Source organism: Vibrio sp. MA40-2 (genome assembly GCF_047302445.1).
In the GTDB taxonomy this organism is placed as follows: Bacteria; Pseudomonadota; Gammaproteobacteria; order Enterobacterales; family Vibrionaceae; genus Vibrio.
Map to the genome: position 1 here is coordinate 1,845,483 of NZ_CP178628.1, position 57,671 is coordinate 1,903,153.

Annotated in this window: 40 protein-coding genes and 2 pseudogenes (2 of these 42 cut by a window edge); 19 read left to right on the top strand and 23 right to left on the bottom strand. The window is 39.0% G+C overall.

The genetic code is table 11. From position 1 onward, the window contains the following. The 3 genes from ACLKML_RS16050 to ACLKML_RS16060 form a co-directional block, all read right to left on the bottom strand. Window positions 1-818 carry the 5' portion of an anti-phage deoxyguanosine triphosphatase gene (locus tag ACLKML_RS16050; RefSeq protein WP_413284033.1) on the bottom strand. 538 nt of this gene lie to the left of the window's left edge, so the window shows 818 of its 1,356 coding nt (coding positions 1-818); its start codon is at window positions 816-818; its stop codon lies beyond the left edge, outside the window. Window positions 819-980: 162 nt separating this feature from the next. Continuing rightward, window positions 981-1,742: an oligogalacturonate-specific porin KdgM family protein gene (locus ACLKML_RS16055; protein ID WP_413284034.1), complete on the bottom strand. Its 762-nt coding sequence runs from the start codon at window positions 1,740-1,742 to the stop codon at window positions 981-983. 122 nt (window positions 1,743-1,864) lie between these two features. Beyond that, window positions 1,865-3,625 (bottom strand): hypothetical protein, encoded by a 1,761-nt coding sequence (locus ACLKML_RS16060; protein WP_413284035.1) that lies wholly within the window; start codon window positions 3,623-3,625, stop codon window positions 1,865-1,867. 595 nt (window positions 3,626-4,220) lie between these two features. On the opposite strand from ACLKML_RS16060, the gene ACLKML_RS16065 reads away from it, so the two are divergent. After that, the gene (locus ACLKML_RS16065) at window positions 4,221-6,173 is read left to right on the top strand and encodes a polysaccharide lyase family 7 protein (RefSeq protein ID WP_413284036.1); all 1,953 of its coding nucleotides are present in this window, start codon (window positions 4,221-4,223) and stop codon (window positions 6,171-6,173) included. Between the two features lie 307 nt (window positions 6,174-6,480). After that, entirely contained in the window at window positions 6,481-7,527 is a 1,047-nt protein-coding gene (locus ACLKML_RS16070; protein ID WP_413284037.1) for a polysaccharide lyase family 7 protein, read from the top strand. Window positions 7,528-7,834: 307 nt separating this feature from the next. Here ACLKML_RS16070 and nirD read toward each other — a convergent pair whose 3' ends face one another. The 3 genes from nirD to cobA are packed head-to-tail and all read right to left on the bottom strand — an operon-like array spanning window position 7,835 to window position 11,637. Then, the gene (gene nirD, locus ACLKML_RS16075) at window positions 7,835-8,179 is read right to left on the bottom strand and encodes a nitrite reductase small subunit NirD (protein WP_413284038.1); all 345 of its coding nucleotides are present in this window, start codon (window positions 8,177-8,179) and stop codon (window positions 7,835-7,837) included. 52 nt (window positions 8,180-8,231) lie between these two features. Beyond that, window positions 8,232-10,772, bottom strand: a complete 2,541-nt coding sequence (gene nirB, locus ACLKML_RS16080; RefSeq protein WP_413284039.1) for a nitrite reductase large subunit NirB — start codon at window positions 10,770-10,772, stop codon at window positions 8,232-8,234. A 43-nt stretch (window positions 10,773-10,815) separates the two neighbouring features. Continuing rightward, window positions 10,816-11,637: a uroporphyrinogen-III C-methyltransferase gene (gene cobA / locus ACLKML_RS16085; protein WP_317716354.1), complete on the bottom strand. Its 822-nt coding sequence runs from the start codon at window positions 11,635-11,637 to the stop codon at window positions 10,816-10,818. A 409-nt stretch (window positions 11,638-12,046) separates the two neighbouring features. Between cobA and ACLKML_RS16090 the strand changes: the two genes are divergently transcribed. Continuing rightward, window positions 12,047-14,560 carry a molybdopterin oxidoreductase family protein gene (locus tag ACLKML_RS16090; RefSeq protein WP_413284040.1) on the top strand — a complete coding sequence of 838 codons (2,514 nt, stop codon included), beginning with the start codon at window positions 12,047-12,049 and terminating at the stop codon, window positions 14,558-14,560. 58 nt (window positions 14,561-14,618) lie between these two features. Here ACLKML_RS16090 and yfbR (ACLKML_RS16095) read toward each other — a convergent pair whose 3' ends face one another. After that, on the bottom strand, window positions 14,619-14,981 hold the full coding sequence (gene yfbR, locus ACLKML_RS16095; RefSeq protein WP_413284041.1) for a 5'-deoxynucleotidase: 363 nt from the start codon (window positions 14,979-14,981) through the stop codon (window positions 14,619-14,621). Between the two features lie 106 nt (window positions 14,982-15,087). On the opposite strand from yfbR (ACLKML_RS16095), the gene ACLKML_RS16100 reads away from it, so the two are divergent. From ACLKML_RS16100 to yfbR (ACLKML_RS16120), 5 genes are all read left to right on the top strand, one after another. Then, window positions 15,088-16,248: a tyrosine-type recombinase/integrase gene (locus ACLKML_RS16100; protein WP_413284042.1), complete on the top strand. Its 1,161-nt coding sequence runs from the start codon at window positions 15,088-15,090 to the stop codon at window positions 16,246-16,248. After that, on the top strand, window positions 16,238-18,412 hold the full coding sequence (locus ACLKML_RS16105; protein WP_413284043.1) for a hypothetical protein: 2,175 nt from the start codon (window positions 16,238-16,240) through the stop codon (window positions 18,410-18,412). The genes ACLKML_RS16100 and ACLKML_RS16105 overlap by 11 nt, the downstream gene beginning before the upstream one ends. A gap of 12 nt (window positions 18,413-18,424) precedes the next feature. Then, window positions 18,425-20,629 (top strand): hypothetical protein, encoded by a 2,205-nt coding sequence (locus ACLKML_RS16110; RefSeq protein WP_413284044.1) that lies wholly within the window; start codon window positions 18,425-18,427, stop codon window positions 20,627-20,629. After that, window positions 20,616-21,200, top strand: coding sequence for a hypothetical protein (locus ACLKML_RS16115; RefSeq protein ID WP_413284045.1), 585 nt, complete (start codon window positions 20,616-20,618; stop codon window positions 21,198-21,200). The genes ACLKML_RS16110 and ACLKML_RS16115 overlap by 14 nt, the downstream gene beginning before the upstream one ends. Window positions 21,201-21,511: 311 nt before the next feature. Then, on the top strand, window positions 21,512-22,117 hold the full coding sequence (yfbR, locus tag ACLKML_RS16120) for a 5'-deoxynucleotidase (protein WP_413284046.1): 606 nt from the start codon (window positions 21,512-21,514) through the stop codon (window positions 22,115-22,117). A gap of 354 nt (window positions 22,118-22,471) precedes the next feature. Here yfbR (ACLKML_RS16120) and ACLKML_RS16125 read toward each other — a convergent pair whose 3' ends face one another. Both ACLKML_RS16125 and ACLKML_RS16130 read right to left on the bottom strand, forming a co-directional pair. Further along, window positions 22,472-25,030: an AAA family ATPase gene (locus tag ACLKML_RS16125; protein ID WP_413284047.1), complete on the bottom strand. Its 2,559-nt coding sequence runs from the start codon at window positions 25,028-25,030 to the stop codon at window positions 22,472-22,474. Window positions 25,031-25,821: 791 nt separating this feature from the next. Next, window positions 25,822-26,370 carry a hypothetical protein gene (locus ACLKML_RS16130; protein WP_413284048.1) on the bottom strand — a complete coding sequence of 183 codons (549 nt, stop codon included), beginning with the start codon at window positions 26,368-26,370 and terminating at the stop codon, window positions 25,822-25,824. 311 nt (window positions 26,371-26,681) lie between these two features. Between ACLKML_RS16130 and ACLKML_RS16135 the strand changes: the two genes are divergently transcribed. Further along, window positions 26,682-27,638, top strand: a complete 957-nt coding sequence (locus ACLKML_RS16135) for an IS110 family transposase (RefSeq protein ID WP_413282464.1) — start codon at window positions 26,682-26,684, stop codon at window positions 27,636-27,638. A gap of 88 nt (window positions 27,639-27,726) precedes the next feature. Here ACLKML_RS16135 and ACLKML_RS16140 read toward each other — a convergent pair whose 3' ends face one another. After that, window positions 27,727-28,257 (bottom strand): hypothetical protein, encoded by a 531-nt coding sequence (locus tag ACLKML_RS16140; RefSeq protein WP_413284049.1) that lies wholly within the window; start codon window positions 28,255-28,257, stop codon window positions 27,727-27,729. Between the two features lie 405 nt (window positions 28,258-28,662). Between ACLKML_RS16140 and ACLKML_RS16145 the strand changes: the two are divergent. After that, window positions 28,663-29,694 (top strand): annotated as a pseudogene (locus ACLKML_RS16145) (IS110 family transposase). Between the two features lie 329 nt (window positions 29,695-30,023). Here ACLKML_RS16145 and ACLKML_RS16150 read toward each other — a convergent pair. Beyond that, window positions 30,024-30,335 carry a helix-turn-helix domain-containing protein gene (locus ACLKML_RS16150; protein WP_413284050.1) on the bottom strand — a complete coding sequence of 104 codons (312 nt, stop codon included), beginning with the start codon at window positions 30,333-30,335 and terminating at the stop codon, window positions 30,024-30,026. Between the two features lie 103 nt (window positions 30,336-30,438). On the opposite strand from ACLKML_RS16150, the gene ACLKML_RS16155 reads away from it, so the two are divergent. Together ACLKML_RS16155 and ACLKML_RS16160 are read left to right on the top strand one after the other, a co-directional pair. After that, entirely contained in the window at window positions 30,439-30,984 is a 546-nt protein-coding gene (locus tag ACLKML_RS16155; RefSeq protein ID WP_413284051.1) for a hypothetical protein, read from the top strand. Continuing rightward, window positions 30,978-32,354, top strand: coding sequence for a DEAD/DEAH box helicase (locus tag ACLKML_RS16160; RefSeq protein WP_413284052.1), 1,377 nt, complete (start codon window positions 30,978-30,980; stop codon window positions 32,352-32,354). Before ACLKML_RS16155 ends, ACLKML_RS16160 begins: the two co-directional genes overlap by 7 nt. A gap of 31 nt (window positions 32,355-32,385) precedes the next feature. On the opposite strand, the gene ACLKML_RS16165 is transcribed toward ACLKML_RS16160, so the two are convergent. The 9 genes and pseudogenes from ACLKML_RS16165 to ACLKML_RS16205 all read right to left on the bottom strand — a co-directional run bounded on the left by ACLKML_RS16165 (window position 32,386) and on the right by ACLKML_RS16205 (window position 45,336). Continuing rightward, window positions 32,386-35,340: a type I restriction endonuclease subunit R gene (locus ACLKML_RS16165; protein ID WP_413284053.1), complete on the bottom strand. Its 2,955-nt coding sequence runs from the start codon at window positions 35,338-35,340 to the stop codon at window positions 32,386-32,388. Between the two features lie 8 nt (window positions 35,341-35,348). Next, window positions 35,349-36,650 carry a restriction endonuclease subunit S gene (locus tag ACLKML_RS16170; RefSeq protein WP_413284054.1) on the bottom strand — a complete coding sequence of 434 codons (1,302 nt, stop codon included), beginning with the start codon at window positions 36,648-36,650 and terminating at the stop codon, window positions 35,349-35,351. A gap of 12 nt (window positions 36,651-36,662) precedes the next feature. Next, complete coding sequence (locus ACLKML_RS16175) at window positions 36,663-38,231, bottom strand: type I restriction-modification system subunit M (RefSeq protein WP_413284055.1); 1,569 nt, start codon at window positions 38,229-38,231, stop codon at window positions 36,663-36,665. A 153-nt stretch (window positions 38,232-38,384) separates the two neighbouring features. After that, window positions 38,385-38,530 (bottom strand): annotated as a pseudogene (locus ACLKML_RS16180) (IS3 family transposase); the annotation flags it as partial. A 297-nt stretch (window positions 38,531-38,827) separates the two neighbouring features. Next, window positions 38,828-39,472, bottom strand: coding sequence for a DUF3223 domain-containing protein (locus ACLKML_RS16185; protein WP_413284056.1), 645 nt, complete (start codon window positions 39,470-39,472; stop codon window positions 38,828-38,830). 274 nt (window positions 39,473-39,746) lie between these two features. After that, window positions 39,747-41,837, bottom strand: coding sequence for a DEAD/DEAH box helicase (locus ACLKML_RS16190; RefSeq protein ID WP_413284057.1), 2,091 nt, complete (start codon window positions 41,835-41,837; stop codon window positions 39,747-39,749). Then, entirely contained in the window at window positions 41,837-42,760 is a 924-nt protein-coding gene (locus ACLKML_RS16195) for a DUF1837 domain-containing protein (RefSeq protein WP_413284058.1), read from the bottom strand. Before ACLKML_RS16195 ends, ACLKML_RS16190 begins: the two co-directional genes overlap by 1 nt. A gap of 970 nt (window positions 42,761-43,730) precedes the next feature. Then, a complete protein-coding gene (locus tag ACLKML_RS16200) occupies window positions 43,731-44,003 on the bottom strand; it encodes a YfbR-like 5'-deoxynucleotidase (RefSeq protein ID WP_413284059.1) in 273 nt (90 codons plus the stop codon). A 118-nt stretch (window positions 44,004-44,121) separates the two neighbouring features. After that, the gene (locus tag ACLKML_RS16205) at window positions 44,122-45,336 is read right to left on the bottom strand and encodes a pyridoxal phosphate-dependent aminotransferase (RefSeq protein ID WP_317716351.1); all 1,215 of its coding nucleotides are present in this window, start codon (window positions 45,334-45,336) and stop codon (window positions 44,122-44,124) included. Between the two features lie 221 nt (window positions 45,337-45,557). On the opposite strand from ACLKML_RS16205, the gene ACLKML_RS16210 reads away from it, so the two are divergent. From ACLKML_RS16210 to menE, 6 genes are all read left to right on the top strand, one after another. Beyond that, entirely contained in the window at window positions 45,558-46,922 is a 1,365-nt protein-coding gene (locus ACLKML_RS16210; RefSeq protein WP_413284060.1) for an isochorismate synthase, read from the top strand. Next, window positions 46,919-48,748: a 2-succinyl-5-enolpyruvyl-6-hydroxy-3-cyclohexene-1-carboxylic-acid synthase gene (gene menD / locus ACLKML_RS16215; RefSeq protein WP_413284061.1), complete on the top strand. Its 1,830-nt coding sequence runs from the start codon at window positions 46,919-46,921 to the stop codon at window positions 48,746-48,748. Before ACLKML_RS16210 ends, menD begins: the two co-directional genes overlap by 4 nt. Further along, on the top strand, window positions 48,735-49,544 hold the full coding sequence (gene menH, locus ACLKML_RS16220) for a 2-succinyl-6-hydroxy-2,4-cyclohexadiene-1-carboxylate synthase (protein ID WP_413284062.1): 810 nt from the start codon (window positions 48,735-48,737) through the stop codon (window positions 49,542-49,544). The genes menD and menH overlap by 14 nt, the downstream gene beginning before the upstream one ends. Window positions 49,545-49,571: 27 nt before the next feature. Continuing rightward, window positions 49,572-50,438, top strand: coding sequence for a 1,4-dihydroxy-2-naphthoyl-CoA synthase (menB, locus tag ACLKML_RS16225; protein ID WP_413284063.1), 867 nt, complete (start codon window positions 49,572-49,574; stop codon window positions 50,436-50,438). A gap of 181 nt (window positions 50,439-50,619) precedes the next feature. Beyond that, entirely contained in the window at window positions 50,620-51,621 is a 1,002-nt protein-coding gene (gene menC, locus ACLKML_RS16230; protein ID WP_317716346.1) for an o-succinylbenzoate synthase, read from the top strand. Window positions 51,622-51,660: 39 nt separating this feature from the next. Then, the gene (gene menE, locus ACLKML_RS16235; RefSeq protein ID WP_413284064.1) at window positions 51,661-53,160 is read left to right on the top strand and encodes an o-succinylbenzoate--CoA ligase; all 1,500 of its coding nucleotides are present in this window, start codon (window positions 51,661-51,663) and stop codon (window positions 53,158-53,160) included. 280 nt (window positions 53,161-53,440) lie between these two features. On the opposite strand, the gene ACLKML_RS16240 is transcribed toward menE, so the two are convergent. From ACLKML_RS16240 to ACLKML_RS16250, 3 genes are read right to left on the bottom strand one after another with little or no spacing between them, the layout of a single operon-like run. After that, the gene (locus ACLKML_RS16240) at window positions 53,441-54,358 is read right to left on the bottom strand and encodes a YeiH family protein (RefSeq protein WP_413284065.1); all 918 of its coding nucleotides are present in this window, start codon (window positions 54,356-54,358) and stop codon (window positions 53,441-53,443) included. Beyond that, complete coding sequence (locus ACLKML_RS16245; RefSeq protein WP_413284066.1) at window positions 54,355-56,244, bottom strand: MFS transporter; 1,890 nt, start codon at window positions 56,242-56,244, stop codon at window positions 54,355-54,357. Before ACLKML_RS16245 ends, ACLKML_RS16240 begins: the two co-directional genes overlap by 4 nt. A 36-nt stretch (window positions 56,245-56,280) precedes the next feature. Continuing rightward, a complete protein-coding gene (locus tag ACLKML_RS16250; protein WP_413284067.1) occupies window positions 56,281-56,865 on the bottom strand; it encodes a TetR/AcrR family transcriptional regulator in 585 nt (194 codons plus the stop codon). 321 nt (window positions 56,866-57,186) lie between these two features. Between ACLKML_RS16250 and ACLKML_RS16255 the strand changes: the two genes are divergently transcribed. Then, window positions 57,187-57,671, top strand: partial view of a Tim44 domain-containing protein gene (locus ACLKML_RS16255; RefSeq protein WP_413284068.1) — the 5' portion only. It continues 424 nt past the right edge of the window; only the first 485 of its 909 coding nucleotides appear in the window; its start codon is at window positions 57,187-57,189; its stop codon lies beyond the right edge, outside the window.

Here is a 57,671-nt window from a genome sequence, read left to right on the forward strand (position 1 = left end):
CATTGTTGACGAGTCACTTTGCCTAAAACAATGGCATCTTCTAGGTCGTGGACACCATAGGCAATATCATCTGCTATTTCCATAATGGAGCAATCTAGCGACTTATAACGGGTTTTATTATGTCTTTTTGGATCAGTAAGGTGGTCATTAATCGACATGAAAAGAGTTTTATCGGCTTCTGAAAGAGGCGCTAACACCCAATCGAAGTCAACTTTATCGCAATCATATATGCCCTTAGCTGGCACCCAATTTTTTGCTTTTAATCTTCTTTGATGAGAGACCGGATCGGGGAGGTGTTTACATCGGACACTGCTCAGTAACGCTGGGTATTTAATTAATCCAAGTAGAGTTCGACGAGATAAGTTCATTCCATGTTTTTTAGTGTAGGGTTCCAATTGACTTATAATACGAAATGTTTGTGCATTGCCCTCAAAACCGCCATGATCTCGCATGGCATAATTTAATGCCACTTCGCCGCCATGACCAAACGGTGGATGACCGATATCATGTGCTAAACAAAGGGACTCGATTAAACTTGCTGAAGGTAACAAAGGGTTAAGTTCTGGCTGCTTATTTTCTATTTGTGCTAATATTCCAGATCCAATTTGTGCGGCTTCTAATGAATGCGTCAGCCTAGTACGGTGAAAGTCGTTACTACCAGTACCATGGACTTGAGTTTTTGCCTGTAGACGTCGAAAAGCAGCTGAATGAAGTATTCTAGCTCTGTCCCGTTGAAATGGGTCACGGTGATCTTTCCGTCTTAATTTGTGCTCATTATTTATTCTTTGTTGCCAAAGCTGATGTTGTTTCTCATCCATAGCGACTCCACATATCACTTCCCAGAAGCATTTAATAATGCGCTGAAAAAAAGATCCAGTCTAGCGCTCGGTGTAACTATTTCAACAGATGAAAGTTAAAGTTTTCTTGGTAAAAAAGGCTCTTTTGTGGAGAGCCTTTATAATTGAGAATAATATTTTCTATTAGAAACTGTATTTGACACCCATACGAGTTTTTAGTTGGCGGTCACCTTCGGCTGATGAACCAAAATCTACAGTCCAAACTTCAAAATAGGGACGAAAATCGCCAGCTTGATAACCTACGATGATACCAGCGTCCCACTCAGAATCCTTTCCATCGGCTAATCTAACTTCATCATAGTTAGTATTGTAGTTAATTTCATAACCCAATTTAATTGGTTTCAATGCTTCATCTGCAAATTTATATGAGCCAGTTAATGTCCATTTTCCTTGCTCGACCGTTTTGCCAGCAATACTAACCGAGGTTCCATCCGTTAGTGTTTTATTACCAGGTTCGTCAGAATAAACTTGGAACTCGTGACGATAACGTAACGCGGTGGTTAGACCAAACGAAGATTTATAACCCACTCTCAACTGAGGTTTATATGTGGTTTTTTCATCATCGTCGCCAAAAGTAATAGGCATACCTGGTTGAATGTACCAGTGCTCGTCAATTTGGTAACGAATATCCCAAGAAAACTCGGAATCTCCTGCAACCACTTGGTCCCAGAAATCACTGGTATCCTGGCTATGAAATTTTTGTTCCACACCAAAGTTCAATTTCACATTATCTGATAGCTTGGTTCCACCACCTATTTTTATACGGTGTGCAAAAGTTTCGTCGTCATGTTTATACTCGGCTCGGTAGTCAAGCGTAGCTGCTGATACGACGCTAATTGATAGAAATGAGGCTACTAGAGCGGTAACAGTAGTGGCTATTTTCATTATATTTTCTCACTTGTAGTATGAGTTGCTGATTTAGACTGGTGAGTTGCTAAATTTCTTTAGTTACTTATGATATAAACTGCACTTACCAGTCTGATTTGATAATTTTGTATTAAGTGACGCTAGAATAAGTCTGAATGTAGGTTGTCAAAATACGCTTCATTGGCATTACCGCTGTTATCACCGGTAATTAAAGTAATTTGTGACGGTATGATTGTTGGATCTAGGCCAGTAGATGACTGTTCAATATTGTCAGCAACGACTTTGTCATCTAATAACACTGTTACTAACCCGTTTTCAGTCCACGATATAGTTATTGCGTACCATTGATCGGTTACTATGTCTGCAATGGTCACATCATCGCTACCAGCTTCGTATTTTAATTTGTTACCTGATTGGTTAAGTTCGAAGTAACGCTGAGAGTTGTTTTTACCTTCGCCGATATTGATATAGGTTGATTTGTTGTTAGTCGAAGGGAAGTAGGCATCTATAGAGACCGACCCAGAGGTTGCCGGTGAAGAAAATTCACGCATTGCATAAGGTTTTGCGCTTGTATGGTGGTCTGTTAGATATAAAGATTGGTTACCGCAGCCTGATGCTTGAACATCACTGACTTCTGCTGATGTTGTACCGGATGCATCACTTACGTCATCGAATATATTTTGAGTCGTCCAAGTGCTGTTTTCCGAACTAATTAATTGGCCAACAGTATAAGATTCAAAATTATCTGTGATTACTATGTTACTTTCAGTATCACAGGGATCAACTGAATCCGTCGGTCCTTCCGTGTTGCTGTAATTAACAACAGTCGCTTCACTTGAGTTTTTATCGTAAAAAGTGGCAAGATCAAAGCCCGTTACATGACCATCAAAATTTTCTTCAAAAATACGTTCTTCACTACCTGTATCAGAAGAAAATACCATTAAGTTATCACCCAATATTTCAAAATTAGTGGTATCGCTGTTTGCACCAAGTCTTACTGCAATAGTCGTAACAGCGCTTCCATCGGTCACCGCACCACCATTAATATATTCAATACCGTTAACAGTGAACGAAAATGAATCGGGTAGCCAACTTACTTCAACATTCAGTGTTTCACCTAGTTCAAACGTGCCACCAGTATCTGTTAGCGTTTTACTCGCATCACGGAATTTGATTTTGCCTTTTTCAAATGCCACTTCACCGTGAAGAAACGAATTTGAAGTATCAGATGCGTATAACGAAATATACGCATTATCACTGGTTCCATCTGCGTCTTCTTTGCTGTCAGAATCTTCTTGGTAGATAAGATCTACGGTTAATTTACCGGAAGTAATTGCTGCCACGCTGGTTGAATCTGCCAGTTTAATACGTAGTTCACCAGTATCTTCTTTTGCACCATTATGATTAGTATCAAGTATGTGGAGCATGTTATTGCTACCCGCTTGGTTATTGGCGATAGTGATAGCACTTACAATTAAATCATTTGTAGAATAGTCTTTACCTAATAATGTGCCCAAGTTAGTGTCTGATATCGTTAGCCCTTCTGAAGAGACAAGATAACTTCCTGTTAATTCGGTCTCATCTAAGCTATTGAGGTAGTATTTAAATGTAATTTTACCTTCATCAATATCTTCAATGAAGCTTGTTGGGTAAATGGTGTAAATACCTGGCTCATTATCATCGCTGTAGTATTTTTGGTTTGTGCCGTCAAACACGTAAATGTTCGGTAGATCATTGCTTGCTGTCGGTGTGTTTGTTTCTCCTTCTTGAATAATCTCCCAGTATCCGCCTATTAACGGTGATTTGTTGACCTCTATGACTTTATCTCTCAAGTCTGTATTACAACCAAGCAATAATCCAATTGATAGAGTAAATATTGTTGTAACTTTAATATTATTCATAAATATAGCCTTCTATCTCTATGATGTACGTTTTGTATTATTATATATTTGTTCACCTGTTTTTTTGTATCAATGCAGAAATATTAATATGTTGATCTTTATTCCGGATGTTAAGTGTTTTTATATTGTATTTTGTATTAACTTCACAACTATGGTTTTGGTTTTAAACTTGGATTAGTTTAGTGCTTACTTCTTTTTGTTCCTTTCTTTTTTTATTATAATTTTTCGGTTTATTTTATGTGTATACTATTGATTTGTAAGTATTAATTTATTTATATAGGCTGTGTTTATTGTTTTGTTTTTTAATATTAATATGTGATATTTGTTTCTTTTTATTTAAATTTAAAATAATTAGTCTTAGAAGTATTGAATTTAATTATATATGTACTCAACGGAGTGTTAATTATTTTTAAATTAAATTAAAAATGGATCGCTGTCTCGTTAATGTTATATTTTTATATAATTTGTAATACAAGATTATAAACTATTTGTTGATCAATATATGTTTTTAGCCCAGGAGTGACTGATTGGACAATTTTTCCAATCTTGCTCCTTGTTATTGAAGCTGATCTCGTAAAATAAAAAGGAAACTAAAATGAAACAAAAAGTCTTATTAACTAGCTCAGTACTATTTGTTCTATCAGGCTGTGTAACAAATGGAGATAGCCAGGTTATTAATACTCCTAGGCCAATCCAGGTTATAAGTTCAAGCCATGACGGAAACCGAGCGACACAAGTGCTTGATGGTGATCTTAAAACGCGTTGGTCTGCCAATGGCCAGGGTGAGACCATGGTGTTTGATTATGGTCAAGATATCACTTTCAATGCAGTGAAACTTGCTTTTCATAAAGGTGATCAACGCCGAACTAAATTTAGTATCGAAGTCAGTAAAGATGCGAAAAATTGGACTAAAGTACTCACTGATGTTCAGAGTACTGGTAAGGTTTCAAGTCTTGAGCGCTTTGATTTTACCGAAGTGTCGGCACGTTACATTAGGTACGTAGGGTTAGGAAATAGTGAAAGTGATTGGAATAGCGTAACAGAGTTCATTGGTGTTAATTGTCAAACGGATTACTGTTCTAACCAAGAACTACCTCGAGAGGAAATTCTTGTACCTGTCAATATTGCGTCTAGTTCGCATGATGGCAATGGCCCAGAACGATTATTTGATCACAATATCAAAACACGTTGGTCTGCAAATGGCCTTAATGAATGGGCTATGTATGATTATGGTAATGTGCATCAATTTGATGCGGTTCGTTTAGCCTTTCATAAAGGCAATGAACGTCAATCTCATTTCGACATCCAAGTGAGCAAGGATGGAGCGCAATGGCAAACGGTTATTGCAGGAGCAAGTAGTTCGGGTGGTGTGAACGGTTATGAACGCTTCTCATTTGATTCAGTTGATGCTCGTTATGTTCGTTACGTTGGTCAAGGAAATACCAAGAATGCTTGGTCTAGTGTTACTGAGTTTGCCGCTCTAAACTGCGAAATTAATAGTTGTCCTAGTCAGCATATTATTACCGATGAAGTGATTAAGGCAGAACTAGCGGCAACCAATAAAGCGACTAAAGTCGGTGACAAGTCTAAACAACAACAGATAGAAGCGTTGCGTTCAGGTAACTTTGGGGTAAAAGTCGCACTGCCTTGTGACTCTAGTTGCGATTGGGATGTGCCATTGAAAAAGCCCGTTATTCCTGCCATTCCTCTTGCCGGTAATAAACCAAGCGAAAATTTTGATTTAACCACATGGTATTTATCTCAACCGTTTGATCATGACAAAAATGGTAAACCAGATAATGTACAAGAGTGGAATTTAGCTAACGGTTATGAACACCCTGAAGTTTTTTATACTGCTGATGACGGCGGTTTAGTGTTCAAAACTTATATTAAAGGGGTTCGTACTTCTAAAAATACCAAATATGCTCGCACAGAAATGCGTGAAATGCTCCGTGCCGGTGATAAATCAATCTCAACAAAAGGGGTGAATAAAAACAACTGGGTATTTAGTTCTGCTCCAATTGAAGATCAAAAATCGGCTGGTGCTATTGATGGAGTTTTAGAAGCGACATTGAAAATTGACCATACCACTACAACAGGTGAACTAGGGCAAGTTGGTCGTTTCATTATTGGTCAAATTCATGATCAAGATGACGAACCAATACGTCTTTATTACCGCAAGCTACCAAATCGAGATACAGGGACCGTTTATTTTGCTCACGAAAATACCTCAAAGGGAACGGATAATTATTATGAGTTAGTTGGAGGTATGACAGGAGAAATCGACACTGATGGAGTCGCTTTAGGAGAAGTATTTTCGTATCGAATTGAAGTTGTAGCAAATACGATGACGGTTACGGTGACTAGAGAAGGTAAGCCTGATGCAGTACAAGTTATTGATATGAGTGAAAGTGGTTATGATGTAGGTGGAAAATATATGTACTTTAAAGCAGGTGTATATAATCAAAACATCACTGGTGATCCAGATGATTACGTGCAAGCAACGTTTTATAAAATTAAGACATCCCATAGTCAATACGTTGATTAATGGTTAGCGACTTAAGTCCGACGCTTGCAACGTCGCCATAAGCGGTGAGAACATCGAAAGTTAAGACGTTAAGTTATTGTAAAGTACCTGTCGAAATAAAGGCAGGTATTTTATTTTAACCTTGTAGTTTATCTACCCGCGTTGCTAAATGAATCGACTCGTTATTATGTATGATAATTAATTATTTGATCTTGGTCTGAATTCTTATTTTTACTGTGTGATCAAACAAGCATTATCTGTCACATCAGTTTTTCTTTGTTTTCCCTTTAATTACTATTATATGACAATTATGATACGAGGATGAGAAATGAACAAAATACTTGTTGCCGCTGGGTCAATTTTATTAACGCTTCCGACACTAACATTGGCGGATGTAGAGAATAATGGGGTTCCTTATCCGGTACCTGCGGACAAATTTGATATGCGTAATTGGAAAATTACTATTCCATCCGATATCAACCAAGATGGGAGAGTTGATGAAATAGAAGGGGTGGCGATGATGAGTTATTCCCACTCAGATTTTTTCTTCTTAGACAAAAACGGTCATCTAGTTTTTGAAGTGCAGAACCAAGCTATTACCACTAAGAACTCAAAGAATGCGCGTTCAGAACTGCGTCAAATGCCTCGCGGTGCGAAATTTCATATAGATACTTCAGATAAGCTCAACCAGTGGGCGCTTTCGAGTCATGTAGATGCAGACAGTTACAGTGCGGTTGGTGGCACTTTAGAAGCGACCTTGAAAGTTAATCATGTTTCTGAACATGCAAAATTCCCAGAAAGGCCGCCTGCACACTCTGTTGTCGTTGGTCAAATTCATGCCAAAAAGCACGATGAATTAATTAAAGCAAAAACTGGTTTTGGTCATGGTAATGAACCTTTGAAAATTTTCTTCAAAAAATTTCCTGATCATGAATATGGCTCGGTGTTCTGGAATTACGAGCGTAATCTAGAGAAAAATGATTCTAATCGTATGGATATCGCTTATCCAGTATGGGGTAATACGTGGGAAAACCAACAAGCACCGGGTGAAGCAGGAATCGCTTTAGGTGAAGAGTTCAGTTATAAGGTTGAAGTGAAAGGTACTATCATGCACTTAACTTTTGAAACAGCTCGCCATAAAACGGTCACTTATGATATAGATTTGAGTAAAGGTATTGATGGTAAAGACAATGCCCAAGGTTACGCTCAAGATGATTTTTATTATAAAGCGGGTGCTTACGGACAATGTAGTGTCAGTGATAAACACGCAATCTGGGGAACGGGTTGCGCAGGAACAGGGGATTTTGCTGTCGACAAACAAAATGGCGATTATAACAGCGTAACGTTCATGGCGTTGAAACTTAACGGTCAGTAAAAAATAAACTGAGATAAGCAAGGTATGTATGCTGAAAGCTGATTTTTTGAGTGGTTAAAGAAAAATTTATGAGTGAGTAAAGTATGCTAAGTGTGCAAAAACATGAAAGACATCTAAGAAACCTTGTGAGAAATACAGCATCATGTCGTCGCCTTAACTATTTAAACAACAATATAAGGTAATTGCATGTAGATACAAATTGGCAAAGCGGATCATCGGTTATCGGGGGGCGATGAATGATGATTGACGCTTTGCTTTTTTTTTGACTCTTGGTTTACAACTGATACGGGAATAGGTCGTAGTAAGGCTAAGTTGGAATGCTATCGGGTGCTTGAATCTGTATTTGATTGTCTACCACTCTTACCGCATAAGTTTTTAGCTGATATTCTGGCTGTTCTAAACATTGCCCCGTTTGCAGATTAAAATGTTGTTTATAAAGTGGTGACGCCACGTAGGGTTCACCCTCAATTGAACCAATGATGCCTCGAGATAGAATTGAAGCTTTTCCTATCGGGTCATAATTGGATATAGCGTATATTGCTTGAGTGCGTTTGCAATTAAAAATAGCCACATGCTCTTGATTGACTAACGCACAACAGCCTACGTTTGGCGCTAAATCTTGTTGTTTACAAATTGTTGTCCAGTTACTCATAATCTAATCCTTTATATTGTTAATTATTCGAGTATCGTTAGTTCAGTTGTGGCTATTCAATTTCGAGTACTGCTATGCGTTGTTCAACGCTTGGTTTAGGGAATCGCTGTTCACGAAGTGAAACAAATTCAAGGTTGTCGTCTCGTTCATCACTATTAATAAAATGACTAAATCGCTTGAGTTTTTCTGGTGACGATAAGGTGGTTTTCCATTCGCATTGGTATTTTTCTATATTGTCATTCATATCTTTTTCAAGCTCTGCACATACGGCGAGTTTGTCTTCAATGACAACTTGTTTTAAGTAGTCGAGACCACCTTCTAAGTTTTCTAGCCAGACGGATGTTCGTTGTAGGCGATCTGCTGTGCGGATATAAAACATCATGATTCGATCGACATATTGAATAAGCGTTTTATCATCAAGATCAGTCGCGAATAAATCTGCATGGCGTGGACGCATGCCACCATTCCCACAAACATAAAGATTCCAGCCGTTTTCGGTGGCAATGACACCAAAATCCTTTGATTGCGCTTCGGCGCATTCACGAGTGCAACCGGAAACACCAAACTTGATTTTATGTGGGGTTCGAACCCCTTTGTAGCGATTTTCTAAGTCAATAGCGAACCCAACACTGTCTTTCACACCATAGCGGCACCACGTACTGCCGACACATGATTTTACGGTTCGTAGTGATTTACCATAAGCGTGTCCGGTTTCAAAACCAGCATCAATTAGTTTGCCCCAGATAGTTGGCAAGTCATTAAGCTGTGCACCAAATAAATCTATACGCTGGCCTCCTGTTACTTTGGTGTATAGGTCAAATTCTTTAGCGACTTCTCCAATTACAATCAGCTTATCTGGGGTTATCTCGCCTCCGGCGATCCGTGGAACCACAGAGTAAGTTCCATCTTTTTGCATGTTACCTAAAAAGATATCATTGGTGTCTTGTAATTCCATATGCTCATCTTGCAAAACATAATCATTCCAGAAAGAAGCCAGTATTGAGCCTACAGCAGGTTTACAAGTAGCACAGCCTAATCCGCTGCCATATTGTGAGAGTAATTGGTCAAAAGTTTGTATTTTATTGACTCGGATGATATCGCTTAGCTCTTGACGTGAGTAAGCAAAGTGCTCACATATGTCGCTATTCACTTCTACCCCTAACTGCAACAATTCACTGTCTAGAACTTGTTTAGTCAGTGCAGCACAGCCACCACACCCGGTAGAAGCATTAGTGGTTTCTTTTATTTGTGCCATCGAAGTACAACCAGACGCTACCGCTTGTTTGATGTCGCCTTTGGTAACATCGAAACACGAGCAAATAACGGCACTATCAGGCAGGGCATCCACTCCCATGGCTGAAGATTCGTCATCGGCAACCGTTGGTAAAATTAGCACCGATGGATTAGATGGCAAAGGCATATCGTTTTGCTTCATTTGTAATAAAGTGCCATAGGCATCGGCATCACCGACCAATACTGCACCAACGATTTTAGTGCCATCTTCAGAGATAATTAAACGTTTATATACTTGGTCGATTTCGTCATTGTAAGTAAAAGATTGTGCGCCTTGAGTTCTACCATGAACCTCCCCAATACTGGCCACATCTACGCCGAGTAATTTGAGTTTTGTACTCATATCTGCACCAAGAAATTCAGCCGGCTTGTCATCATCAGCTAAGATATGTTTCGCAGCGATCTTAGCCATTTGATATCCAGGTGCGACTAAACCGAAAATTTGATTTTGCCATAGTGCACATTCGCCAATGGCATACACATCCTCTAGATTGGTTTGGCAGTAATTATTGATCTGAATGCCACCGCGTTCACCTAGTTCGATATCCGATTCTCTTGCTAATTCATCTTGAGGACGGATACCGGCAGAAAATACGATCATATCGGTTTCAACGTGTGTTCCGTCTGCAAAATTCATCCGATAGCGCGCGGTTTCACCTGCAACAATTTCGGTTGTCGCTTTTTCGGTATGTACCGTGACACCCATGTCTTCTATTTTTCGGCGAAGCAGTGCGCCGCCGCCATCATCGAGTTGAACTGCCATTAATCTAGGAGCAAATTCAACAACATGAGTTTCTAAACCGAGATTCTTAATCGCATTAGCGGCTTCTAGTCCAAGTAGACCGCCACCAATCACTACGCCACTTTTACTTTGCAGGCTAGATTGCTCTATGGCATCTAAATCATCGATAGTACGATAGACAAAACAGTGCTCTTGATCATTGCCAGGAATAGGTGGAACAAAAGGGTAGGAGCCAGTAGCAAGGATAAGTTTATCGTAAGTCTCTATTCGTCCACTGGCAGTAACGACTTGCTTTTCAGCGGTATTGAGTTGAGTTACTTTCTCATTCAAGATGTATTTGATGCCATTTTGAGTGTAGTAAGCTTGATCGGCCATTGCCAAATCGTCAGCAGTTTTGCCGGTGAAATAAGAAGTGAGTTGAACACGATCATAGGCAAGACGAGACTCTTCTGAAAAAGTAATAATCTCAATGTCTTTGTGTTCCGATTGAATGAGGTTATCGATAAATTTGTGGCCAACCATTCCATTGCCGACAACGATAATTTTTTGCTTACTCATAATAGATCCTTGCTTAAAATTTGTTCAGTAGTCACCACGGTTTTTACGCCGACAGTTTCAAACCCTGTTTGTTATTGCTGCTATTGTTGGCATTACTAGAGCGATCCGCTAACTGTGTTAACCATTGCATCTGTTTTGCTACCGACACTACCTTCCCAACCACAATCAACGCGGGTGACTGGATTTGGTTGAGTTGTTTAATTTGTTCTAGTTCGTTTAATTCACCTATAAAAATCCGTTGTTGAGGTGTCGAGCCATTTTCAATAAATGCCACTGGAGTGTTGCTTACCATTCCTCCTTGAATGAGCTTGTCACTTATCATTTGGCACTTACTTAACCCCATGTAGATAACCAAGGTTTGGTTAAGGTTGGCTAAAGCAGACCAATTTAAATCGAGTTTTTTATCTGCGTGAGCAGTGATAAAAGTGCAACCTTGAGCTAACCCGCGATGAGTTAATGGGATTTGAGCGTAGGTCGTGCAACCGGATGCGGCGGTTATGCCTGGAATAACATCAACATGGATGCCTTTTTTCGCTAGCAACAGCATCTCTTCACCGCCACGACCGAATACAAATGAATCACCACCTTTAATTCGACAAACGTTTTTACCTTGCAGTGCGTAATCTACTAACTGTTGGTTGATATCATCTTGTGTCGCACTATGGTGGCCTTTAGCTTTTCCTACATAAAGGGTGTCAGCATGGGCAGGGAAGGTGGCTCGGATTTCTTGGCTAACCAAATTGTCGAATATTATCAACTCTGCTTGTTCAATTGCTTTGGCTGCTTTTACTGTTAATAAGTCAGGGTCACCGGGACCCGCTCCTACTAAGGTAACTATACCGACCTTGTTGCAATGCCTATCCATAACCTTACTCCCTCACTAAATTCATCTGGTATAGAGAATCTTGTATCTAGCTCACTGCAATATGAGTGCCTAAATGTACATTTTTTGTTAAGAATTATTTTTATTTGTTAAATAACAAACAGTTATTTGTATTTTTGGCCGAGAGAGGAACGGGATGAAAATGTATGAGATTAAGTGTTTTTGTTTATAAATGAATCTTTATGGTGCATTTGTGTTGTTTAAGGTGCAAAACAGTGGTTAAAGTTGGTATTAATGTGGCAATTATGTCTACCACTTTAGGGGTATATTGTATTTTAAGTTATTGTATTTTAAGTGTTTAAATTTGTCGTTTGTTATATTTGGATAGTTGGTTCATATGTTGCTACATAACCTAATAATATGACTGTTCTTTGTGGTTGAGGGTGCTTTTGTGACTATTGTTAATGATGGATGGATTAAAACGACTTGTGCCTATTGTGGCGTTGGTTGCGGCGTTGAAGCTAGGGCTAAATCGTGTGGTGAATTAGAAATTCGTGGCGATAAAAGCCATCCATCTAACTATGGAAAGTTATGCACTAAAGGTATTGCTCTTGGTGATACCGTTATTCATGATGGCAGATTGCTTGCTCCAATTGATAAGACCTTTGAAAAAAACAGCAATACCTGCGTGGAATACATGACGCCACCTGATAGGAATATCGATTGGGATGAAGCGACCTCGATAGTCGCCAGTAAGTTTTCTGAAACTATAGAGCGTTATGGACCTGATTCAGTTGCATTTTATGTATCCGGTCAACTGTTGACAGAAGATTACTATGTTGCCAATAAACTGATTAAAGGATTTATAGGTAGTAGTAATATAGACAGTAATTCACGGCTTTGTATGGCGTCTTCTGTTGTTGGACATAAGCGAGCTTTTGGTGCCGATACGGTTCCGGTTTGTTATCAAGATCTTGATGAAGCGGATTTGGTGATTCTCGTTGGCTCCAATCTAGCGTGGTGCCATCCTGTACTTTTCCAACGCTTGCGTCTGGCCCAACAAAAAAACAGTAAGTTACAAATTGTGGTTATTGATCCACGCCAGACAGATACCTGTTCTATTGCGGATGAGCATTTAGCGATTAAATCTGGAGCAGACGTGGCACTATTTAATGGCCTACTTAACTATTTAGTGACAGAAGATTGTGTCGATAAAGCGTTTATAAATGAGCATACCAATGGGTTTGAGCAAGCGATGATATCGGCTCAATCTGAAACAAATATTGAAGCAACCACGGGTTTAACCTCACAGCAGTTAACCTCTTTTTATCAAGGTTTTGCCAATAGCGAAAAAGTGCTGACCATTTATTCTCAAGGTGTAAACCAATCGACCTCAGGCTCCGATAAAGTTAATGCAATTGTAAATTGTCACCTTGCAACAGGCAAAATAGGAAAAGTTGGTAGTGGTCCATTTTCAGTGACAGGGCAACCTAATGCGATGGGTGGACGTGAGGTCGGTGCATTAGCCAACACATTGGCGGCGCACATGGAGTTTGATAATCCCAACCATATAGAATCGATTAAACGTTTTTGGCAATCTGATAACTTGTCAACTAAACCCGGCCTTAAAGCAATTGATATGTTTGATGCGCTTAAAGACGGAAAAATAAAAGCTATTTGGATCATGGCGACTAACCCAGTTGTCAGTTTACCGGATAGTGAAAAAATTAAATCCGCATTGCGGGACTGTCCCTTTGTTGTGGTGTCTGATTGTATTGCCGATACTGAAACAACGCGCTTTGCCGATATGGTTCTTCCTGCGCAAGGTTGGAGCGAGAAATCGGGTACAGTAACCAACTCTGAACGACGTATTTCTCGTCAGCGTCGATTAATGCCGAGTCCTGGGTTAGCTAAACCTGACTGGTGGATTATAAGCCAAGTAGCTAAAAAAATGGGTTTTGCACAGGCGTTTGATTATCGACACGAAGGTGAAATTTTCCGAGAATACGCTCAGTTAACAACTCAAGATAACCATAACGGTGAACGAGATCTTAACTTGATTGGATTAACCCAATTAGATGATAAAGGCTATAGCCAATTGTCGCCACAACAGTGGCCAGTTACTTCATTACAAAATGACATTGTTGACCAACGTATGTTTACCGATGGTCAATTCTTTACCGCGAACAAGCGCGCCAACTTTGTTGCGGTTGAACATCATTTACCGAAAAGTGACACCAGTGAAACATACCCGTTGTTACTCAATACTGGCCGTAGTCGGGATCATTGGCATACCATGACTCGTACAGGGTTGTCAGCTCGGTTGGCAGAACATAAACCGGAGCCGTTTATGCTCATTCATCCAACAATTGCCAAGCGTTTTACCATTGAGCAAGGACAAATAGCCAAAGTGATGAACGCACAAGGAGAGTGCCAAGCCAGAGTTGAAATTAGTGATGAGGTTTCAAGTGACCAAGTGTTTGTCGCCATTCATTGGAATAACCTAACGGCAAAAAACAGTAAACCTTGTGATCTTATTGCCCCTCATACCGATGCTTTTTCCGGTCAACCTGAGTTTAAACACACTCCCGTTACTCTTGCGGCTTGCCACTATCAAAGTTGTGCCATTTTTCTTACTAAACAACCATTGGACTTCAATGAGTGCGATTATTGGTCAAGGCAGAAAGTGGCTGGTGGCTATTTATATAGAATTGAATCCGCGTTATCGGTTTATCAACTTACCCAGATATTGAAACAAAAATTTATAGGCAACAGTGAAAAATTACTCACAGTTGAGACCGGATCACAGCATCGATTGGCGACGATAAAGCAAGACCAGCTTTCTCAGTTGGCTATCGTCCAACCGCGTGTTGATGGCTGGGAGCTTGATCAATGGATTGAAAGCTTCACTCAGCCATTTTTGCTTGAACAAGAGCAACTGTTTTTAGCCAAACAATGCGCTTAAATAGCTCAATTTAATGGGCATTAGCATAAATGACGTCTTGATTTAGACGTCAGGTTAATCAGCCAGATATTTTATCAAAAGTGGTCGTACAGCTATCACAAAAGATATCCATAAAGTCTTTTACCTCTGGCATGGTTTCAACCAGTTGTTCAATACGCGGATCAAGCCCTTCCTTTACGTGTTGAAATTCATCATTGTTGAACCTCAATTCGTTGAGTGTTTTGATGTACGCGGATAAAATATCAGCGGCTTTTACGATTTTTTTGTATTCATTATCGACATTTTTTTGGATAACTAAATCGGAAAACTCGTCTCTTAAATCGGCTGGTAATGTATCTAAACATTCTTGTTCCGCAATATCTTCTAGCTTTTTGAACGCTGCGGTAAATTCCGGGCTATGATATTTAGTTTTTGAATTCATATCTTGCAGCTTCGTTTATCACGGTATGACAGTTGTAACATGTTTGTTTACATTTAATGCATTGCTACTACAATGTAAACAAAGTCATAACATTGATAAATTAAAATTGTATAAAAGAGAAATCAAAAATATTCCGTACTCTGGTTATTACATAAACTCCTATGTAATTATTGATGATGATGAGCAGTATGTAGCGGTGGCATGTGATTTTCTTCTAGATATGGCAATCTCAGGTGTTCCACAAAGGACCACTCAGAGAAGTTGTGCCTCAGATCTAATAGCGTTTTTTTCGCAACTTCATTCAATAAAAAACATAGATAGCACTTTCCCTTCTGATTATAGAGAAGCCTCGGAATCAGACCTTGATGCACATTTGATAGGTAACCTATTTCAGCGGAAAGATCTCTCGCCCCAAAGCGTAATTCGCCATGCCGCCACGCTCAATAAGTTTTTTAAGTTCGCTTATGAACATGGCTACATGCATTACAAAATAAGATGGTCTCCACGCAACAAGCTACCCGATAAATTCACGTTAATCGATGAGTCAATGTCTAGAATTGGACGGCAGTATATCGAGAAAGAAGTTTTCGAAGAAATTTTGCTCCCAAATATATCCGCAAAGTCTTCTTTTAAAAGAGCTAGAGATGAACTTGCATTAAAGCTAGGATACTACGCGGGTTTAAGGACGCATGAACTTGTCTTAAAGGATAACTTTTCCATAAACAGATTAAAGACGATTCTTCCTAAGAATTCCAAAATATCTGGAGATAATCATATATCTATCAAGGGAAAAGGTTCAAAAATTAGAAGGCTTCCATTGCATCCTGAATTAGTCTCCTCCCTTTACGAATTTGTATATGGGCATCTTAGTAATAAATGCAAAAATCACATTTTTGAAGATGGAAATGGTAACCGCTTAGTGGATGAGCAGTATGGTTCTGATGTATTCAGTAATTCAGTAAAAAACTATCTTAGCCAAAATAGAGTGAACGAAGGTGACCGTACTTCTCTTAAGAATAAAAGATTTCATTCATTGAGACACACCTATGCCACTAATGCCGTTACTTTTTGTAATGACGTAGACTCAAAATATAATCCGCGTTGGGCTGTAACACAATGGATGGGTCATGCAACTGAGGAGACGACTGAGATATATATTTGCTACGAGGCTGTAAAGAACAATCGGTTTGATATTTTAGATACTATGAAATTGTCTAGAGTGAAATTTCCCAAAAGCTTAAATGGAGGAAACGAATTTGACAGTTAATGTAAATCATCCAAGCGCAGAATTAACGGTTAATATTCCGAATGATTCACAGAATACGCTAATTAAACTTATTCAGGATTATTTCGAAAAATCACGACATATTCGCGGACTATCTCCTGATACCGTCTCTACTATTATTACTACTGCCGAATATTTTTATGGTTTCTTAGTAGATAGTGGTATTTTGTTACTAAAATTTAGTGATATACCAAGTTCCATGTTAAATCAGTTCGCAAAGTGGTGCTCAGAACGAAGAACTATTATTAGAGGTAACGGTATGGGTGCTCGTGACCGAAGCTTAAAAATAATAGCAGTGCTGAATAAGAACATTGAAGAGAGGCTAACTCAATCAATTACACAATATGATAAAGCAACAATAAAAAGACTAACTAAAAATTTTACAATTCAAAAGAGAGCACCAAAGAAGAGACCTCCAATGTCTCAGATTTTTGGTCAACATTGCCCATTTAATGATAAACAGTTCCTAAACTCTATACGTTATGTCTCCGCTTGGTTGATTTTAGAGGATCTGAGACAAAAAGAAACGGTTCTTAAAAGTACAGGAATTAAGAAAATACTAAAGAAGCTGCAATCCAAAAATACCGTTCAAGAAATTATGACGATGTTCAATTTTAGTCATTTCGCTGAAATTAAACGAGTGTATCAACATGAAAGTCATCTGAGCGCTCTACCGCTACTGGAAGAATTAGCAAACGAGGTTAAAGAAGTAGAAGACATATATGTTAAAGAAAGCTTCTTTAGGTCAATTTCTTCTCTTCAACAAAAGACGTTATCTAAACAGCAGATAATAGATTTTAGCCAAAGAAGCCATTTTCATTCCAAATCATATGATCAGCAGTTCTTAGATAAAAAACTTGGCCAAGTTGCAGGAAATCGAATCTCACTTCAGTTTAAGCGATTTACCCCATTTGACCTGTTGTATCCTACAACGACTAGTATTATCGCTATGTGCAACTTACTTGCATCTGAGAAGATTCAGCATTCAGGGATAGAAACACTAACCCTTGATGATTGTGTAGTTAGCACAAATCCCGTTAGCCAAATAACAAAATTTTCACTGGATTATGCGAAGAAAAGAGGACAACGTAGGTTTAGCACAATTGAATACGCATCTAACGACACTAATCCATTAATTTATAAAGCATACATGGCGTATTTTACCTCCGTCCGTGAGTCTCAAGCTAGACTGCCTAGCAGTTATTTAAGAGGTCGAGCGGGAAGCAATTCCAAACCGATTGATGTTAGAAACAAATTTTGTCCAACCTTCCGCTCAAATATTCTTGGAGGTGCGCTGTATTCGGGAAATGAGCAAACTCTATTCCGCTTAATAGCGGATAAAGACTCGTTGCTACGGCATAAAATTGATGACGACTTGCAAGAAAGTGCAGAAGAGTATGTGCTTCCTTTTGCTTGGGCCATAAATGAAATTCTGTTATCCCGCGATAGTAAAAGAAAGAGTCTTGATAATAGAGAAGCGCTTAGGCCAATTTATCTAAATACTGAGGCTATCGGGAATACTAGAATAGTTGCTGAACGCAAAAGGCCTATTGAAGAGACAATAATTAATGACGACGCTTCGATAGATGCTTCAGGTTATACCCTCAATTCTTCATTGATTGATATTGCGAGACTGACATCGCATAGTGCGAAGACAAAACAGGAAGTTTATTTGGATAGACTTCCAGATAAAGAGAAACTTGATTTTATCGATTCAGCACCAGTGAGAGTGGCTGAACTGATGGAAATAGATGCTCAGAAACTCATCAAAATGAAAGAGACATCGAAGGTTTTTAAAGTGGAAGAAGTAAAAGAGGTGCTTGGTCTACTCAGTAATGAAGAAATATATTCATACGTACCGGAAGAAGATATTGGCTTAGATGGGGAGATAAAGCATGGGAAAGATATTATATATATTGCGACAGAAGAAAATGCAGCATTGATACTTAGACACATCGAATATTATAAGAGTGAAATTCCCAATCTTCTTAAGAATCAACCAGAAGCTCGGAGCAGAATTATGGATGCGCTATTAGAAAGTTACAGATTGCACCTAGTTATCAGAAAATTTCCTAAAAATGTAGTAGAAGCTGCTAAAAAAATAGCATCCAAGCTGTCGAATGAACTTTATCCACCTTTGGTTTGAGGAGTCATTAGCATGTCAGTAGTTAGGATCCCTACAATTCGGTTAGTTGAAGAGCCAAAAACATGGAAGAATAAATTTACTGAAGATGAATGGCTTTTTTATTGCCCATATTATGAAACTTATTTTAAACAAAATGTTTCTTTGGATAATTGTGTAGAATTATGGAGTACAAATTATAAGGAGTGGATATTACATATTTTGGGGAATGGCTTTATCGGAGATGGTGGAGCTATTCATGTGAAATGGAGCAGAGTTGAACATTTTATTAGTAGAGCAAAAAGAATTGCTAAGTGGTGCTCCGATTTTTATCCTAATACAAATATGGTGGACTTTACAGAACAGCATATTCATGAACTTCTTACATTCCTGTTTAAAAACCCAACACGTAAAACCGCTTGCGGTAGTGTTTTATCATATAGCACTATGCTCTTGTACAATAGTACTCTATATGCGATCGCTGGCGGATTTAAAGAAGGCTTAATATCTGACGGGATCGCGAGTCACGATTTTATTCCGGATATGCAGAAAAACAACCTACACCCATTTTTGGAAGATTTGCTAGAAGCCGCTGAGGTAGACGAGTATGAATGGATGAAAGGAGGAACTTTGGGCACGGTTCCATGGCATATCGCCGCTCCATGGCTAGCAGAATCTATTGAAATAATAGATTCAAACAAGACTGCTTACGTGATCCAACTTTTTTTATGGACAACAAATGCAGATGATACAGGGCTAGCGTCTCATTTTAAAAGCCATAGATTACAAATAGAGAAGATTTTTCACTATCTCAAAGCCTTTAACAAAGTCAAGCAAACTGGTTTCCTATCTATTCAACCGATTATAAAAGACAAGCTACCAGAGACGAAATTAAAAGAAAGGCAAGTGAAAAAAGATTTATACTTGAATGCTAGGTATCAAGAATGTTGTTCGCACCTTGAGGCGATTGAAATATTAAAGGAGAAACACCCAACGGGAACTGGCACAGGTACGGGTTCATACAATGCAATAAACTGGGCAGATAGATCATGGAAGTACGAGTATGAAGATTATATAGTAGTTGAGAAAAAATTAAATTCTCTTTTTCCTGAGAGTCAACTGCCATTCGACAACATGAATGACGTCGAAAAATATCTGACTAGAGATGTTAGATGTGCAGTTCTTGTTATCATGTTATGTCTTTCTGGGGCTCGTTCTTGGAGTGAAATTGGATTATTAACCTTTAACGATGTGGCTGAAGAAACCGAAGGTATCACACGATATTCGACACCCATCTCCAAAACAGATCATGGTAAAAAAACACCAAGATACTCTACTAATTTGATTTCTAGGGCAGCATCGATACTTGAAAGTTGCATGGTTGGCCCCGACTTTGGCCCTGTTTCAAAAGATGCTGCAGTATTTTCGCGGAGACTAGGTAATTTTCATCCTGGGCGGGGAGATTACAAGCCAATGGCCGGGAGAGCGCTGGCAAGAGTCTTAGAATTGGGTTACGAAGAGTTCGTTGTGAAATATCCAGAGCTTACAGAGGACTATCAAGTAGTCTCTGCACATCAATTTCGTCATGCGTGGGCAGAATTTTTGATAAGACGATTTGACGGTAATGTGCAAGAAGTAATAAGGAGGCAGTTTCTCCATAGTCTCGGTAGTTTTATGACTAGTAGATACACTTTTGCGAAGTTAGAACCTGAAGTAAGAGATAAACTTGTTTCCAATTATTTGAAGGAAGTTCTCTACGATATAGCTCACGAATATATGTCAAATAAAGACCGTAAGGATATAGAAAACGAATTTCAAGGTAAAGCTATTCGATTGTTTCAAAAAACCTTAAAAACGCAAGTGTTTAGTATTGAAGACATAGAAAGCTGGGTTGAACGAGAGGCAAAGCAGATTGTTCAAATTCAAGGAATGGAGTATGGATGGTGTATCCTCAAAGCCAGCACGGCAGAACACGCGCAGTGTTATGATGAAGTTTCAAATGTCGCGATTATTGGTTCGGCGAAATTCGATGACTGTTCAGGATGTGTCCACAGTGCAGTAAAAAAATCGAATCATTTAGCAGGCATAAAGCGGCAAGCAATATCACATCAATCTACGATTAAAAGGTTTAAAGAACGATTTCCTCACATTACAGATAATCATCCGTTAATACGAGAGTCCCAACGAGTGATTGATAATGCTATATCAATCATAAAGAGGTGGGAAAGTGAAGAATTCTGAGTTTGATATTGAGAATTTCTTAAATGAATCTCAAGTAGAAGAATATCCAGATTATGTTGATCAGAATAGTGAGAATCAGAAAGAATATTTTAATGTAATCGTAGAACGGTCAAGAACGATAGAAAAGCTTATTGCAGCGGATAACAACGGTAAACTTACCACTTCAATAGTTAAAATCACAGGACCTGATCTAGCTAGGATAACGGGTAAAAAGAACCGAAGCAGCTTTACAGCAAAACGATACCCACACCTCCATCAATTAATGGTTGAGGAAAATAACCGTCTCTATGATTTATGGATGCTTCAGCGTGAAAAATTAGGTAAAAATAAGCCTAAAGAATCGCGACTAGACCTACAGGCCCGAGTCCGTGAGCTTGAGGAAGAGGTGAAATGGATGCAAGAAAACGCGGACAAAAATTTAATGAAGGCATTACTAGACATAAGAAAAAACGAGCGATTTCCTGCTTTGAGAAGGACTCTAGAGGAAAAAAATAAGCATATCGAACAATTAGAACTTCAAAATGCAGAGCTTCAACTAAAACTGCGTAATATGTTACGACCAGTAAAATAGTAGATATAGCAAATTAATTACAAAATTAAATCATAAAAAATTTAATGAGTTCGAGAGAAACACTTCTTCTGAACGTTTGTTGAATTGTTTGGTGATTTTACGAAATAGCTATTATCATAGGAAAAAGTCTAGACTTATTCTATTAACAAAAGGTTTTTATTGCTTTCTTATACCGTTACACGCAACCGGAAAAATTTATATAGTTGGAGCATATAATATTCCGACAATGCAGTCTGATTTTTTATTAGGTATAAAAAATACTGGATTATTATTGAAATTAATTATCTGTGAGAACAAGAAAAGGAATAGTTTTGAATAAAAGTACATTTTTAGCTTGGATTTTTCGTATGCCTTTGATAAAAAGATGGGCACTGGTACATACGTTCAAGAAAGAGAATATTTCAGAACATTCACATCAGGTTGCAGTAATTGCTCATTTATTGGTACTTATTAAAAATACAATGTTTGGTGGTCAACTCAATCCTGATAGAGTAGTGACCTTGGCCATTTATCATGAAATTTCAGAAAGTAAATTGCAAGATGTCAACCATGTAACTAAGTACCATAACCCAGAGATTACGAGAGAATTTAAAAAACTTGAAAAATTGTGTGAGGAAGAATGCTTAGCATCACTTCCTGTTGAGTTGCAAGAAGCTTTTTCAGGTGTTTTGGTGCAAGATGATGTTGACTTGGTATACAAGAAAATAATAAAGGCAGCAGATATTATTAGTGCTTATTTGAAAGCCTGTGATGAACTGAAATTTAATAATTGTGAGTTTGTACCAATTAAGGAAAGGTTAACTAAAATGTTAGCTTCTTACCAAGAAGAATTACCAGAGGTAAAGTGTTTTATGGAAGTCTTCGCCGAAGATTGTTTGGTAGGAGTGGATGAGTTATCCAATAAAGATAGAAGTTAGTAGCTGTCTGTATAAGTAAGTTGAAAGCTTAAACTAAAATATAGTTAAATTGATCAAAAGAAACCTTTGCTATAGAAACGAGTAAAATTGATGTTAGAACCATTGACATCTTTTGAACCGGTATTTAGGTAGTTCACAATATAGGTGATTGGTCGGACTATTTTTCGGTTTTGAGCAGCGTCAGTTGTTAGCTCTAATACTGACGTTTTCTTTAGCTTTTGTCTTTGTTAATCGACAGGTATAAATATTACCTCTAACTAGGTGGCTAAATTAACTATGCCATTATACTGGAGCAGATCAAGACAAGACATATGATTACAGGAGACATAAGGGCTATGTCTCCTGTGCAAACATTTATTTTCTTCTTTTTTTTAGGTTAGTAAAGTACTCATCAAGGTCTGCTACATCTTTTTCCAATTCATCAATATCTGGAAATGCACCAGCAACTTCCTCTGCCATATCATGTCCGTGCATATACGTACTGCACTTGCTCATCGCAGTATTAATGGTTTCAACATCTAGATAAGTAATATCAGTTAGGTATCTGCAACTCTGGGTTTTTACTTCCCTATTGAAACGCTCAACAACACCACGAATCAACCATTCTTCGACAAGCCTTTCCCAAGTTTCTCGCATTTTCCCATAGATAAAGCCTGCTTGATGCTGATAGTCTTCTATGGACTCGTTGGCTGCTTTTTTAGCTCTGACTAACCTATCTTTGAGAAAACCTATTCTGCTTTGTGTTTTTAAAGCATCCCAAGGTGGAGCATCGAGAGGAATGCCTGTAACACTCTTATTTCTAGTAACAGCTCTAATAGTTACATCGTCAGCAGTCTCTTGAATCATTTTCATGAAAGGTAAGTCATGAGTAAATACGATTACTTGTCTTGATTTTGCTTCCTCAACGATTCTTGTCGCGAATCTCAGCCTCCATATGTGATCAAGAGAATTTACAGGATCATCAAAGATGATTGCAGACTTTCTGCTATCGGTAGCTAATTCCGCGAAGAAGCTCGCTAAGGATATACACTTTTGTTCTCCTTCACTTGCAATATCGATAATGTTTGTATTGTTCGCTGACAGCTGAATACTGAAGTTTTGGTTCCCTTTAGCACCTTTAGTGAGAGCATTAATTTTGAAGTGGTTAAAACCTAATTTTTCTAGCTCACTATTGAAAAACTCTTGCATCCGTCCTATCGAACCAGAGCTACATATCTCGTTATTTAACCTCGTGATAGCAGTTGTAGAAGTGGAGCGCTTAACCTTATTATAGGCGTCTCTTTGCTTAGCTTTCGCAATTTCAGCTTTAATTTGCTCTTTGACCGCTAAGATTTTCTCTTTGTCTTCAATCTCAAAGATTCTCTGCTGTTTAACCTGAATTGCAGCAGCTTTTGCTTCGTCATTCAGTACCGATTTTTCTGCTTCCTCCAACTTAGTTATGTAGGAGTTTAACCGTGTAAGCGCTACTGAATTTATTTCCTCTTGCTTAAATACAGGGGTATCTTGTAACAAGCTATCAGATCTAGTTTTAAGTGTTAGAATCAGCGTATCAAACTGCGTACCTAATTCTGCATCCTTCTCTTTGATTTCATTGAGAATGGCGCCATATGGAATAGTAGAAAAACTTAAATCCTTAATTTTCTTAAGTTCTGTATTCCAATTTTTCAATGCAGCATCTGCTTCTTTTTGCAACTCACTGCGAAGGTAAGTATCGAAAGAAGCGAACCGAGATGCAGTTGTATTATCAATTTCCTGTAGGCATGTTGGGCAGTGGTCACCTTCCTGTAGAGGAAATTTCTTCTTTTGTTCTGCATTTTCAATGAATAGTTTGGCCGAGTTCCACATTGTAAGCCATTGTTCGGAACCTATATTCGATACTGGTAGTTGAGAAAATGTTACAGAACTTAACTCAGCCGCAGCTAACTTGGTTTGTTCTTTTTTTCTGTATACAGCCTTATAGTGTTCCACCGACTTTAGATTTAGTGTGTCAACTAGATTTTGTAAGAACTTTTGAAGCGGCACAGCCCGAAGTCTTCTTTTTTGATATCGGTCTTTAAGTGTTTGAGGAGAATTATTAGTCAGTTCAATAACTTCTTTTCTCAATTCTTGTAATTCAGACAGTTCTTTTTGACTAGCACACAATAAATCTACGTTCTCAGGTTTTAACTGTGAGCTTATGACTAGTTTGCTTGGTGTTGTGTCTATATTCATTTGTGGAAGAACATGGACAGGTAGACAAGAGGTCTCTTCCTTTTTGGTTTTATCAGCGATGAAGCTACTCACTTTGAGCAACTCATCTAATAGCTTCAAAGCTGCTGGTTTGAAGTCCAAAGTATCAGTTTTAGACAGATAATGGATTGATGATTGTGAGTCAAATACTCTAATAGACTTAAGACGAGGGTCTGGCTCCAATTGATTGTTCCATGTCACCAGTTCTGGTTTACCATTTGACTCTATTTGAATTTCTGCCGATGGTATTCCAACTTTGGCAGCGAAGACGTTATGTTTTAGAGCAGGAGCTTCCCCTCTTGTTAAGCAGGCATTCTTCAATATCTTGGCATAACTCGACTTCCCAGCTCCGTTGTTACCATAAATGACAGTTAACCCTTTCGGTGAAAACTCGATTTTTTTCTCCTCAGCAAGTGTTGATATATTTAAAGCATTACCAACAGAAATAAGTTTGTTTTCTTCAGATTCTGCATGATATCCAGTTGCTTTAGCTTGCTGAGTTAATATTTCGTAATCTGGACTTTTCTCTTCTAAACCAAACTCCATCTTTGCAAGTATGTAAGCAGTTTCAAGTTCTTGATATGATAGCTCGCCTAAAACCAATGCTTGGTTTAGAGTGTACCTCCACCAATCAGGCTTTCCTTTACTGTTTATTAAATCACAGATTTTTGTTGCAATTGGCATGGATACTTTCTTCGCTGATGTAAATATCCATTATATTGCATATTATTTATTAAAACCTGATTATAGCTCAAATAAATAAATCCAACTGAGAACGCCTTCGACACATATTGAACAATCAATAAATCCGATTTTTCACATCAAAGGTATAGTGAATACCTTTGATTATATTTTCTATGGGCGCTTGTTTTTTGACTCCTCATAATCAAATATTAGCTCTGACAAGTTTCGGGGTAAAAGTGCTTCAGACTGATTTTGCCACAGGCTGTTGCCCTATTTGATCAGACTAAGAAAACAAGAGGTAAATGACTGAAATCGCAGTGACAGGCACGGACAAAAAAAGAGTCAATAGCCTAAGTTGCTTGATCGATTGACTCAACTCAGAAGCTTCCTGTTTAAGATCTTTTTCGGTCAACTTTTTCTTGCTCATCGCATACAACCTGTCAGGATATTAGATTAGTTTCAGTATAGAAAAATCAGCCAAGCTGCCGCTAGAACGAATGCGTTGAAAAAAATATTGAGGAAAAACGTGTTTAAACTACCAATTTAAAAAGCTTATACGCTTTCTTAAAAGCATCTCGAAGACTGGGATTAATTCCACTAACTTGAATCCGATTCTTAAGGACTTTCAGTTTGAGCGACTATTATGTTAAGAATGAAGCCAAGAATTAGAATGAAATAGTGATATAAATCACAATAAATAGTCATATTCCACCGTTCCCCCTCAATGTCCCTCAGAATTGATAATTAAAATTTTTAAAAACAATAACTTAATAGAGAAATAGAAATTCATCTTAAACGTTTGTTATACATTTTTTGGTGTACTCAAACAGATCTTTTCGCCAGTCAATTAGATATGGTAAACAACCAATGAGGGTTAAATCTGAGTTACCATTCAAATCTGCCAGTAAATCAGAGAGCGGATACTGGGTTGAGTCCCTGTGATGTAAAACCTTATCAACAGTTGCTTGCGATTGTTTACTCAGCTTTTCTAACCAAATATGCCACTCCGGTTCATGTTTCCAGTAATTCGCTGCTGTATGAATTAACTCCGCAACAGGTTCACCAAAAGAACTGCAAGGTCCCAACTTTCGAGCTTCAACGGGTTTAAGAGCAACATCCCTAAGTACGTCGAACATATATCGTTGCATTATACAAAAACCTAGTCCAATTAAGTACTCGCCTTTGTCGCACAAACAACTAACATCCCATACATCGGCTTTGGAAATCTCATGGTTGAGTTCAGAGAGCGAAATGTCGATGGGCTTTAACACCTCTGCGACATAAGAAAATTCTACATCTGCAAACTCTATCTCATTTCCTTTTTTAGAAACTACGAACATTGATGCCCCTTAAAATGTATACGCCGCATTAAGGTGTGAGCGACGCTTGGCTATACTTGAGCGAAGCGAAACTGCCAAGCGTTGCGAATCACTCTTAAATGCTTGTATGGGAAATTACCTCTGTTTTTGGGTAATGTGAGACCCAAGCCTAAGCTGCAACTTAGGCTTTCTATGCAGTAGTTCGATTAAACGCTGGCTCCTCTGTCGAGAGACCGATAACAAGAACGAACGCTGCATAGGACTCCGAGCAAAACACTCGAATAGCCCACTGGGTCTCGAACCCGCATTACGCAAGCAAGAGTTAGCTTATTATGAATACAAGTACACTTCAAAACATTAATGTCGGTGTTGATACTGGTAAGTCGCAATTAGATTTCTACATTCGACCACTCGACATTTACTTCACCGTATCTAACGATGACAAAGGCATAAAAGAAGCGATTAAAACTATCAAGAAGTATTCTCCTGAACGAATCGTCATAGAAGCCACTGGTAGGTTAGAAATGCCCTTCATTATCGCTTGTGCTGAGGCTAATCTACCCTTCGTTATTGCTAATCCAATACATGTAAAACGCTTTGCTGGGGCAACAGGTAGGCGAGCAAAGAACGACAGGCTGGATGCAGAGCTTATTGCGCATTATTCCGAAGCTATAAAGCCAACCTTAACTCAATTAAGACCTGAAAACATGAGAGCTATGAGTGATTTGGTCGCAAGAAGAAACCAGTTACTCAACATGCAAACTATGGAAAAAAATCGACTTCAGATATTGCCAAAATCTCTAGCTTCAACAATAAAACCCATTTTAACGGCTTTTAAAAATCAGATAACAAAAATTGAATTAAAGATAGCAAAGATGATAGAAGAGTGCCCTGAGTATCAAGCTAAAAACATGATCCTACAAAGTATGCCTGGAGTAGGTAAAATTGTCGCGGCGTCCATTATCAGCAATGTTCCTGAATTAGGGTATATCACCAACAAACAAGCAGCTTCGCTTATTGGTGTCGCTCCAATAACTAAGGAAAGTGGTCGGTTTAAAGGAAAAAGAACTATCCAAGGTGGCCGCTCTCAAGTTCGCACCGTTCTCTATATGGCGATGATGTCAGCTATGCAATGCAACCCTATATTTAAACGGAATTATCAGCGACTTCTTCAGCAGGGGAAACCAAAAAAAGTCGCTATTATTGCCTGTGTAAGAAAAATGGTCGTTATCTTAAATTCAATGCTAAGGGATGGTGTAATGTGGGATGAAACCGTAGCAAAAAATTAGCTATTGACACCATAGCCCCTTGTTAGCTGTATGACCCTATTTTACGTTTCTATAAGTTACTAGAAAACCTGTCAAACCTACTGAAAGATCAGTACCGACCATCAAACTCTGAAACTAAGTGTCCATTTTGAAATTGTTGTACGGAGTAATAGTTATTATCTTTATCTAGCTCAATGAAATAACCAACCTCATAACCGCAAACATGCTCAGGGTGAGTTTGTCCATCAAAAGACCAAACATCATCAAAACTAGCTTTTGTTAAAGTACGTAAACGTGCTCTATCACTAATTTTTTCTTCTTCGGGCCTTTCGGATTTTTTCATTTCAATAGCGATTAAGTTGTCTCTTGCCATTACTTCACCACGACTATGGAGTATTAGATCGCAAGTAATATTTATAACTTGCATGTCATCATCCAGCATTGTCTTGACTCTACCATTTTGCTTTCGATTGTATTCAGTATCAGCGTAATAGGCTGATAAACCATTTTTATGAGTTACGGCTTCGAGAGAAATTGCGAGCCTAGAGCAAAGATTTCTTTCACTAACACCACTTAGAATATTCTGGGTTTCTCTTTGGAAAAACAGGGCTAGACTTTGTTCAAAGATTTGAGTCAACACTCTTTGCCTCCTTGGCTTATAACATTTTAATATCGTGCAAGCACGATTTCGTCCATTCAGTATATCTAAAGAATCCCTGCTAACCAACGGAATCATATGAACATAATATAGTATTACTATAAGTTTCTAGTGAAAAATCGTGCAAGCACATATTGCGACTTATCTTAGGCACGTTATCATCCTGAAACCTTCAGTTAGTCATCTATTAATCAATACCTTATAGATGGTTAAGTATCGTATTCGTGTATAGCCTTAGTCAAAAAGACTGTATTTTTAAGCCACAATTTTTTCAATTCTCAATAAACTGTTTGTATATACGGGGTGAGAGCTAACATGATGTATGGAATCCACTCCCTCTCTGCCAATCTACATTTAGTAGAGTGCCGTTATAACGAGGGGGCTAATATGTTGACTAAAAATGTTATCGCTATCGACTTAGCAAAAAAAGTTTCTTCAAGCCTGCCATATCAGCATTCATGGTGAATTGCTTTCGAATAAACCTCTGAGTCCCCAGAAAATGAAAGAGTTTCTAGCCAAAGCGAAGCCCTCTATTGTCGCTATGGGAGGATGTTGCGCTGCCATTATTGGGGGCAGTTGGCCCAAAAGTTTGGACACGAAGTACGGATCATCAACCCTAAGAAAGTTAAAGGATACTTGGAAGGCCATAAAACTGATCACAATGATGCTCTTGCTATCGCTAACGCATCTATCCAAATCGGTATCAAATATAGTCGTCCAAAATCGCTTGAACAACAATCCTTGGAAAGTAGTCGCCGTTTCTTATCTCGTAGTGTGGTTTCTTTGGGGCAGCATATTCGAGGTACAATTTTAGGTTACGGCATTGCTAACCCTAGAGGTGAAAAGGATTAAAGGCTTCGGTTCAAGCCGTATTGGATGATGAAACATCAATGCCCGCCAATGTTATTTCCGTTTTATCCATGCTGTGGAAACAATACAAACAGCTCAAAGCTAAATTAATAGCATTCGAAAAAGAAAAGAATGCCTTAACCAGTCAGATAGAACTATGCCAACGATTAATGGAAATTGAAGGTGTTGGTGAAACAACGGCTGCGATGCTCTATACCGCTCTTGGTGATGGAAAACAGTTCAAGAATGGAAGACAAGCTTCAGCGTTTGGTGGTTTTACCCCCCAAACAACACAGTTCAGGTGGCAAGGCCTTTATGATTGGGATCGATAAAGGCGGTGGTGTAAAGGAGCTCCGCTCCTTTCTCTATCTTGGTGCAATGTCTTACGTTGGACGACTACCTGAAAAACCTAGAACTCAAAAGGATGCTTGGTTGAGGAGTATCATAAACCGTATCGGCTTCAAGAAGGCCTGCATTGCACTGGCTAACAAAGTGGTACGGACTGCATGGGCAATGTTCAACTTAAAATGGGAAGTGCTCTTCTTCATACGTTTCATCCAAAGTCACTAGCTTTTCAAGTTCGTCACCTTCGAATGTATCTGGTTCAGCCACATCAAACAGCGCTTCAATTCTCTTCATAGCTGCTTTCTGAGAAGTTCATTCCATGATACTGTTACAAACTTATCAGCGTGGACAGTATCGGGCGTGATACCATCAAGCAGTTCTTTTTTTGATAACCTTTTCTTGCTCATAAGTCGTTTCTCAATTAAAAAATGACATTAGATAATTTATAGTATAACGAATTACTGGTTATAAGATAGGCGCTTACCTGACATACAAAATGAGCGAGAAACCTACTAAAGAAACCCTCTAAATTTAAGGCTAACTAATTCCGGGTACTAAACTTTACTAGAAACCAATAGTTTGATTAGTTTCTTTTTCGTTTCTAAATCTAACTTCGAAATCAAGCAAGCCAATTCAGCGGATTCATCATCCTCACAAAAGAAATAGCTTAGAGGAACATCCAGTTCGCTCGCCAGTTTCTTTAATGTGCCAATATCCGGTGTATGTTTACCTTTCTCGTACTGGTTCATTCGAGCACTTGCCGAACTTTCGTCAATACCAATACGCATACCCAGAGATTTTTGGGATATTTGGGCTTTTTTGCGCACATATTTGAGACGCACAGGGATGGGGTTGTCGCTCGACATTTATATTTCATACTATTTGAGCTCTACATAACTAAGATTTTCTTAGTTTTACTGATTTGTGTATACTAAGCAATCCTTAGTTTTTGTGTTGTAAGAGTAGTACATGAAACGTTCTAAAAAAATAAATGCATGCATCTATAAGTTATTGATCGAGAAAAAGATGGATGGTTTTTCTGTCATCGATGCTAGAAATGTTGCTCAATTATTCGATGAAAGTCCAAAAGATGCTAATGAGATTCGTAAGATTGTTTATCGACAAATAAGACTATTTGAAATTAATGGTTGGCTACGAAGCGAAGGCGATAGAAAAGATAAACGATACTTTAAAACAGAGTTGTTTAACTCACTCTCTTTTGAACCTAAAAAGAAACGATTTACAAAGGTTACCACAAAAAAAATATCTTCGGATAAGCCAATTAATGATTATTCAGAATTGGTTATTGAACGAAAAAGAATTAAGGGTAAACTTGTGGTTACCCTCAGTGAGATCGAAAAATATCAAGTGCTAAAGGAACAATATCCAGAGCAAGTTCAGCTCCTTAATAACTTACATGCTGAAGCTAGCGATCAAGCTGCAATTTTTATGGGTAATATTGATGCAATTACAAAAATGTTGAACTCATTAAACTGCGGAAGTTCGGCATGCTAAGGAAGTGGCAAGAAGAGTGCGTTTCTCAAGCATTTGATAAGTACCAATCTGGTTTTAGCCATTTTTTCTGTCAAGCCACACCAGGGGCTGGAAAAAGTATTATGGCGGCAACATTAGGCAAAGCCTTGCTCGATGATAGGATGGTCGATCTACTTCTTTGTTTTTCCCCTTCTATTTCTGTTGCCGATAATATGAAGAAAACATTTTCAAGAATTACGGGGTGCTCCTTTAATGGTAGCTTAGGCTCTATAGGCCAGTCTCTTACCTATCAAGCGATTCCGTTCTTGGATGATAGTTTTTGGTGTACCATCGAAAAGTATCGAGTATTCGTTGTATTTGATGAAATCCATCATTGCTCTGGCGATGAGCTTGATACGGCAAACGTCTGGGGACAACAGATACTGACTCGAATTCAAGGTATTGCTACGTATACGTTAGCTTTATCCGGGACACCTTGGCGTTCTGACCGGCTTCCCATAGTGATGGCTGAGTACAGTGACCCTGATGGGGAGTTACGATGTGATCATCAGTATGGATTAGCTCAGGCGATTTTAGACAACGTATGTCGTCAGCCTAAACTGGTGTTGGTAGATAACGAACACCTTACGATATCTGAAGGTAAGGAAATGAAGTCATTTACTTCAATTCTAGCGCTTCTCAAGCAATCTAAAACCTCATACCAAGATGTTATTCATAATGCAGAGGCAATGGAACATATTTTAAGATTAGGCTGTCAAAAGCTCTCTGATATTCGTTTAGAGTCATCACATGCAGGTGGTTTGATCGTTGCTTCTTCAGTAAAGCATGCAAAAAAAGTATTAAAACTACTGACGAAAAAATTTGGTCAATCTGCCACTTTAGTTACTTATCATCACGAAGATCCGATAACTGAAATTGAACGATATAGAAACGGTTCAACTCAATGGATTGTTAGCGTAGGTATGATTAGTGAGGGAACGGATATACCTCGCTTACAGGTTTGCTGTCATATCAGTTCAGTTAAAACCGAACTTTATTTTAGACAAGTTCTTGGCCGAATTTTACGGGTTAATGATGCTCCCAATCAGCAAGCCTGGCTGTATACTTTCGCTGAGCAAAGCCTCATAGAATATGCTGAGCGCATTGAGCAAGACATTCCAGAAACGTGTTTATTTTCTAAAATGGAACAACTGGAAAAGTCTGGCGCATTAGAGAAGGCCAAGTTGTCTGATTTTACTACTGGCGAACAACGACAAAAGGTCGCATCACAGCATCTATTTGAGTGGAGTGGTACTTCAAAAGCGTCACTTCTAGAAAATCATAGTGATGAAACGTTTGATGATATTTGTTTAGGTCGGTTTAGAGAGAGAGTTATATCTGCTTTTACATGAAATTCTAAACGTAGATATAACCCGCTTAAACTTAATGAAAACCTTGGACAAACGTCTCGGCGAATGTTTTTAGCCTTTCGGTGATCCTTGGTAAAATGGTTCTTCGAGTTCTAAAGGTCATCTTTTCTGTGGTGAGTTGAGCGATATCATCTGACTTCAAGCTCTCCACATTCATACCATTTTCGATATTCGTGATCATCTCACCAAATTTGTCAGAGTCGAGCTTCTCTTCCTCGGCAATTAGGCTTATTTCCTTTTGCTTCTGCTCTTCGATGTATTCATCAAATTCAGACCCTTGTACTAAGCCCTGTAAGCTTTTCTCTATAAACCCTTCAATTAGGTGGCGTTTGCTATAAAGTGTTGGCTCAGAAGCAAGTAGGTTCGCGATAACCTGACGTTTCTTATCTTTGGCGTCATCACATGGCTCTTCTAGCATAGTTTGTAGTAGGTGACGTATGTAGCCCACATTCACGTTGTCGCGTTGAAGCAGTTCTAATTCAAAGTCGATGTCAGCAAGAATTGACTCTTTATCGGTCGGGTTGCCTTTCAGCTCTCTGGCTAAATCACCATATTTAGACGCGTAATCCACAAACTCTTGTTCTGAGATGCCTAGCGCTTCAATATCAAAATCACTGAAGGTCTCAAGTTGATTCTTCAAGCGCATCAAGATACGGAACTGTTTGATGAATCCTGCTTGCATGTCTTCATCAGGCAGATTATCAACGCTTTGGACATCTGGGGCTATCGCTTTTAACGCTTCAAGCGCTTTGGCAAAGTCTTCGGTTAACCCTTCAAGGTCGGATACTTCGATGTACTCTGTCGGTTGTTTGTTAGAGAACAGCGCAAACGCTTCATCGGCTTGTGGCTTCAAGTTGCGGTAACACATCACGTTGCCGTGAGATTTCACCGTGCCGTTCAATCTATTGGTACGTGAGAAGGCTTGAACCAAGCCGTGATATTTGAGGTTTTTATCCACGTAGATGGTGTTAAGGTTTGGCGCGTCAAATCCCGTGAGGAACATGTTTACTACGAGTAAAATATCTACTTCGCCATTCTTAGTGCGGTTAGAGAGATCTTTGTAGTAGTTGTAGAAACTGTCGGTATCTTGGGTTGAATAGCTCGTGCCAAACTGTTCGTTGTAATCACCAATATACGAATCGAGCTTGTCGCGACTGTGCACTTTAGCGTTCGCTTCCGCTAAGCCTTTTACGTTCACTTCCCCTTCAAACTCTTCGGCTTCGTTGACGCCATAGCTAAAGATAGTGGCAATATTAAGCTTATGCTTGCCTTCCGCCTTGAGCGCCTTAAAGGTGTCGTAGTAGGTGATTAAATCAGGGACACTCGCCACACACAGCATGGCATTGAACTTATGTTTGGTTTTGAACTTATGAATATCAATGATGTGCTCACAGACTTGCTTGATACGTTTAGGGGAACTGAAGAACTCCGCAATATCAATGCTTGATACATCCGCATCTAAGCCTGTTTGTTTGTGCTTTAACTTACCGTAATACTCAATCGCGAAGGGCAATACGTTGTCGTCTCTAATTGCATCGACAATCACATAGCTGTGCAACCGCTCACCAAACAGATCTTTAGTCGTTCTTTTTTGTACACCCTTGCCCTCTATCTTCTTCGCTGTCGCATTGTCGGCAAAGATAGGTGTACCCGTAAAGCCAAATAGCTGAGCTTTCTCAAAAAACTCAACGATATTTTGGTGGGTTTCACCAAATTGGCTGCGGTGACACTCATCAAATATGAAAACCACGCGTTCTTGGCGTAAGTGTTCGACTTGTCCTTTGAAGCGAGGCTTAGTGATCAGGTTATTGAGTTTCTGTATCGTGGTGATCGTCAACTTATTAATACGATTAACGTTACTACTGTAGATAGGTGAGTATTCGGCAACTTGTGCTCGTTCTTCAGCAAGTGGTAATAGAGCTTCACCATCATTGGCGCTACTCCCTGAAGTATTAATACGTTGTTTAGGTACAGGTCGAGTTCCGAGGAATTGGTTTAGTAAACTCTTAGTGTCACCTGTACTGTCGACACTGCCTTTTAGGAAAGCATCAAACTCTTTGGCGGTTTGATAATCGAGATCTTTACGGTCGACGACAAATACCACTCTATCGACGTTATCTAATCTCGATAAAATTTGAGCGGTCTTGAAACTGGTTAGGGTTTTACCACTGCCTGTGGTATGCCAGATATAACCATGCTTATTGCTGGTCTTTACCTGGTTAACAATCGCTTCAACGGCATAAAATTGATAAGGGCGTAGTACCATTAAGAACTTGCCCGTCTCGTTTTGAATGATGTAGCGGCTGAGCATCTTAGTCAGATGTTCTTTATTCAAGAACGCATTCGCAAACTGGGGCAGTGCATTAATCTTGTTGTTGTCGACATCCGTCCAGTGGAAAGTCTGCTTGAATGACAATTCACGGTTGTTTGAGAAGTATTTGGTGTTCACGCCATTAGATATCACAAACAACTGGATGTAGTTAAACAGCGCACCTTCTGCGCCAAAGGTGTGCTTGTCGTAGCGTTTGATTTGGTTGAATGCCTCTGCCATTTCAATGCCACGACGTTTAAGCTCTATCTGCACTAACGGCAAGCCGTTCACCAAGATAGTTACGTCGTAGCGATTCTCATATTTACCATGCATAGTGACTTGGTTAGTCACTTGGAAAATATTCTTTGAAGCGGCTCTACTTAACAAAGTGAGGTAGCTGATGGTACCATCGTCATGCACCACATCGACCTTACCTTTGAGACGTTTAGATTTATCGAAGATGTTGCCTTTCTCAAGACTAATGAGCACATTCTCAAATTCATGCTCGGTTAGCGTTAGGTTGTTCGCACGCTCAAGCTGAACCTTTAGGTTGGCTTTAAGCGCAGCGGCGTTCTCTATTTTGACTGGTTCAAAGCTCGCTGCGGTAAGCTGAGCGATTAAGTCATTTTCAAGTTTTGCTTCTGATTGTGTGCTCATTTCGCCCCTTACACGAACATCTGTTGTAGTAAGCCTTTTTTCCACTCTTTGGCTTTTTTAAGCTCAGAGTTGGCTAGGTCAATCTTTTGGTCGAGAGCAGATAAAAAACTAATGATTTTTTCTTGCTCTGCTAATACAGGGAGATGCATTTTGTACTTCTTAAAATCCACAGTTGTAAAACTTGCTTGGCTTACAGCAGGCTTTGCAATTGATTGAATGAAATTGACATACCTAACTGTATTAAAAGAATAAAATGCAAATTTCGAAATCATTGATGCTTTAAACTTCAATCGCATAATATTCGTAGTGTAAATTACATCCCTACCGTATAAGTCTTGATAAATAGCCACTTTACCAATCTGGCTTAGGCTGTTAATAAAGTTAACTAATACATCACCATCACTCAATACATACCTAGTAAGGTCAGCACCTTGGTCATCATTTAGGTGCCAATACTTAATATCTTCAAAAGACACTTTTCCTTTGTACAAGTTATTTGACCGTAAAATAGGATAACCAATGTCATCAGAACTCAACTGACGAGATATACCACTTTGCATAACACTAGTGAGTGACCCAAGTTGCACCTCTTCCCAATCAGGAAACTCGCTGCCATCATCGGCTTTGAATCGAAGCGTGGGTGGGACAAAGGTAAGCTGCCCGTCTTGCTCGTGCCACTTGCCATTGAACAACTGCTGCATCACCCCGCGTTTATACTCGGTGAGCTTGTCTTTCTTCTCTGACAGCAGTCCAATCTTCTCATCGACCTTTGATAAGAAAGAGGCGATTTTTTGTTGTTCAGGGAGTTGTGGGAAAGCCATTTTGAATCCCTTTATTGATTCAAAATTAAGCCCTTCTCGACCACCACCAGCCATTCCTTGGAAGACTAATTTTTTACCTTGATAGGAGGAAAGAATTGATTGTGTGAAATAAGGGTCATCATTCTTCAAGCGTATAATACAGACGTGTTGATTTAAATTACCATCTTGAAAGTGCTCAGGAACAACGCACGAGCGACCAATTGATGCTCCAGTAATGTTGAGTAAAATATCTTCAGGTTCAATTTTACTACGTTTCATTGAAGCGTGAGTATCTTCTGATATGTGGCAAATTTTATCCAAAAGCAATCTATTGTTATTTACATTTTGACTCCGGATAAATGGAATACCTGATTCAACATATGCTTTCTCACCACCTCTGGGAGTAGCACCGCTACCAACCTTACTTGTAATATCTCCAAGTGTCATAAGCTTCCAAGCTATACTAAACTCACTAAACCTAAGCTTCGGCACATTCATTTGTTCAGTCATAACATACCTACCTTACTCTTTACCTGAAATAAAGGGCGCTTTGATATTTAGCTGAGAACAGAAGTCAGCGATTTCTGCATCCACTGAATACATCTTGGTTTCAAGCTCAGTTAAGTCTGTTGCCACAGCATCAAGGTCTACCTCCTCTTCCTCTTCAAAGGTATCCACATAGCGTGGGATATTGAGGTTGTAGTCGTTTTCAGCAATCTCAGACAGCTTGGCAACATGTGAATACTTATCGGCTTTTTCTGGCTCAAGCTGTTCACGCTTGCTGTATGCCTCAACAATACGGTCAACATCGCTATCACGCAGATGGTTTTGTGCTTTGCCTTTTTCGAAATGGTTAGATGCATCAATGAACAATACGTTATCTGCGTGTTTTCTAGTCTTCTTGAAGATTAAAATGCAAGTCGGAATGCTCGTACCGAAAAAGATCCCCGCAGGTAAGCCAATCACTGCATCAAGGTAGTTTTTGTTTTCGATGAGGTGCTTACGAATATGACCTTCTGCCGCGCCACGGAAAAGAATGCCGTGAGGCACAACCACTGCTAGAGTGCCTGTCTCGTTTAGCTGGTGAACCATGTGCAGTACAAAGGCAAAGTCAGCCTTAGTCTTAGGTGCAAGTTTACCGTAGTCAGCAAAACGCTCATCGTTTAGGTGTAGGTCGCTTGCGCTCCAATTAGCGGAGAACGGAGGGTTGGCAACTACGGCATCGAAACGCTTATCTAAGTGCATTGGGTGTTCAAGAGTGTCGTCGTTTTTAATATCGAACTTATCGTAACGAACGCCGTGCATTAGCATGTTCATACGAGCAAGGTTAAAAGTGCTAGGGTTTTGCTCTTGTCCACAGAACTCAAGATTACTGCTGTTCACTTCTTTTGCCACGCGTAATAGCAGTGAACCTGAACCACAGGTTGGGTCGTACACGGATTTCACATCACCGCTTAAACTTACAAGCTTGGCAAGGATTTTAGAGACTTGCTGAGGGGTATAAAACTCACCTGCTTTTTTACCTGCACCAGAAGCAAATTGACCAATCAGGTATTCATAGGCATCACCCAGTAGGTCTATTTCGGTGTTGTCGATTTGAAAGTCGATGTTCTCTAGGTGAACCAACACTTGGCAAATAAGCTTGTTGCGAGCGTCTGGGTTCTTACCTAGTTTGCTAGAGTTAAGGTCGAGTTCTTCAAACAGTCCGTTAAAATCATCCGCAGAATCAGCCGAGGTAGTGGATTGCTCAATGTCATTAAGGACACGGCTTAGCTCATCAAGAATAAACTCAGACTTCTCACCACGTTTAGCAAGGCTTGAGAATAGCTGTTTAGGAGCAATGAAGTAGCCAAGGTTCTCGACGCATTCATCATGTAGTTCTTTAATCAGTTCATCATCAGATTCGATGAACTTTATACCATCCTCCGTTAGAAGTTCATCACAATAGCGGTTCAGCTTGTCTGATAGGTACTTGTAGAAGATAAGCCCTAGAATGTAATCACGGAAGTCGTCGGCAGACATATTGCCACGTAGCGTATTGGCAATGTTCCAAAGCTGTTTTTGTAATTCTTGTTGGTGTTCACGAACCATGATGAGCCTATAGGTTAGGGTATGATGTTAGTTGCTGTCATCTTACCCAAAATCTAGGTTTTTGTCTTTGAGATTAGTAAAAAAACTAGATACAAAAGTGCTTTAGAACAAGATGTTAAGGGATTGTAATGATCCAATAATACTGGAAGTTTTTTAAGCCACTTTCTTCATTTTTGTATAACATTTATGTGGAGTCATATAGTTGAGCCCGCTATGGGTTCGTTTGTAATTGTAAAAATTAATGTGTTTAAATGTTCTGATTTCAGTGTTCTAAAGAATCGCTCCATAACTGGATTATCCTGTAATGGTACGATGACCTTAGATACTAATTAAGCCTTATAATCATATTATAAATGAGACCAAATTATGAAACGAAAATAATGAGCTATCATCCCCTATCAACAAAACTAGAATATGCAAAAATGATGGTAGAATAGTTGGTACTTTAATAGACAGATACAAGAAATATCGCGTACATGTTCTTCTGTCGTGGTTCAATGGAAAAAACAATATAACGCTAAATAGTAGTATTTTGATCTAAATAGATCAAGAAAACCATAGAGTCCCTCTACTCGTAAAACATGTTGTCCGCTCGTTTACTTACTCAAATTAGCTTCGATACTGAGTAATTCGAAACTTGCTTTTGATTGATGATATTTTTGCCAATTATCTATAATCGTCTGATTTGCAAGTTTCCCCCGTTGATCGCTGTCACTATAGTTTGGGTCAATCAAATCAATTGATTCGTAGGTAAGGTGATTTTCCTCTAGAAATTCGGTAAGCATATCATCGAATGATAAAGAGGAATAAGAAACATGACTATTGTCGAATGTCAGGCTGACACCTAGCTTAGGACAAATTGCTCCATTTGAAATAGCATCATTTTTGAATTGCATAACTATACTTTTAACTGATCTACGAAAAGCGTAAGAAACAACCATTTTTTTAGTGTATGGTTTAACGCAATGCCTCCAACTAACGACAACTCTGGAATTATCTTTACGGATGACGCATAAACACCTATTTTGATGAAAGTCTAACCCCACTTCAATATCTTGAATTCCACAGCCAACTTTCTCGTCATACTCACTGTGTAATGTAAACAAAGCTTCAAAAAACTCTTTGTCATCAGGTGCCAATGTTGAACTGGGACTATATGAATTAATACGGCGACGAGCGTCTTCTTCACATGCTTTTCTAGTACTAAATTTAAATTGACCAAATGAAATCGGTTTTGCCATAACTTCCTCCTATAAAATTAACAGTACTTTTAAACTAGATGTAGTTTGTCTAACGGCACATATATACTTTTGTCTCCTACTAAACTAAGTACACTAGAAAGTGCTTCAGGTTGTAACGGTCTGGACAAAAATAAAGATGTTTTAAACATGGAGTTACTCGAAATCCATTCTAGAATTAACAAAGATAACAAAAGCACTAAAATACGTGCGAAAAATCACTTATATAGTCTGGCTTTAAGTAGAGGCTACCTATCATCTAGGAGCCTAAACAACTTTAATCTATGGCTATGCCTTCTAAGAAATAATTATAAATGTATCTGTCAAAAGGACTAAACATAAGTAGTAACATACTTTTGTTCTCTATACTCATGCCTATGAACTCTTTAAATACGTCATGCAGCTCAATGTCTGTTCTTTCTAAGTCGATAACGCCGCTCTTATGTATTTTTTTTGACAACATTCGTGGTAAGCCATATTCTTCTAATTGATAAACAAGAGGAGGTAAGAAAGCGTTTGATGTCCTACCTATGAACGGGGATATGTCGACTGATTTGTCAATAATATTTTTTTGGATTACGTTGATGTCATTTAAAATTGAAGTTAATTTAAAGGTAACGTTCCTTTCTAGCTCAAAAAACTTGTCAATGTCAATATCGTAGTGGTCTAACTCGTCTAGTAATTCAGGTATTGTTAGCTTCCAGTTGTTTGATAGTACTTTTATAAAGCCTACAAAACTTCTGTATTGGATTCCCCATTGACCTGGTGCCATTTTCAGCACTAAGTACAGTAAACGATCCCATTCATTAACATTTGTTGAATTTAGGTAATTTAACCCTGTCCAAGTTTGTTTGTTAGTGACAAGCTCCTTTGCTATATCACGAAGCGCCATTGAGTTACTGGATTCAAACTGACCGGATTCTTGTAATTCGTTGAATTTACCGTACCCAAGTATTTCGTCCATTTCCTGCTTGTAAGCGATAATATGAGCAATCTGTTCAGGAGATAGTTCGCTCTTAAGTTCGTCGAGATCAACATCGCCAGCTAGTTCTTCTGGTAAATCTAGATTTAATTGTGTATCACTTGCCTGTGGTGGTTTGTCTAATATGTAAATTTGGCCAATAAAATGCTTAAACATTCTACCGCCACGACCGATTATATTCCTATAGGTGAAATCATTTAATTTAGACTTGCCATTTTTATTTTTCCAAATGATAACGTTTTCAGCTGATGTGTTTATGCCTTCAATAATAGAAGAAGTTGAAACTAGATTGGTCAATCCTTCGGATTCTTCAAATAACCTAACTTGAATCTGAGTTAATGAACGATGCAACTGCCCATTGTGAATACCGGTTCCTCTTTTAATTAAGTTTGTCAATTTCCAATTTCTGTCGTAATTTTGAGTTAACCATGACTCGAAGTCCCTTAACAATTTACGTTCAGTAAGTTTGTGCTTGTCTATCAACAAATTCGAAATATTTGTAATGTTTGAGTATGTACCTGCATAAATCAGCGATTTTCCTTTAGTTTCAGAAAGAATTTCAAGTAAAACGTCACTTTTGAGATTGTCGTCTTTTCCAATATTCCTATATAACTCATGTTTTTCTAAAAACACCGTATTAAAGTCTACAGATACAAATTCCATACCCTTCGTGAATATACTTTCATTAACCGACTTTATATTGGGCGCTAAGAAATAACGTTGTTTAGCTTTAGTTCCAAGTTTTAAAATTGCATTTATTAGTGCAGGAGAGCGTTCCTTATCGAAATCGGCACTGGCTTTATAAAACTCATCTATAACAAGAATATCTATTGAATTTAGTTTGTTAACATAATGAATTGCGCGTTCCTGAGGGAAAATAAATATATTTTTATCTGCCAAGGTGACTTCTGAAGTTGTAATTACCTTATATTCATAGCTAAATTTTTTGTGTAAACGACGACGTGTTTCATCGGTTAAGGCAATTGTTGGTACGATTATGACAACATTAGTCGGTTTTTTGATTGCAATAAACGAATCAATAATGAAGCTTTTCCCGAAACTAGTAGGAGCACTTACTGCAAGGTGCTTACCGTTGACCAGCTTTTTTAATATAGATGATTGTTCACGATGAAGTGTTAATGGTTTTTTTTCACCTACATCAACTTTAAATGATTCATGAGCGAACCGCTCTTGCCATGAAGATGTATCTAAATCTAAATACGGGTAGAGGCCAACTTGCCTAATCAAGTTATTAATTAGTGGGTTATACGGTTCTTCATTTTCCTCCAAAAATGCCAGTAACTTAATCAACTTATTTCTAGCAGAAGATTCATCATAAATATTAATAAGGTCATTTATTTCAATACATTTATCAAAAATATTCATTAATCATCTTCCTTGTATTGTTCTACTTTTTTTACAAATCTATCCACGATTCTTTGTTTGTCTGGAACTGGAAATAGAATTACGTGGAATGTCACTTGATCATATAAGTGAACACCTTTTAAGCCTTCTATTTGTTTTTTGAAAAAGGCGTTAGCTCTGTCTAAATGATAATCCTTGATTTTTGTTACATAATCGCTATCTATACTGGTACACGAATTGGTGATTTTGCACTCGTGTAGAATAAAAATAGGCACATGAATTTTGGGTTTCAAGGAATCTATAGAGATGCGGCTAGAAAGGGCGTCTTTAATGGACTTTCGAAGTGTTTTGTCTTCAATCAGAAGGTCTAAATCACTAACATTGGTAATAATACGGTTTTCTTTTTTTAGTTTTTTAGTGTCTAGAGAGTTAGCCACAGAACTAACAATGGAAGCCAATCTAGCATCTTCGATATTATTATAGAATTTGGCTTCACCAAACCAGACAGTAAAGTCATTATTTTTGATGACTAAATGTACACTATCTGCACCTTTCGCATTATCTTGCGAATTTTGCTTATAAAATATCTTTGGTACAACGGGTAAAGCACCGTAATGGTGCTTCATAATACCGTATAGAAGTATTTCTGCTAATTCGCTTCCCTTGCTAATATCTTTACTCTTATTTTTATCTACCAAGCGCAAGTTTTCAGCTGCAGCTGTTAAAAGAGAATGAGATTGGTCAACTAGTGCTTGCCGTTCGGTCATTGAAAGAGATGTTTCGGCAATGTTGTCCCAAATGAAATTTTGGAAGTGTTTGAACCTCCATTCACCATCTTCGAAGTCGTTGACGAGGCTAAGAATATGTTTGTTGTGTAAAGGTGAAATGTTTTGACTATTGCAATGTTCAGAAAAAGAGCTATCAATTAGTATTTGAAAATCCATAGAGCTGCTACCGTATTAAGCTTGATGAAATGCACATAGTTGATCAAAAAATGAATAGGGCAAAAGCGTATACTTCTATTTGTACAATTAATAGCATATAAAAGTAAATGTGAGACATAACATACTGTTTTATATTAGTCTAATGGGAGAAGTAAGAGCATTTGCAACAAATTTATTGAACAAAGATTGAGACTTGCTTCAATTTAACCTCTGATATATCACGGGGATTCTCCTCGGGTAACAGTATTATAAGAATGAATAACTCTTAGTAGGTCAAAAGCACATGAACTGGATGTGAATGAGTAAAAGAGCTAATGTGATGAATGGGGGGGGCTCCCTCTACATCATGCCACATTTAGTGAACAGCAAATTAAACTGCGTGTTTCAGTGTGTTAACTAATAATGTTATCGCTCTCGACCTAGTCAACTATGTTCTTCAAGCTTGCCACATCAGTATTCATAGTGAACTATTTCTAATAAACCTCTAAGTCGGAAAAAATGAAAGAGTGTTTTTGAAAATGCTAAACCATTAATTGTTGCTATGGTCGGGTAATTGGACGAAAAAAGGCGCTTGATTGGTTTTAATCACCGAAGGAATTTGCTTTCAAAAAAGCTATTCGATGGCTACAGTAATACAACGTAAATTTTGGATATATATCCTATATAAGCTTAGATGATACAGCGCTTGGTATAAATGTATTAAGGGAAGAACGTAATAAGTTAAGGCATGGTTTACTCTGCTAGTTTAACGATTATATTTCGCAAATTTCACCAGCTCATTGTGATTGTACGCACTTAACTCGGAGTCTAAATTAATAGAGAGGATCAACCGGTTTGCAGCCATTTATGTAAACATTTTAGTGGAATATTAAGAGGGAATAGATTGATTGTTGGTGGTAGTCTGAAGAAATTATGTTTACATTACGAAAAAACTATATTTATTACCTATGAGTTTAGCTATTACTGCCTTTTAACTAATATATATTCGTCGTGTAAACAAAAAATACCGTGATAAAATGGTTTCTGAAATTTCATGATAAATGGCCACGACGGCTGCTTTTTCTGGGCTTAGGTTCCCTCCGTAACGCTTGTTTTTTATCACGGTTAATAAGTGTGCAATGACGGATACTTGGTGACAGTGTTCCGATACATTTTCTTCTTGAAAGCAATGCATTAATGCCCAACGTTTAATTAGCGGCATACGAGTAACCCAAGCCATAAATGTACTTTGTTGTGGTTTCACTTTGTTTTCCTTAACCAATAATGATCTATAAAACGAAAAAAACGCCCATTAAGGCGTTTTTTATCATAGAGAATTTTTTCAATCATTATAAGTCATAGAAGTCGCTATTTGAGTGACTTTATTGGCTATAAGTTGAAATAAATCGTTCAAATCGACCAATTGCAGTTTCCAAATCTTCTACATGCGGCAAGGTTACAATTCTAAAGTGATCGGGTTTAGGCCAATTAAATCCCGTTCCTTGCACCAGCAATACTTTCTCTTGAATTAAGAAATCGAGCACCATCTGCTGATCATCTTTGATGTTATACATCTTAGTGTCGATTTTGGGGAACAAGTACATCGCTCCTTTTGGTTTAACACATGAAATGCCTGGGATTTGAGTAATAAGCTCATAAGCTCTATCGCGTTGCTCGAGCAAGCGTCCACCGGGTAGAATCAACTCGTTAATACTTTGATAACCACCCAATGCGGTTTGAATGGCGTGTTGCATTGGTACGTTGGCACATAGACGCATAGAAGCCAACATATCTAATCCATCTATATAGCTTTTAGCCAGATGTTTAGGGCCAGTGAGGAACATCCAACCACTGCGGAATCCACATACACGATACGCCTTAGATAACCCGTTGAATGTAACCATTAATACATCTTCGGCTAAGCTAGCCATAGTTGTGTGAGTTGCTCCGTCGTACAGTACTTTGTCATAGATTTCGTCAGCAAAGATAATCAGGTTATTTTGTCGTGCAATTTCAATGACTTCTAATAGAAAATCTCGACTATAAACCGCACCAGTTGGATTATTTGGATTAATCAGAACAATGGCTCGGGTTTTTTTGCTTATCTTGCTTTTAATATCGTCAAGATCCGGGTACCAGTCCGAACTTTCATCACATATATAATGTACTGGAGTGCCGCCAGATAAAGAAACACCGGCTGTCCACAATGGGTAATCTGGTGCAGGAACCAGCAGTTCGTCGCCGTTGTTAAGCAACGCTTGCAGCGCCATTACAATCAGTTCTGAAACGCCATTACCAATGTAGACATCTTCGACATCCAAGCTACGAATGCCTCGTCGTTGGTAATGTTGCACGACGGCTTTACGGGCTGAATAGATACCTTTTGAGTCGGTGTACCCCTGAGAGGTGGGTAAATTACGTATAACATCGACAAGAATTTCATCCGGGGCATCAAATCCAAAAGGGGCGGGATTACCAATATTCAGTTTTAGAATATTATTGCCTTCTTCTTCCATGCGTTTAGCATGTTTGAGTATTGGACCTCTAATGTCATAGCAGACACTATCGAGTTTTGATGACATCCCGATATTATACATTGTTCTATTCCCTATCTTTCTGATTTTATTTTATTAAAGTACACCACTTTTGAAATTTTTAGAATAAAAATCTGTTATAAATTAACCGGATGTTACCCCTTTAGGATTATTTGAACTCATGACTCACTCAAAAGTGATCATCTAACTTGATTTGCAGCTAGTCAGCAAATAGAGTGCGGTGCATAATATGAACTCTGTGTATTAAACATTTCGAGGTGGATTTGTCCCATTTTAGTCAAGCTATCGATGAACTAATTAGTCAAGTTGCTACTACGAAAGAGCAAGACATTCGAATTGCTCAGCCTTTAACGAGCGGGCCCAATGTGGCGTGTATTGATTGGCTGGAGGTGCAACCTCATTTTCCAAAGTTTTATTGGCAGTCGCGTGATTTACGTGAAGAAGTTGTGGCACTTGGTAAAGTTCATACTTTTTCAGAACCTGCACCGGCCTATACTATTTTGGGTGAAAATCAGCGTATTTGGGGAGGAAAATCCTTTGCAAATTCAACTCAATCATCTGATAACGCGCCGGAAACTCTCCTTAGGTCAACTGAAAATAGGTCAACTAAAAATAATAGCAAGGGCCTTGCTGCTTATTTTTTCTTGCCGCAAATAGAACTGGTCAGATTCGATAACCAGTGGTCGTTGTGCGTCAATCTTGCCGATGATAAAGCAGCGATTATTAACGCATTGCAAAGGCTATCGGTGCATGCCTCACCATTACCAGCTATTGAGTGTCAAATTCAGTCTGTTGAGCATTGTCCAAGTGCTCATAAATGGTATAGCCAGATTGATGATGTGTTGAAAAAAATCAGGCAAAACCAGTTTAAAAAAGTAGTGTTAGCCAGAAAGACAACAGTGGAACTTGATTCAGCGGTATCCGCTGCTCAATTGTTAAAGTCGAGTTGGACTAAAAATAAACACAGCTTTCATTTTTTATTTGCTTTGGATGAATCACAAGCTTTTATTGGTTCGACTCCTGAGAGATTGTACAGCCGCAATGGTCAAGAACTTGAAACAGAAGCATTGGCAGGCACCATTGGTCGTGGCAATAATCAACAAAAAGATTCCGAGTTGGCAAATTGGCTAACCAACGATAGAAAAAACCTCACTGAGAACCAATATGTCGTGGATGATATCATTGATAGGTTATCGCCATATTCTGACAGTATTAATGTCCAAGCAGATGCAAGACTGGTGCGATTGCGTAAAGTACAACATTTAAAACGCGATATTCAGGCTCACCTTAAACAAGGTATCAATGGCGTGCAGCTACTTTCTGCTCTTCAGCCGACAGCAGCAGTCGCTGGTCTACCAAGAGAGGCCGCTATTCGTTACATTCATGATCACGAACCGTTTTCGCGTGGTTGGTACAGCGGTTCTATGGGGTATATAAGCCATCAAAAAGCTGAGTTTTGTGTGGCGATAAGAAGTGCATTTGTGGCAGAAAATGAGCTACATCTTTATGCTGGAGCAGGAATTGTAGAAGGTTCGCAAGCGGACGTAGAATGGAATGAATTAGACAAGAAAATGGCGACGTTACTGAGTTTACTAGAGGAAAATAGTGTGTTGGGAGTCATTTCATGAGTCAACTTGATCAGCATGATGAGCAGAATCAAGCCCGACTTAATCGTCTTTGGTCTAAATTGATTTTAGAAGAGTTAACTCGGTTAGGTGTTCAGCATGTTTGTGTTGCTCCGGGATCCCGTTCAACACCATTAACATTAGAAGCGGATATACAAGACAACTTAATTTTGCACACTCACTTTGATGAACGTGGCTTAGGTTTTCTTGCTCTGGGACTAGCCAAAGCGAGTTTGTTACCGGTTGCTATTATTGTCACCTCAGGAACAGCGGTGGCGAATTTATTGCCTGCCATCGCAGAGGCTAAGCTGACCGGCGAAAAGCTAGTGGTGTTAACCGCAGATAGGCCTCCAGAATTAATAGATTGTGGTGCGAATCAAGCAATAAGTCAGATCGGTATTTATTCCGAGCACGTTACTAGCAGTTTGAATTTGCCTGTTCCTAGTGAAGCGATATCCGCTGAATGGCTGTTGTCATCGACAGACAACCTGTTGTTTCAACAACGCCTTGCGGGTGGTCCAGTACACATCAATTGTCCGTTTGCCGAGCCGCTCTATCTGCTATCTGATTGTAATGATGGCAACAAAGCAAATCAGCACACTGCCATAAATAAATACGATGATTTAACTGATAGTAAAAAAACGGCGGTTTTCTATCGTTACTTACAAGGTGTGCAAGCTTGGCTAACGGATGATCAACCGTACACTAAACAGGTCAACAACCGCTCATTTGCTCATGATGACGCTACATTTTTAGCGGCGCATAAAGGTTTGATTATTATTGGTAGTGTTGACCTTGCGGAAGCAGAGAAGGCGTTGGCGTTAGGAAAAGCTTTGCGGTGGCCTATATTGTGTGATCCACAGTCAGGCGTATCGAGTGAATGGCAACATTATGACTTGTGGCTAAGAAATCAGCGCGTTGCCGTGCAATTGGCTTCATGCGATTTTATCTTGCAGTTTGGCGCGAGGTTAGTCTCTAAATCTCTGAATGGGTTTATTCATCAACAAGTATCGAGTAACAAAGCCAATTATACGTTAGTGTCTAATCAACAACAGCGACTCAATCCCACTAGCCTGCCTCAAACGCATATTCACGCTAATATTGTCGAGTGGGTTAATAATCAACTTGCTCGCCTTACATTGCAATCTAGTACTCACCAATTTTGGGCCGATGAGCTAAAGCAGTATGCGTCTAGAGTGAAAAGTTTGTTATGGGATAAAGAGACTTTTCCATCTCAGAGTAATTCTGAACTCAAATTGTCAGAGATCAACTTGGCAGCATCACTTGAGACTATCGCTAATAAAACCGACTTATTTATTGGCAACAGTTTAATTGTTAGGTTAATTGATATGGTCTCAGCGCTGAAAGGTAACCGAACTTATTCTAATCGTGGGGCGTCTGGTATTGATGGATTAGTCGCTACAGCGGCGGGCGTACAACGAATTAATAATGAAGCGATGTTGCTTTTGTTGGGGGACATTTCTTTACTTTATGATCTCAATTCTCTGGCGTTGTACCACCATTCAGCCGTTCCGACAGTTATCCTTGTGACAAACAATGACGGTGGGGCTATTTTCGATTTATTACCCGTGCCGACAGATAAAAAACAAGCACTCTATCAAATGCCTCATGGTTATCAATTTGAACATGCAGCCAGGCAGTTTAACTTGAAATACCTTAAACCAGATAGCTTACAGCAATTAATGGATGCTTCTGTTGCACATTTACAGTCGGGATCAGGCGCATTGGTTATCGAACTGCTGACTCCTGCTGGACAAGCATCGCAAGATATTCAACGTTTGGTACAAAAAATTCATGCTTTTTGTTAAGCAATACGCGGCTCGAACAGAGCAAGAACAAAAGCCGATATTAGTTTTTGTACATGGTTTATTGGGCGATGGTACCGATTGGCAAGAATTGATTGATTGCCTAACAAACTACACTTGTTTCACGGTTGATTTACCCGGTCATGGGCAAAGTAAAGTCGTTAAGCCGATTGATTTTGCGCATTGTGGTCAACTTATTCGTCAAGCTATTATGTCTGTCGAGCGAGCGTTACATGACCAACCTGAACGACCGATTGTGCTAGTGGGTTATTCTCTTGGTGCTCGATTGGTTATGTTTGCTTTAGTTCATGGTTTTTTACGAGATTTAAATATAAGTGCCTGTTTTATTGAAGGCGGCCATTTTGGCTTAACTGACCAAAAAGAAAAACAGCAGCGATTGGCCAATGATACAAATTGGGCATGCCGATTTCGACAACAACCAATAGAACAGGTTTTAACCGATTGGTATCAGCAATCTGTGTTTGCATCGCTAAATAAACAGCAAACAGATGAATTGATTGATAAGAGAGCGCATAATCAAGGAAGTGCGATTGCAGAAATGCTAATGGCGACGTCGTTAGCAAAACAACCTTTTTTATTAGATCAACTTGCGACAAATACTGGCTTTATTCACTACATATGTGGAGAAAAAGATGAGAAATTTTTCAGTTTAGCCAAGCAAAGTGAGTTGAACTTTACCGCGATAGAAGGCGCTGGGCATAATGTCCATAAAGAGAAGCCTGATAAACTTGCTCAGCTAATTAAAGCAAAACTTGAGCAATGTTCGTTACGCTTTTAGTTAATAACACAATGATTGGATCAAAACATGGCAAGAACAGTTGGAATGACCGAACAAGAACTTTACGCTCCAGTATCATGGGCAGATTGCAGTGATGGATATGAGGATATTCACTATCACAAATCGGTAGATGGTATCGCGAAAATCACCATTGCTCGCCCACAAGTTCGCAATGCGTTTCGTCCGCAAACTGTGAATGAAATGATCAAAGCCCTAGCTGATGCTCGCTATGATGAGCAGGTTGGTGTCATTATTCTTACCGGACTAGGCGAAGATGCTTTTTGTTCTGGTGGTGATCAGAAAATTCGTGGCGATTATGGTGGCTATCGTGATGACAATGGAACACACCATTTAAATGTATTAGATTTTCAACGTCAGATTAGAACCTGTCCTAAACCGGTTATTGCGGCGGTAGCTGGATATGCTGTTGGAGGCGGCCACGTATTGCACATGATGTGCGATTTAACCATTGCTGCGGAAAATGCCCAATTTGGTCAAACAGGGCCAAAAGTTGGCTCATTTGATGGTGGTTGGGGGGCTTCGTATATGGCTCGTATCGTTGGTCAGAAAAAAGCGCGTGAAATTTGGTTTTTATGTCGCTTCTATGACGCACAAGAAGCATTAGACATGGGATTAGTGAATACCGTTGTTAAGGTAGACGAATTGGAAAAAGAAACCGTTCGTTGGTGTCGTGAAGTGTTACAACATAGCCCAATGGCGTTGCGCTGTTTGAAAGCCGCTTTAAACGCTGATTGCGATGGTCAAGCTGGCCTGCAAGAGCTCGCTGGTAATGCCACTATGATGTTTTATATGACGGAAGAAGGACAAGAAGGACGTAACTCATTTAACGAGAAACGACGTCCAGATTTCTCTAAATTCCCTAGAAATCCTTAGCATTGAAGTACGTTACCTTGAAATTAAAAGCCTCAGAACCCATAAATATAAGGTTCGTACTTAAGTAAACCTCAACCATGATGCACATTATCAACGCTCAGTTTAATCATAAAACCTGAGCGGGTGTAGGTTTTCATATTGTTAAACATTAGATATTCAACATTACTTTATTGAGATTACTATGCGTCAAGCAAAGCTATACAAATACCAACTTCCTATGGACAGCGGAGTGATACTTCGAGAGAACAAATTAACCGAAAGAGTTGGTTGGATAGTTGAATTAACTGAGCAGGGTAAAAGCGGTTATGGCGAAATAGCACCTTTGGTTGGCTTTAGCCGAGAAACAACCGAACAAGCAGGGCAACAAGCACAAGTTCAATTAGAACAGTGGGTGAGTGGTGAAGAATTTCCATTCGATGACCTTTATCCTTCTGTGGCGAGTGGCTTATCTTTCGCCGAGCTTGAATTACGTGCTGAATTACCGTTAGCTGGCAATTATGATGCAGCTCCCTTGTGTACTGGTGACCCTGATTTACTGTTGCCAATTTTAGAAAACTTACCGACAGAAAAAAAGGTAGCCAAAATTAAAGTAGGCATTTACGAGCCTATCCGTGATGGTATGTTAGTTAATCTGTTTTTGGAGTCGATACCCGATCTCAAACTAAGACTGGATGCCAACAGAGCATGGTCACTGGAGAAAGCAGAGAAGTTCTCTTCTTATATTAAACCTTCATTTCGACATAGAATTGAATATGTTGAAGAGCCTTGTTTCGAACCCGGCAACAGCTTTACCTTTGCCATTAATACTGGTATTGCGATTGCTTGGGATGAAACCTTGCAAGATGCAATAAAGACCGCGGATTTTGAACTGAATGCCTTGACTGGAGCGAAGGTGCTAATTATTAAGCCAACCTTAATTGGTTCTGTATATCGCTGCATCGAGTTGGTTAAAGAGGCTAAGCGATTGGGTATAACCGCCGTGATTAGTTCGGGTATTGAATCAAGCCTAGGTTTAACTCAGTTAGCTCGCTTTTCTCATTGGCAAACACCTGACACAGTACCGGGTTTAGATACCATTAAATTGTTTGGTTGTCAGCTTGAAGTCGAATGGCCAAATTGTACTTTACCTTTAGTTAAGTTATGCGACCAACCCGTTGTTTGGCAAAGTAGCGAGTGTATTTAGCCGAACATTGGCATACGAACAGACATGATAGATTAACTCATGAGCAACGATTTACTTTCGGCTAAGTCTCAACTTTCAACCACAGAATGTGGTTTGGAATGTTGGCGACAACGCACTCCGTCAGAGACGGCATTGAGGTATGCTGGTAAGGCTTTTACTTGGCTAGAGATCGGCTCAGTCGTTGACAGGTTGAGTCAATCTCTATTGGAACAAGGGGTTGTTAGAGGTGGTGTTGTTGCACTTGTTTCTAAAAATAACCTAGGGTTACTGCTCACTTATTTAGCTTGTAGCCGTGTTGGTGCGATAAGTGCTTTTATTGCGCCAACGACCGCTAATCAATTACAGGAGAAGTTACAAGTTCTTGGTGATTGTCACTATTGGGTCCACTCTAGCGGTTTTGATATGACCGATGGCGACAAACCGTGTGATACAGCATTGGCTAAATGTGATACTTCATTAGCAAAAGTAGTATCGGCTCCGAATTATCGTCCGTTGCATATCTCCATTGATTGGAATACGGATTCGCCACTGACGCCATGCCCTGATGTGTCAGAACAAGATCTTACCAGCATTATTTTTACTTCTGGGACAACGGGATCTGCCAAAGCGGTAGCGCATACAAAACAACAACATATTGCTTCGGCGCAAGGCTTACTGGAGCGATTCAAATTCAATAAACAACATACTTGGTTATTGAGTCTCCCTATGTACCATGTTTCTGGCTTAGCGATTGTTTGGCGTTGGCTGGTTACTGGAGCTTGTATTAAAATTGGTGAGGGAGCTGATCTCTATCAAGATTTACAACAGGTTACTCATGCCTCTCTTGTTACTACTCAATTAAAACGCTTATTAGATGATGGACGGTCACTTTGTTTGACAAGAGTGTTACTGGGAGGAAGTCATATACCCATTACTCTTGCGCAAGCAGCCAACCAACGGGGGATTGATACGTGGTTAGGCTATGGTATGACAGAAGCGGCTTCGACGGTAATGGCTAAACCGGTTGACGGTCGAGTAGGGGTCGGTTTTTTACTGCCTAAACGCAACATTAAAATTGATGACAAGCGAATCTTTATTAGCGGTGAAACATTAGCATCAGGTTATTTTTCTCATGGTTTCATTACGCCTTTAACCGACAATGGTTGGTTTGATAGTAAAGATCTTGGCGAATGGCATGGAGACGAAATCTGCATTCTTGGTCGTGCCGATAATCAATTTATCTCAGGAGGAGAAAATATCCACTGTGAGGAAATTGAAAAAGCGCTATCGTTCCATCCACAGGTAAAGAGTGTAATGGTTGTTGCAGTAAAAGACAGTGCTTATGGTGCTCGGCCGGTTGCGGTTGTACAATGCGAAAAATTGCTAAATAAAAGTGAGTATGAACAAGTTATTGCGAAACAATTGGATAAATTTAAATGGCCGATAGACTATGTTTTAATGCCAGAATTTATTAGCCAATCCTCTGCGATTAAAATCCCTCGAGCAAAAATAAAACAATGGTTTAGCGAGAATATTACCAATTATACTTTGGTTAGTTAATTTAATAGGTTAGTTAATTTAATTGGTTAGCTAACTTATTTGATTAGCGAATAAAGCAATAATTCAACCAAACAATTGGTTATTTCTTAGTCCAAAAATGAATTTATTTTCGTATAAGAAAGCTTAATAATATGCCCAGAAGTTATTAGAGGGCGATTACATGAAGTTTTTAAGCATCATTTGTGCAATATTATTGATTACGCTTGCGTTGTTCACTCAAGGTGTTATTAAATCCTTGGCAGAGTTGAGCGCATTTTTATTGGTTGTTTATTATCTTTATCTACGCAAGAGTCAACCAAGCAAGCGACAGAGTTGAGATTGCCACCCACAAAAATACACCGAAAAGTAATGGTTTAGCGCCTGCCGCTTTTAATTTATCTAAAGAAATACTTGAACCAATTAAAAACAAGCAAACCACTAAAGTCTGTTTGGCTATCACAAAAATAGAGTCATAAATGTTGTCGAATTGAGGCAGATAATCGCTAATTAATATTGCCGCACAATAAAATACAATAAAGAATGGCACTCTGACTTTATTTTCACCATTGTTGAACAGTAAGGCACTAATAAAAGCCACTGGAACAATCCATAATGCTCGTGCCAGTTTAAGTGTTGTCGCTGTTTTTAACGCCTCTTCCCCATAAGCAGATGCTGCCCCAACCACAGATGATGTATCATGAATGGCGATTGCTGCCCATGTGCCAAAGGTATGTTGATCTAAATTGAGTGCATGGCCGATCAATGGAAAAATAAATAAGGCGATTGAATTAAGAACAAATACCACAGCCAATGCCAGCCCTGTTTGTTCGTCTGAGGCTTTTATTGCAGGAGAAACTGCCGCAATTGCACTACCGCCACATATAGACGTACCAGCCGAAATTAAGTAGGCGCCTTCTCTATTTAATCCTGCTTTTTTGGCTATCAAGGTACCAATGGTCAACGTGCCAAAGATAGAGACAATGATCATCCCAATGCCTTGCCCTGTCACTGCTAATGCTTCTTGAAAATGAATACCGAACCCCAGACCCACAATAGAATAAGCGAGGAGTTTTTTGGTTATTTTGCCAATAGGTAATGTTTGAGGAACAAAACCTAAGCTGGATAAGGCAAACCCCATAACCAACGCGGTAGGCGACGAAATCCAAGGTGTTAGACATGTTGCGGCAACAATAAAAAATACTAGGTTGTTTTTACTCATTGATTATTGCCTCTTAGCTGTTGCACTTGTTGATGAATATAATGGGCGCTTGCTTGTTTTGGTGAAATAGCCAAACCCGCTTCAATTTCTATCTTGGCTCGAAATCTACGTGGAAACCCTCTACAAGCTCGACCTTTGTAACGGCTGAAATAACTGCCCCACATGCCTTTTAATGCCAATGGAATAACCGGAACTGCTGAACGATTGAGAATAAGCTCGACGCCACGCATAAAAGGTTGTATTTCACCATTTGGAGTTAACTTTCCTTCAGGAAAAATACAAACAATTTTACCCTCTGCAAGCGCTTGTTCCACGCTTTTGAACGCTTTTACTATCGATCGAGTATCGTTTGATGAAATGGGGATGACCCCCGCTTTAGCTAAAAATCCCTTTATGGGCTTAAAGTTGGCGTAGTCTTGTTCCATAACAAAATGAATTAATCGTGGACTCACCGCACTCAGTAGTAAAGCGTCCATATAGCTTACATGATTGCAGACTAACAGTGCGCCACCTTTTTTCGGTAGATGATGTAAATTGACCTGTTTTACGCGGTAAATTAAATGTGCGAATAACCGTACTAGAAATCGGACAACATAGATGGGGACTTGTATAAATAAAGACACAGCAATCAGCAAATTTAATAAAGATAATATCAAGAAAAAAATTGGAATAGAGAGTTCTATTAAGCCAAGTAAGATAATGCCCATTATCGCACTTGCCACCATAAAGAGCGCGTTATAGATATTATTAGCGGCAATAACTTGTGAACGTTGTGCTTGTTCTGCTCTCATTTGCATTATGGTATAGAGCGGAACAATAAATAACCCGCCAGAGACGCCAAGTAACAGTAAATACATAAAGGTCGGCCACAGCGCAGTATAATTAACAAAGTCAGAAAACTGAATCAATGGCGGTAGATTATCTGGAACAGAAAAAGCCAATAGACAGCCAAATAGACTAATACCAACACTGCCTAGTGGCACAATACCGTACTCAATACGGTGGTTAGATAGTTTGTCGCATAGTTGAGAACCAAGCGCTATGCCAACCGAAAATAATGCCAGTAAGAACGAAACGGCTGCTTCACTACCATTTAAATATTGTTGAGTAAAAGTCGCAAATTGAGTGAGGTAACTTGCACCTAAAAACCAAAACCAACTTATTGCTAGAATCGATTTGTAAATGATTTTATCTTGTTTAGCAATGCGCAATGTCGTTCTGGTCTGTTTTATCGGTTGCCAACCAATAGAGCTATTGGGATTAACTGCTGGCGTTGATGGAATAAAACGGCTCGCGAGGTATCCGAGGATTGAAAATAATACGACGCACAATGAAGCGATATAAATGGCATTGTCGAACGAGGTTATAACACCAGCAATCACTGTCCCCAATAAAATAGCCAGAAATGTACCGGTTTCAACTAAAGCATTGCCAGATAAAAGTTCGTCACTTTTGAGGTGCTGAGGTAAAAGAGAGTATTTAACGGGACCAAAGAAGGCTGATTGAGTTCCCATTAAAAATAACAGTATTAATAACGCTAGGTAACTCTGGGTGATAAACCCGATTGCGGCACATAGCATAATGACTATTTCGAGTAATTTTACTTTACGTATAAACCAGTCTTTATCGTACTTATCCGCTAATGCTCCTGCGGTTGCTGAAAACAAGAAAAATGGCAGAATAAAAAGCCCGGCGGCTAGATTAATAAATAAATTTGGCGAAATCGCTAACGCATCAACTCCTGCAAAAGCGACTAAAATTAATAAGGTATTTTTGAATACATTATCGTTAAAGGCACCCAAGAATTGAGTAATAAAATAAGGTAAAAAACGTTGCTGCGTCAATAGTGAGTTTTTAAACAAACTTGACGTTTTTTTTGCTGCCATGCTAGACCTTATTTTAATTCATGCTTGGATGAGAGACTACTTTAAATAGTTACTTAATAGATTACTAATGAGTGCTTTTCCATTGATAGGTTCTGAAGTAAAAAACATATCATCCACACTGAGTTGAGTAATTCCATGCACGCCAGCCCAAAGTACCCGGCTCGACTCTACCACCTCTTCATGTGATTTTTCTGGCGATATAACAGCAACCAAATGTTCTAACATGCTGGTCATTTTATGAATACGTTGGGACTGCCAGTCTGGTAAGTCTTTACCATTCATCGAGTGCTGAAATATCAGACACCAACGATAGGGGTTATGTTGAGCAAAATCGTGATAACAGTAGGCTAAATTATATAAGGCATCTTGCGGGTTCGCCGATGTTTCAAGCGTTTTAGCAGCGTCAGCTTGCAGCTCATCCACAGTTTGAGCGACAACTTGTAGCAGCAATAAGTTGTAGCTACCGAATACATTGACCAAGGTGCTGGGTACGTAATCTATTGCGTTAGCTAATTTTCTTAGACTTAACTTATGATGAGGTTGATCAGCTAGAAATTCTTTTGCTTTATTTAGCGTTAAATTAATAAGCTCTTCTCGAGTGTGATCATTTCTTCGTGCCATACTTCCATGTGCCGGTTTATTTAGGTTGAACAAGTTACTCGCTTGTCGCCAGAGTCCGTTCAATAATGAACAATGTTCATTATTTTATGTGTCATGTAAAAAAGGTCAAGATTTATGCTTAGGAATTTATTAGATATTTTGCCCTGTAATATTTAGCAACACTCAGAGTGATACAAAAGATTTAATTATTCGAAATTTACATATATGATGCAAAAATACGTACAATGGCCCTAAGCTTAAACGCGTTTTCCTACCTACATTTTAAAGTCGTTTGGGTCTAGTCAAAAATAAAAATAAGGTTGAATGAAATTGAAGAACAAAATGAGAAGTATTTTAGCAATGGTTGCGCTTATTATGTTTACGGTAACCACATCTCCTACGGTAGAAGCAAAACGTTTCGGTGGCGGAAAATCTTTTGGTAAAAGCTTTAAGACGGCTCCTGCGCCAAAACAGGCTCAGCAAAATACCAATTCATTGAAGAAAGATCCATCGCAAGCATCAGCAGGTAATAAGCGTGGGTTACTCGGTGGTTTAATGGGCGGTTTGCTTGCTGGTGGATTACTGGCGGCGTTTTTTGGCGGCGCATTTGATGGTATTCAATTTATGGATATTCTCATTATTGGTTTGATTGCTTATTTTGGCTTTAAGTTTTTGCGCGGAATACTTGCCGCAAAAGCGGGCGGAATGAACCAGCAGGCTTATTCAACGGCTGGTCATCAAAATTCTGATTATCAAAACCAGAATCATCAACAAGCGGGTCATCAACAAACTAGTGATTCATCGATGAAGTTCCAAGGGACAGATCA

Coding starts and splice junctions, on each gene's coding strand:
- ACLKML_RS16055 (WP_413284034.1), bottom strand. CDS start 1,742: ATGAAAATAGCCACTACTGTTACCGCTCTAGTAGCCTCATTTCTATCA.
- ACLKML_RS16060 (WP_413284035.1), bottom strand. CDS start 3,625: ATGAATAATATTAAAGTTACAACAATATTTACTCTATCAATTGGATTA.
- ACLKML_RS16065 (WP_413284036.1), top strand. CDS start 4,221: ATGAAACAAAAAGTCTTATTAACTAGCTCAGTACTATTTGTTCTATCA.
- ACLKML_RS16070 (WP_413284037.1), top strand. CDS start 6,481: ATGAACAAAATACTTGTTGCCGCTGGGTCAATTTTATTAACGCTTCCG.
- nirD (WP_413284038.1), bottom strand. CDS start 8,179: ATGAGTAACTGGACAACAATTTGTAAACAACAAGATTTAGCGCCAAAC.
- nirB (WP_413284039.1), bottom strand. CDS start 10,772: ATGAGTAAGCAAAAAATTATCGTTGTCGGCAATGGAATGGTTGGCCAC.
- cobA (WP_317716354.1), bottom strand. CDS start 11,637: ATGGATAGGCATTGCAACAAGGTCGGTATAGTTACCTTAGTAGGAGCG.
- yfbR (WP_413284041.1), bottom strand. CDS start 14,981: ATGAATTCAAAAACTAAATATCATAGCCCGGAATTTACCGCAGCGTTC.
- ACLKML_RS16110 (WP_413284044.1), top strand. CDS start 18,425: ATGTCAGTAGTTAGGATCCCTACAATTCGGTTAGTTGAAGAGCCAAAA.
- ACLKML_RS16125 (WP_413284047.1), bottom strand. CDS start 25,030: ATGCCAATTGCAACAAAAATCTGTGATTTAATAAACAGTAAAGGAAAG.
- ACLKML_RS16130 (WP_413284048.1), bottom strand. CDS start 26,370: ATGTTCGTAGTTTCTAAAAAAGGAAATGAGATAGAGTTTGCAGATGTA.
- ACLKML_RS16135 (WP_413282464.1), top strand. CDS start 26,682: ATGAATACAAGTACACTTCAAAACATTAATGTCGGTGTTGATACTGGT.
- ACLKML_RS16150 (WP_413284050.1), bottom strand. CDS start 30,335: ATGTCGAGCGACAACCCCATCCCTGTGCGTCTCAAATATGTGCGCAAA.
- ACLKML_RS16155 (WP_413284051.1), top strand. CDS start 30,439: ATGAAACGTTCTAAAAAAATAAATGCATGCATCTATAAGTTATTGATC.
- ACLKML_RS16160 (WP_413284052.1), top strand. CDS start 30,978: ATGCTAAGGAAGTGGCAAGAAGAGTGCGTTTCTCAAGCATTTGATAAG.
- ACLKML_RS16165 (WP_413284053.1), bottom strand. CDS start 35,340: ATGAGCACACAATCAGAAGCAAAACTTGAAAATGACTTAATCGCTCAG.
- ACLKML_RS16170 (WP_413284054.1), bottom strand. CDS start 36,650: ATGACTGAACAAATGAATGTGCCGAAGCTTAGGTTTAGTGAGTTTAGT.
- ACLKML_RS16175 (WP_413284055.1), bottom strand. CDS start 38,231: ATGGTTCGTGAACACCAACAAGAATTACAAAAACAGCTTTGGAACATT.
- ACLKML_RS16185 (WP_413284056.1), bottom strand. CDS start 39,472: ATGGCAAAACCGATTTCATTTGGTCAATTTAAATTTAGTACTAGAAAA.
- ACLKML_RS16190 (WP_413284057.1), bottom strand. CDS start 41,837: ATGAATATTTTTGATAAATGTATTGAAATAAATGACCTTATTAATATT.
- ACLKML_RS16195 (WP_413284058.1), bottom strand. CDS start 42,760: ATGGATTTTCAAATACTAATTGATAGCTCTTTTTCTGAACATTGCAAT.
- ACLKML_RS16205 (WP_317716351.1), bottom strand. CDS start 45,336: ATGTATAATATCGGGATGTCATCAAAACTCGATAGTGTCTGCTATGAC.
- menD (WP_413284061.1), top strand. CDS start 46,919: ATGAGTCAACTTGATCAGCATGATGAGCAGAATCAAGCCCGACTTAAT.
- menH (WP_413284062.1), top strand. CDS start 48,735: ATGCTTTTTGTTAAGCAATACGCGGCTCGAACAGAGCAAGAACAAAAG.
- menB (WP_413284063.1), top strand. CDS start 49,572: ATGGCAAGAACAGTTGGAATGACCGAACAAGAACTTTACGCTCCAGTA.
- menC (WP_317716346.1), top strand. CDS start 50,620: ATGCGTCAAGCAAAGCTATACAAATACCAACTTCCTATGGACAGCGGA.
- menE (WP_413284064.1), top strand. CDS start 51,661: ATGAGCAACGATTTACTTTCGGCTAAGTCTCAACTTTCAACCACAGAA.
- ACLKML_RS16240 (WP_413284065.1), bottom strand. CDS start 54,358: ATGAGTAAAAACAACCTAGTATTTTTTATTGTTGCCGCAACATGTCTA.
- ACLKML_RS16245 (WP_413284066.1), bottom strand. CDS start 56,244: ATGGCAGCAAAAAAAACGTCAAGTTTGTTTAAAAACTCACTATTGACG.
- ACLKML_RS16250 (WP_413284067.1), bottom strand. CDS start 56,865: ATGGCACGAAGAAATGATCACACTCGAGAAGAGCTTATTAATTTAACG.